A 57,671-nucleotide genomic window follows, 5' to 3' on the forward strand; every position below is an offset into this window, starting at 1 on the left:
TGCGGCAGCATCACTGATCGTGATGGAAGCAGGAGGATTTATCTCAACAGCAGAGGGCGGAATGATCACGTTGGATCAGCCGTGTTCCATCCTGGCAGCAGGACGGCAGTGCTGGAAGGAAGCAAGTCAGCTGTTGAGTGAATGATCAGAAGAATGGAATAGAGAGAAAAAATAGAAAGGAACTGAATTCATATGTTTACGCATGAGATGATAAAGTCGTTTAATCAGTTGGAGATGGATGTATATAATTACATTATCGGCAATGAAGAGAAAGTAGTATATATGAAAGTACGTGAACTGGCAGAGGAGGTTCATGTTTCGACAACAACGATCCTTCGCTTTTGTAAAAAGGTAGGATGCGAGGGATATTCTGAATTCCGTTTGAAATTAAAACAGGAAGTCAACAGCAAAGAACAGAAGAAAATCAATATGGATCTTACTGCGGTTAAAGATTTCTTTGAGAGGGTGCAGACACAGGCATTTGCTGAGAATATCCAGGAAGCTGTGAAGTTGCTTACAAAGGCATCGTCAATTATATTTGTAGGTGTGGGAAATTCTTCTATTATAGGAAAGTATGGGGCAAGATATTTTAATAATGTAGGCTGGTTTTCATTTGCTATTGATGATCCGTTCACGCCAGTATTTCGTGGAAAAGGTGAGAGAACAGCTACAATCGCATTGTCTGTATCAGGAGAGACGGAACAGACACTGATGTTGGCAGAAAAGTTGAAAAGAAGAGGGAGCAGCCTGATATCTATTACAAATAAGGCAAACTGTTCTTTGGCGAAGATGAGTGACTGCAATATAAATTATTATGTTTCAGAGTATAAAAAAGACGAAAATTATGATCTGACATCCCAAATGGCAGTCGTTTTTATTTTGGAATTAATCGGAAGAGAATTGGAGGGCGTCCATAACGATACAGATGATCTGTTTCAAAATGATATGGAAGACTTATTTCATTAAGGTTGTAGAATGTAATGGTACGAATAGTAACCAGATAAGTAACAAAAAAAACAGGATACACGAAAAAGTATCATAATATACAAAAAAGGAAAGTGAAAACAGTGCATTTTACACAATAAAGTAGAATGCCCTGTTTTTTTTATGTAACAAATTCCGTCTATATGGAACGGAAACTAGAAACAGGAAAAAGTACTGACAAAATGGAAAATGCCTGTTATACTAGCACCATCAAAACAAATGAGAAAAAATTAGGGAGGAAACAATCATGGTAATTCGATTATTTTGTGCAGCAGGAATGTCAACAAGTCTTTTGGTAAAAAAGATGGAAGAGGCAGCAAAGGAAAAAGGAAAAGATGCTGACATCGCAGCATATCCATTTACAGATATGGAACGCATGATTGAAGGCGCGGATGTAGCACTGCTCGGACCACAGGTAGGATATCAGCTTGCCAGAGCAAAAGAGATCTGTGATCCAAAAGGGGTTCCGGTAGATGTGATCCCAATGCAGGATTATGGAATGTGCAATGGAATGAATGTTTTGAAATTTGCATATAAGCTTGCGAAAAATAAATAAGAGAAAACAAAGATACACAATTTAAAGTAAAGGGTAGTAGCAAATGAAAGAGAAATTTAACGAAAAAGTAATCCCTGTGATCCTTAAGTTTATTAATACAAAGGGAATACAGTCAATAAAAAATGGTATGGTGACTTCCATGTCTCCTCTGATCATCGGATCAATCTTCCTGATCCTGTCAAACTTTCCGGTAAAGGCAGTTGTCGATGTATTAGAGTCTACAGGAATCAAAGCAGTATTAGATCAGGCATGTGGCGCAACATTCTCCATCAGTGCGATGATCGCAGTTATCGGTATCAGCTATAGCTATGCGAAACTGGAAAATCAGGAACCACTCAACTGTGCAATTATTTCATTGGCATCATTCTTGATTCTGATGCCTTCGTCCAAAACAACAGAAAGTGGAGAAGTTGTTGGTGGAATCATTGATAAGACATGGACAGCAGGACAGGGAATGATTGGAGCAATCATTGTCGGATTGATCGTACCGCTTGTTTACTGTTGGTTCTTGAAGAAAAATATACGTATTAAAATGCCGGCCGGAGTTCCGGAAGGTGTAACAAATGCATTCTCAGCATTAATCCCGGCATTCGTAATCCTGACAGGGACTGCAGTAATTCACGGTATCTGTTCTATTGGATTCAACACAACAGGTATGGAAATTATTTACAAAGTTGTTCAGACACCACTTCAGAAAATGACAGACTCCCTTGGTGGAGCAGTTCTGATGTGCTTTATGGGACCATTCCTGTGGTTCTTCGGAGTTCATGGTTCAACAGTAGTTGGTGGAATCATGACAGGACTTTTACAGGCAAACAGCCTTGCAAACCAGGCTATTATTGACAGTGGTGTAGAACTTACAATAGCAAACGGAGGCCATATTGTAACACAGCAGTTTTATGATCAGTTTATCAATATAACAGGTGCAGGTATCACAATCGGACTTGTAATGTATATGTTCTTCTTTGCAAAATCAAAACAGTTGAAAGCACTTGGTAAAGTGGGAATTATTCCGGCAATATTTGGAATCAATGAGCCAGTTCTGTTTGGTACTCCGATCGTTATGAACCCAATGCTTGCAATTCCGTTTATTGGAATGCCTGTGATTGCATGTTTAATCCAGTATTTTGCACTGTATACAGGAATCTGCCCATTATATGGAGCAACACAGATTCCATGGACTTGTCCACCGATTATCTCAGGATTCCTTTTAGCAGGATGGAAAAGTGCTTTGCTTCAGTTAGTAATCCTTTGTGTTTCATTCTTTGTTTATCTGCCATTCATTAAGAAGGTTGACAAGATGAATCTGGTTCAGGAGAAGAATCAGCCAGTAGAAGATGAGGATGAAGACTGGTAAAATCAGAATTTAAAAATAATAAAAGCAGGACAGGAGACAAAAATGGACGAAAAATTTGAATTGGCATGTTTTCAGATTATTACATATGTAGGTACAGCAAGAACACATTTTATCAATGCAATCCATTGTGCGAAAGAGGGAAAATACGATGAGGCAGCAGAGCTGATCAAACAAGGAGATGAAGCCTTTTCACTTGGGCATAACGCTCATGCAGACCTTCTGACAATGGATGCAAATGGAGAGATTTCTAATGGATACATGCTTCTGATGCATGCAGAAGATCAGCTTATGAGTGCAGAGAGTTTCCGTATTCTCGCAGATGAATTCATTGCACTGTATAAGAGAATTGATGAGAAATAATCATCAAGATGTAATTGAATATAGAAACAGAAAAGTTGGGGGCAAAAGCCCCCAACACTATTATACAAAGCAATTAAGACAACAGGAAGGAAATAACAATGGGATTTCGAAAAGATTTTCTCTGGGGTGGCGCAGTTGCTGCTCATCAGCTGGAAGGTGCCTATGATCGAGATGGAAAAGGCTTGAGCATTATGGACGTTGTAACCAGCGGAGATGTAAATACAAGAAGAAGAATAACAGGTGAAATACTAAAAGGCGAGAATTATCCGAATCATGAAGCAATCGATTTTTATGATTACTATAAAGAAGATATCCGCTTATTTGCGGAAATGGGATTCAAGTGTTTCCGTACAAGTATTGCATGGACACGTATCTTCCCAAATGGTGATGAAGAACAGCCGAATGAAGCCGGATTAAAATTCTATGATGACATGTTTGATGAATGTCTGAAATATGGGATCGAACCAGTGATCACACTGAGTCATTTTGAGATGCCTCTGCATCTTGTACAAGAGTACGGTGGATGGAGAAGCAGAAAACTGATTGATTTCTTCGTGAAATTTGCAGTAACATGCTTTGAGCGATACAAAGACAAAGTAAAATACTGGATGACATTTAATGAGATTAATAATCAGGCAGATATCGGTGACGGATTCATGCTTTACGCTAATTCCGGGATTGTAGTTAAACCAGAAGAAAATGTAGAAGAATTGATGTATCAGGCATCTCACTACGAACTGGTTGCCAGTGCCGAAGCGATAAAAGCAGGACATAAGATCAATCCGGAATTTCAGATTGGCTGCATGATCGCAATGTGCCCGATCTATCCGGCTACCTGCCGTCCGGAAGATATACTGCAGGCTGAAAAAGCCATGCAGAAAAGATATTATTATACAGATGTGCATGTAAAAGGAGAATACCCTGTAAATATTTTGAAATACTGGGAAAGAAAAGACCTTAAGATTGACGTAACAGAAGAAGATCTTGCAGTGTTAAAACAGGGCTGTGTCGATTATATCGGTTTCAGTTATTATATGTCTTTCTGTACAAAAGCAAAACCAGACAATCCGGAATATGACTACCGCGGAGAAAAGGATCGCATAAAGAATCAGTACGTAAAGGCAAGTGAATGGGGATGGCAGATTGATCCGATTGGACTGCGCTATTCATTGAACTGGTTTACAGATCGCTACAAAGTACCACTGTTTATTGTAGAAAATGGATTTGGAGCATATGATACTTTAGAAGAGGATGGAAGCATCCACGATCCATACCGTGTAGAATATCTGCAACACCACATTTCAGAAATGAAAAAGGCGGTAGAGGAAGATGGTGTAGATCTGATGGGTTATACACCATGGGGATGCATCGACCTTGTCAGTGCAGGAAGCGGTGAGATGGATAAGAGATATGGATTCATCTATGTGGATAAACATAACGATGGAACAGGAGACTTGTCCAGAAGAAAGAAAGATTCTTTCGAGTGGTATAAAGAAGTTATTTCAACAAACGGCGAAAATATCAATTAGTTAATAGAATGACTGTTAAAAAAAGTGTCTATATCAAGAAACGATAAAAGGTTCTGATATAGACACTTTTTGCACTTAGGAAGAGGTAAAATAAAGGGTGTAAGTTTTTTACCTATCCCCTATATTCCCCCGGCTGGCAGTGATACTTCTCCTGGAACTTCTTATAGAAGAAGGTGACATTTTCATATCCGGCTCGCTGGGCAATTTCAGTTATCGGAAGATTTGTCTGCTTCAGCAGGTTGGCAGCGGTCTGTAGTTTCTGCGCCTGGATCAACTGAATATAAGTCATACCAGTATATTTCTTGAGAAGACGCGTGACATAGTTTGGACTGATATGGAAAAAGTCAGCGACGGATTCCTGCGTACATGTTCTGAAATTCCGTTCAATATAACGCAGCATAGGAATCACAACACTGTTGTGTGAGTAGGAATCTTCCTTTGTCAAATCGTCTTCGTAGACATTGATCAATTCCGCCATGATCGTGTAGAAAAGATGCATGATGATATCCGTAGAATTAATGGATGGATCAAAGCACTCACAGAACAGTTCATTAAAGAACATTGGAATTCTACGGTCATTTTCTGAGTGGAAAAGCAGGTAGTGGTCATGGTCAGTCTTTTCGTTGATCGCATTGATAAAAAATCGGGAGAGTATACTATCATTAGAAAACTGATTAAACATATGCTCACGCAGGAAGTCTGTCTTGGGGATAATACTGATCATGATATCATTCTCTCCAAGCGGAGCAATTGAGTGTGGGCAGTTTGTGTCAATCAGGAGAACCTGGTTCTTTTGCAGAGTAATCGGATGTCCGTCAATGACCTGAGGACAGCTACCGGAATAGACATAGTTGATTTCAATGTGAGTATGGATATGCTCCGGAACTGCGCTGAAACGGGAGTTTCTCTTAATTGATATCTCAGAGAGTTCTGCATTAAGCCCGGGAGCGTGAGAGGGTGGTTTGTTATCAAGGGAGAAATATGCAACATCCAAGTCCAATACAGAATATTCCACTCCATTATGTTGTTTCTTCGGCATATCTTTCCAGCCGTCGTAAATATATCCATTGCGATATTTTTCCTCACTAGGGGATAACGTGGTAAGATAATGATGTAACGCTTTCAGATTCATAAGATGGACACCTCCTTTGCATGAAGTGTATCAGACTGTGTGGAAATGGTCAATAAAAAGTGAGGAAACTGATATTTTTTTCTGCTACACAGATAGATATAATAGAGAGCATAGAGAAATGCATTTCGGGAAACTATTAGATTAAATGTGAGTGATGAATGGGAGGAACGTACATCATGGCAAAAGAAGATTATGGACAGCTGGCAAAGGAAGTAGTAGCTGCTGTTGGAGGTAAAGAAAATATTGTTAATGTTACGAATTGTATGACACGTTTACGTTTTGTTTTGAAGGATGATACAATTCCAAATAAGGATGAGGTCAGCAAGATTAAGGGTGTTAAAGGCGTTATGAATCAGGGTGGCCAGTATCAGGTGATCATTGGCACTCATGTAAGTGAAGTAGTTAAGTTTGTAAAGACAGAAGCTGGAATCACAGAGAACAGTAAGGCGGTAAATAAAGAAGATTACCAGGTGATGAAAAAAGACAGTCTTTGGAATCGTTTTTTTAAGGTGATCTCAGGATGTATCATGCCAATGATCGGGCCAATGATCGCAGGAGGAATCTTGAAAGGAATCCTTGTGATTCTTACAACAGCAGGTGTACTTGCAAAGACAGACGGAACATACCTTGTACTTTATGCAGCGTCAGATGCGATTATGTACTTTATGCCGATCATCGTAGGATTTTCATGCGGAAAGATATTCGACTGTAATCCATATACGACAGCTGCAATCGGTGCAGCACTCGTATATCCGGATCTGGTAGCGGCTATTGCAGCGGAAGGTGGAATTACATTCCTTCACATTCCGGTATCTACAACAACTTATGCGAACACATTATTCCCGATCATTCTGGCATCTTTCTTTGCAAGCAAGGTAGAAAAGCTGGCAAAAAAAGTGATTCCGCAGATGATTCAGTTAATGATTGTTCCTACGATTGTACTTGCAATAACAGTACCGCTTTCCTATCTGGTGATCGGACCGGTTATGCAGTATGTTTCTAATGGACTTTCTACAATAGTTTGTGGCATCTTTAACTTTAGCCCAATCCTTGGAGGTCTGCTCTTTGGAGCATTCTGGCAGTTGGTTGTTCTCCTTGGTTTGCACGCAGCATTTATTCCAGTACTGATGAACAACCTGTTTACACTTGGAAGCGATCCGATCAACGCAATTCTCGGATTGACAGTATGGGCACTTGCCGGAGTAGCACTCGGATATTCACTTAGAACAAAAGATCCAGATAAACGTAGTGCGGGATTAGGTAGTTTTGCATCTGCGCTTTGCGGAGTTACAGAGCCGGCCATCTATTCCATTGCTGTTCCGAATATGAAATTATTTGCCTGCGCATGGGTAGGTGGAGGAATCTCCGGTGCAATTCTCGGAGGGCTCGGAGCTAAATTATATGCACTTGCAGGAGACGGACTCTTCCGTATTCCTGGAATGATCAATCCGGCAGGACTGGACATCAGTTTCTATGGATTTATCGCGTGTGCAGCACTCGCATTTATAGTGTCAGCGGTACTGGCATACATTGTACAGGGAAAAGAAGAGAAGAAAAACTAAAAGCTAGTAATGATACAAGGGAGACAGAAAATGAAGAACGGATTATATCCATTTTTTTGGCAGCATGGAGAAGAACATGCGATATTGAGTGAATATATGGACAAGATAGCAGAGAGTGGGATGAAAGGGGTGTGCATAGAGGCACGCCCGCATCCGGACTTCGTTGGAGATCAGTGGTGGAGCGATCTGGATCTAATTCTTGCGAAAGCAAAAGAAAACGAGATGAAAGTCTGGATCCTCGACGACTCCCATTTCCCAACAGGATATGCGAATGGTAAAGTGAAAGAATGCTATCCACAGTATTTGAAAAAATATCTTGCTATGCGCCGTTATGATGTGCAGGGACCGATGCGTCGGATGCGTATCGATCTGAAACTTTTGAAAGGAAGACCGTGGGACAAACCGGATCCGGAACAGGAGATCCTGAAAGTCTACATGGCAAAACGAATCAGCCGCTATACTGAGCCGGGAGATCCGATCAATGCAGAGACTTTGACAGATATCACAGAATGTATGGATATGGAAAAACGCCTTCTGACACTGGATGTTAAAGATGGTGCGTGGAGTATTTTTATTCTGTATCTGACTAGAAAAGGTGGTGAAGAGGCGACAAAAGATTACCTCAACCCGCTCATAAAAGAAGCAACACAAGTTCTCATTGACGAGGTTTATGAACCGCACTATGCACATTATAAAAATGATTTCGGAACGTTGATCGAAGGTTTCTTCTCAGACGAACCGAGATTTGGAAATGAAAAAGGAACGGAAGCACGAATTGGATCTGACATGGTTCTTCCATGGAGAGAAGGACTTGAAAAAGAACTGGGATTTGATGCAAAATATCTGCCGCTCTTATGGGTAAATGCAAATGGAGCCGAAGCAGAAATCCGTTACCAGTACATGGACTTGATCACAAAGCTGTATCGTGATAATTTTACAAATGTTCTTTCAGACTGGTGTCATGCACATGGTGTGATGTATCTTGGACATACAATTGAAGACAACGGTGCACATGCAAGACTCGGTTACGGAACGGGACATTATTTCCGCGGCCAGGAGACGATGGACTACGCAGGGATCGATGTGATCGGAGGTCAGATTGTTCCAGGGATGAATTATCATCATGACGCATTCAATACAGGTGGAAGTAATGGAGAATTTTATCACTATGCACTCGCAAAACTGGCTTCATCCGCAGCACATTTAGACCCGCTCAAGAACGGTAATTCCATGTGTGAAGCCTTCGGAGCTTACGGATGGAACGAAGGACTGAAGATGATGAAGTGGATTGCAGATCATCTGATCGTCCGTGGAATCAATCATATCGTTCCACATGCGTTTGACCCGAAGAAATTCCCGGATTTCGACTGTCCGCCGCATTTCTATGCGCATGGAATGAATCCGCAGTTTCGGTATTTCTCAACATTCAGTAATTATGTGAATCGTCTGATGGAATTGTTCAGAGACGGAACACACCCGGCGAAGGTCGGAGTACTCTATCCGGCTGAGCAGGAATGGGGCGGAGAGTATATGCCAATCGAAAAACCGGCAAGAGCACTGACGGAACATCAGATCAGCTTTGATATCATTTCGCTGGATTATCTTGCAGGAGCAGAGGTAAAAGAACAACAATATGTCATCAATGGACAGAACTTCGAGGTAATGCTTGTTCCTTACAGCACCTTCCTGCCACAGCAGGGCAAAGAACTTCTTGGAAGATTAGAGCAGTCGGGAGTTCGTGTGATCTATCTTGAAAAAGAGATTTATAACTTTGATATGCAGAAAGAATTGGGACAATATCAGGCAGTAAAATTTACTAATGCGTATCCGGAGCTTGTAGTCGGAGAATATATGAAAAATAATGTGTATTGTCTTATGTTATTTAATGAAAATATTGGAAATACAATCGACACAGAAATGACAATTTCAGACGGAAATGCAGTCTACCGTTACGATGCATTTGCCAATACTTTGACAGAAGTATCACAGAAATCACAGCTCATTCTGCAGCCATATGAATCAGTGGTATTTCTTCAGGGAGAAGAAAATCAAGTGAAGGTGATCGCGGAAGAGTTGGAGGCCACTTTCACTGAAGGATTTGATAGAGGAAGTGGCAAGAAATCATTTGGTACAGATGATAGAATGGAAGACAGAACAGATCTGCTTCCGAAAAAATGGAAAGTAACATTTGCAGACAGTTGCTCCTATCCAGAATTCATAGAAACAGTTCCGACAGAAAAGCTGGATCTGATCAGCAGCATTACAGGATTTGAAAATAAATCCGGAACCGTGCGTTATGAAGGAACAATGCAGCTGGAAAAGATAGATACAGAAAGAAGTATTCAGCTTGAGCTTGGAAATACTTATGAGACAGCAGAAGTGTTTGTAAATGGACATTCCGAAGGAGTTCGTATCTGCAAGCCATATCGATTCCATCTGACAGGACTTCTCAGAGAAGGAGAGAATCAGCTGGCAGTCGAAGTGACGAATACACTTGGTACACAGATGAGAGATGCAATTAGCCATTATCTTCCAATTGAACCGTTTGGTGTTGAAGGAATGGTGCATCTTTACATGGGAAAATAAATTTGAAAATCAGAAAAATTCAGCAGGAGGCAGTAAGATGAGTTTACCGGAAAATTTTTTGTGGGGCGGCGCAACAGCAGCGAACCAGTGCGAAGGTGCATATAATGTGGATGGAAGAGGACTGGCAAATGTCGATATATGTCCGGCAGGAAAAGATCGCTTCAAGGTAATGCTTGGACATGGAGAGACACTAGAGCCGGATACAGAACATATCTATCCGGCAATGGAAGGAATCGACTTCTATCATCATTACAAAGAAGATATCGCACTTCTTGGTGAAATGGGATTCAAGACCTTCCGTCTGTCGATTGCCTGGTCAAGAATCTTTCCAAACGGTGATGACGCAGAACCAAACGAAGCAGGACTTCAATTCTATGAAAATGTATTTAAAGAATGCCACAAATACGGAATTGAGCCGCTTGTTACGATCACACACTTTGATTGCCCGATTCATCTGACGAAAGAGTACGGAGGCTGGAAGAACCGAAAACTGATCGAGTTCTATAAGAAACTCGTAACCGTACTTTTTACACGCTATAAAGGTCTTGTAAAATACTGGCTGACATTTAATGAGATCAACATGATCCTTCACCTTCCATTTATGGGGGCAGGACTTGTCTTTAAAGAAGGAGAAAATGAGACACAGGCGAAATATCTTGCGGCACATCATGAGCTGGTAGCGTCTGCAGAAGCAACAAGAATCGCTCATGAGATCAATCCGGAGAATAAGGTCGGATGTATGCTGGCAGCTGGTCAGACTTATCCATACTCCTGTGCGCCGGAAGATGTATGGAAAGCGATGGGAAAAGATCGCGAAAACTACTTCTTCATCGATGTACAGGCAAGAGGTGAGTATCCGGCTTATGCAAAGAAATTTTTCGAAAGAGAAGGAATCCAGCTTGATATTACAGAAGAAGACGAAAAGCTCTTGAAAGAAAATACAGTTGATTTTGTTTCATTTTCTTACTACTCTTCCAGATGCGCAAGTGCGGATGCGAGCGTTGATACAACAGATGGAAATGTATTCGCAACAGTCAAAAATCCATACCTGAAAGCAAGCGAGTGGGGATGGCAGATTGATCCGTTGGGACTGCGTATTACAATGAACACTTTATATGACAGATATCAGAAACCACTCTTTATTGTAGAAAATGGACTCGGAGCGGTAGACCAGCCGGATGAGAACGGCTATGTAGAAGATGATTACCGTATAGAATATTTGAAAGCACACATTTTGGCTATGATGGACGCCGTAGAGATTGACGGTGTGGAAATTATGGGTTATACTTCATGGGGATGCATTGATTTAGTTAGTGCTTCAACCGGTGAAATGAAAAAGCGTTATGGCTTTATCTATGTTGACAAAGATGATAATGGAAAAGGCACGCTGAGACGTACAAAGAAGAAATCATTTGACTGGTATAAGAACGTAATTGAAACCAATGGACAATGTTTAAAAGAAAGAGGCGAGAAGTAGGTATGTTTTCATTTTTCAAGAAAAAACAGGCTCCTGCAGAAGAGAATAAGCCATTCGTTGTAAAGGCTTATCTGTCAGGAAAAGTAGTACCAATCGAGGAAGTAAAAGACGAGGTGTTCTCATCTAAAGCATTAGGTGACGGACTTGCAATCGAGCCGGAAGAGAATGTGATCGTGGCACCATGTGATGCAACAGTATCTGTGCTGATGGAAGGTTCCAGACATGCAGTTGGACTTACACTTGCGAACGGAGTAGAGATTTTGATTCATGAAGGAATCGACACTGTGAATATGAAAGGTGACGGATTCGAGTACTTCGTAAAAGAAGGAGATAAGGTAAACGCAGGAGACAAGCTGCTTTCATTTGATCCGGAGAAGATCAAAGCACACGGATATGAGAAAACATGTATTCTCGTTGTTACAAACGGAGATGATTATCCGGATATGAAGCTGCACACAGGAATGGATGCAGTACAGGGCGAGACAGTGATCGCTGAATTTTAATGATTAATTACGGTTGATGATAAGCCGCCGGAGACAGAACTTTGAGAGAAATCTTAAAAACTGTCTCCGGCGGCTTTTTCTTGGCTTGAAAGCGAAACGTTTCGCACTAATCAAGTGACAAAAAGTGCAAGCAAACAGAGCTGTTCGGCATATTGTTGAAAAATGACAAAAAAATAGAAAATAAAGAAGAGAAAAAAGTGAAATAACACAAAGGATATAAGCTGCTTTTGAAATAAAAAAAGAAAAGATATATTTTGTGAAAAAAAGAACAAATTATGAAAAAAGAATGTATAAAAAATGAACAAAATTAATTGACAAGATCAGGTGTGCATACTATAATTTGTTTAGTATAAAATGACATATGTCTTGGTTTTGAACGAACCGTTTTACTATAAGAATCATAAATCAGGACAAAGGAGTCGATGATGTATGAAGAACGATTTGAAGCATCTAAGAAGAAGCGAATTGATCGATCTGATCTATGAGATGAAGAAGCGGGAGATAGAGCTTCAGACCAGGCTGGATGAGGCAGAGGCAAAGCTTCAGGCCAGAGAGATCACGATGGAGAAAGCAGGATCGATCGCTGATGCGGCAGTGGAGCTAAGTGGCGTATTCCAGGCGGCACAGGAAGCTGCGGATACCTATCTTAAATCGATAAAAGCAAAGGAAAAAGAATTGGCACACCTGACAAAGCAGGCCAAGAAGAACATGCGAGATTAGAGTAGTGAAGAAGAAGGAAAAACTTTCAGTTGATATCCCTACAATAGAAGAAATTGAGAACGAACAGAAGAGGCTGAGACACCGGGCGGTATATCAAAGAACACTCCGCGGTACGATCGCAGTGCTGCTTGTAGTTGCGGCAATTTCTGTTCTTGTGGCAACCCTGTGGATGCCGGTTTTGCAGATCTACGGTTCTTCCATGTCACCGACATTGGAAGCCGGGCAGATTGTAGTATCGGTGAAGACCAATCAGTTAAAAACCGGAGAGGTGGTTGCATTCTGGCAAGGAAATAAGCTTCTTGTGAAGCGTGTGATCGCAGGTCCGGGACAGTGGGTTGATATTGATATGGATGGAAATGTGACGGTTGACGGAAAAGAACTGACAGAAGACTATTTAGATGTGAAAGCACTGGGAAATTGTGATGTAGAGCTTCCACATCAGGTAGAGGAATCACGTTGGTTTCTTATGGGAGATAACCGAGACGTATCCGTAGATTCAAGAAGTGCTGCGATTGGTGATGTTTCAAAAGATCAGATTGAAGGAAAGATTGTATTTCGAATCTGGCCATTGAAAGAATTTGGAAGTATGCAATAAAAAACTTGGAAACAAAAATAAAAGATGGTATCGAAGGGAAGGACGGAAAAGGAATAAGACAGCAGATACGAAACCGGAAGAAGGCTGAGTAATGCAGAGAAATTGGAGAACAGAGTATTTCAAAAACTTAATAAAAGATAAGACCAGAACAAAAAGATGGAGAAAGGTATTGCTCTGTCTTTCTTGTGTTGTAGTTTTTTGGACAGTTTATGCACTGATTCTGCCGGCTATCACACTGGAAAGTAAGAAATGTAGTATCGAAGAGCATACGCATAGTGCGGAGTGTTATTCAGAGAGTCAGGAACTGATCTGCGGTAAGGAAGAGCATGTTCATACAAGTGAGTGTACGTCGATAAATAATGACTTGTCTGACTCGGGAGAAGATGCAGGAACTGTGCCAGACGCTTCTGGGAATGATGCGAATGGAAACGAAGAGGGGAAAAATACTCCAGAAGAATCTGTAATACCGGAGGAATCAGTAGTACCGGCGGAACCAGAGCCATCAGGTGGAACAGGAACAACAGAAACACCTGGGGAGACAGGAGAGTATGTGCTGAATGACCATATTGATCAAATCACATCAGTTACATTCACATATAAAAAGAATGGCAAAGAAGTAGAAGTTAATAAAGGACAAACAATCGAAACTCCAGATGATTTGAGCATGAATATCAAAGTTGTATTTAAATCTATTCCGGTAACAACTTTAATAGAGCATAATAGAGAATTTGTTTATAATCTTCCTGAAGAATTTCAGATTAAAGAGACAATTACAAAAAATATGACACAAGATAGTAACGTGATCGGAAAAATCACTGTGGATACAAATGGAAAAGTAGTTGTTGCATATAACGCTGAATATTTAAACAAATTGGATGCAAATTCAACAATTAGTGGAAATTTCTTTGTAACTGCGGAACTCAAACTAAATTCCGTAACAGCGGGAAATGGACAGACAACTGTCAAGACACCAAACGGTGATATCAAAATCAATTTAGGCACGGATTATAATGAACACTATGGAACGGTTGCAGTAACCAAGCAGTGCAGTAAAGAAGATAAAAGCGGTGATTATATTAAATATACAATTACTGTTACTGCAGGTGAAGATGGAATCAAGAATCTATATGTAGTTGATCAGTTTACAGAAAATAAAAATCTGGTAAATTATGTTGGTATTGAAACGACTAAAAAAAATCTTAATTCCACAGAGAACCAACAAAATCCATATGAAACGATTACAAGCAGTGTGAGTAGTCTGACAGTAGGAACGATTTATTTGACAAATGAAGCGGATGCAAATTTAGATCAAAAGATTCCGGATCTGCTTACAGATACTACAACTATTACAGAACCGGGTAGCTTTGTATGGAATATAGCTGAGATGAAGGCAGGAGAGAGCCGGACATTGACTTATTTTGTCAAGTTAAAGGATAAAGGGGGACTGATAAACACAAAGAATGGTCAAAACATTACGAATGTAGCGAATTTATATACAAAAGGGTCGAATGATCAGGTTTATGATAAAGGGCATGCGGAAAATACATTCCAACCGCAAATTAGCTATAATATCTCAAAAGATATCTTGAATAGTGCGAATACATCAAATAATCAGTTAACCGTTAAAGATAAAGATGCAGATGGGAATTATATTATTCGGTATAAATTGTCTTTTACTCTAAATAAAGAGGGTAGTAATTATCCGCTGAAAAATTTTGTGTTTTGGGATTATTTACAAAATTTTACGGATGAGAAAATGCTTCCATATATTTCCTATGATAAAGATTCGTTTGAACTTCATGAAATCAAATCAGGTAAGGAAACAAAGATATCTAATTTTGAAATAGCTTGGGCAAATGGTAATAAAGAGTATAAGAAAGATTGGAATAATACTACAGATGGTGAACCTACACGATTTAAAATCAAGGGAGGAGAACAGAATCCAATTATTGTTAATCCGGGTGATTCGTACTATGTGACTTATCAAGTGAAAGTGAAACCGGAAGTATATGCGGTAATGAAGACAGGCTCAGTAAAGGTAACAAACAGGTATAGGGTATCCGCTGATAATGCGTGTGATAAGAGCAAAGGCGAAAACGACCCAATGAATGGAATGATAGATGAGTTTGGTAGAGATGCTTGGTTGAATGAGTACACATGGGTGCAGAAGACGAAAGGGGACAGCCTTACAGTAAATGAGGAGGTTTCGGTACCTTCTGATCAAGAGAAGTACGAATACACAGATGCTGGTCTTTCCAAAATGACCTCTAATAATCCTGGGATTTCAGAACCTTTTACTGTTCCGGCAGGAAGCTACAAATATACAGTCATTGTTAATAAGACACTTGGGCAATGGGATGTAACAGAAGCTACTATGACGGACACTTTAAGTCCGGAATACATGCAATATGTTGGTTATATGAAAATAACTGCACATGATGAAGTGTTAAATAAAGATGTAGAAATAAAGTGGGTTAATATTGATGGAAAATCAACTTTTAGTTTAAAACCATCTGATATTGGCTGGAAGTCACAAAATTATTCATATCAATTTGAGTATTATGCAAAGCCAAAAGATTCGGGTACCATCAGCAAAGAGAATGTAACCAATACATTTAAAATAGATAAAGCAAAAAGAAATGGACAAGAGTTTGCTTTTGGGGACGCTGTAAAATCTTCACAGACAGTGACGATTACCGGTCATTATAATTTAAATGCACAAAAGAAGGCATGGTATTATGAAAAGCCGAAAGAGAATGCAACAACATGGCAGAATGGTCAGCTATATTGGATTATTGAAGTGAAAGGATCTGTGATAAAAAAAGGTACTCAAATAAAGGATGCAGTATCTTGGGATAAAGTGTCTTTTATACATAATAATGGAGAATCAATAGTCGGAGCCTATCAAGGCAATTTAGATGGAATAGAAACAAGATATAAAAACTTTGCGGAATTTCAACAAGCCAATACAGCTAGTAAGAAAGAAATAAATGAGTTATTTGAACTATCTTATAACGGCAACAGAGATGGATTTGATAATGGTGAGCATAATGGCAGATTTAATGATATGTTCATTAAGGCAAAGAAGGATATTGAACTTGGAGAAAATCAAAATCTGTATATTATTGTCAGAACAGAACCGTTGGATTTACCAGAGGAATACCGTGAACCGAAAAGATATGAGAATCGATTATTTATCATTGATTCAGGGAAAAGTGAAAATGAGCAAAGAGCAATGGGCTCTGCGGAGCAAAGACTTTATAATGGAGGGGATATTCTAAAAGAGCTAGGTCAGACCTTTGAATATGATCGTACTGATGGTACTAATGGTACTGTTAAGGTTATTGAGCCTGGAAAAGATAAAGGTGATACAAGCAGAATTTGCACAAATCTGTTGACAAGTGGTGTATATGCAGCATGGGCATTTAAAGTGAATTATACCGGTGAACTGCAAGGAACTTATCGTGTTCTGGAAGAAATTCCGGATGGTATGGAGCTTGCATATATCCGTATCAAATGGCCTGGAAATGAAGCACAGGATATTGCATCAAAAGAAATTACAGGACTCGGTGGAGAGTGGGAAAGAAAAAGCAATTTTACTACCACTGACCGCAGTAAAAAAAACCAGGAAACCATTTATTATGTAAATAAAAACGGAAAACAGGCATTGATTGAACTTGGAGAATTCAAAGCCGGAAAAATTGTAGATGATTACTCCGTCGATGTACAGGTTGTCTGCAGAGTAACGGATAAAAATGTTTTACTTGGTGGCGAACGAAAAACATTTACCAATAAAGTTACGCTACAAAATGCAGACGGAACAAAGAATATATCCACAGCCACGGCGAATGCAACGCTCAGCGACAACAATCTGACGAAAAAGAATAACCTGACGGATAAAAGTAATTATACAATGTCAGCAGCAAGTACAAGCCAACGTCTGACTTACACTATTACTGCAAATGCACGTGGTCAGCAATTATTAACAGATGATGGAGAAAAATTAACTATAGTTGATAAGCTGGGTGACAATTTAAGCTTGGTTGGTGATTCTTTTCACGCCAGAAATCTAACAGATGATAGTGAGGTTAAAATAACTCCAAAATATAGTCTGGAGACTAAGATCATTGAAATTGAAATCCCAGATAAAACACCAGTTGAAATTACTTATTCAGCAACAATAGATGTTGCACCGGATACTGGTAAGAAAGTAAATGTTACGAATGAAGTTTATTGGAAATCATATTCTGCTGGCGGAGGAGCAACCAATACAATTAAAAATTATTCTTATACGTTGAATGCAGGTGGCAGCACCGAAAGTACAACACATCCTCCTTTAACAATTAATAAGATTGATCAGGATGATATGAGTAATAAATTGCAAGGTGTTAAATTTAGCATTTATGAATGTGAATTAGTGGGAGATAAGATTCAACGCAAACTAGACAGCGAAGTTACAAGCGGAACGACAAATGCAGATGGGGTTTATACCGTAGAAACTACGAAGCTGAATTACAATACGATCTATGAAGTGAAAGAGATGGAAACGATAGACGGATATATTCGTGATGAGGCATCATATTATACTATGTGTGTAAAAAAGGAAGAATCCGGACAATACTCAGAGGGAGTAGAACAGTATATTAATTATCGTGAAAAGGAGAATAACCCAAATCAATATAAGATCGCATATGATTTACAGTCATTTAATCTGGATGTTTATAATGCTCAAAAAGGAATTATTGTTAAAAAAGCCTTTATCAATGACGCAGCTGGAACTTCTCGCAATCCAGTAAGTGGAACCTATAGATTTGGTCTTTATAACAATGCTAATGGAGATGGTGATCCACTGGAAATAGTTTCTATTGAATATAGTCCGGGTGACGCGGGAGTGAAGACAGCAAAGTTTAAGAACCAAGAGCTAAATACAACATATTATGTATTCGAGTTGGATGACAACAAAAAACCGATTAAAGCTTCACTAGAAGCAACAATAAACAAACAGCAGTATATAGTAACATATTCTAATAATGCTGCTAAGTGTGGTAATACAGTAACGGTGACAAATCAAAGCCATACAAAAATGCTGCCGACAACCGGCAGTTGTGGAACTCTTCTTTACAGATTAGCAGGAATAATATTAATGCTCTATGCAAGCCTGCGTATGCTGTTAAGATATACAAAAAAATAACAAAAGAGAGTGTGTTTCCCTGACCTGAAAAAATCGGGGGGGGGGTAACGGAAAAACAAGGAGGAAGAAAAATGAAGGTTATTAAGAAGATTACTGCCATAATGCTCTCAATTATGATGGTGTTAGGAATGTGTAGCGTGGTAGGAGCTGCGGAAGCAGGAAAAGGTGAAACAGGAAGTATCACAATTAGTAATGCAATAGCTGGTCAGACGTATAAAATTTATAAGATTTTAACATTAGATAGTTATAAGCCTGAGCCGAGTACAGCTGGAAAAGATGAAGGGCTTTATTCTTATAAACCAGCACAGGGATGGAAGGCCTTCTTTGAAGAGCCTGGTAAAGGTTCTGAGTATGTAGATATTAATGAGAATGGATATGTAACTTGGAAGCTTGGGATGAATGAAGCGAAAGCAGCAGAATTAGCACAGGAAGCACTGAAATATGCGACAGCTAATGTGGGCGAGACAGTATTTGATGAGACCAACGACATACATGAAAAGCCTGCAACAGGTGAAACTGGAAAAAAAGTGTCATTGACATTTGAGGATCTTCCACTTGGTTACTATTTAGTAGATTCAAGTGCAGGTGCACTTTGTAGTCTTGATACAACAAATCCAGATGTAACGATTAGAGAAAAGAATGAAATTCCTACAGTAACGAAGTTGGTTTATAATGAAGCTACGGGTACGACGGAAAGTGCTAAGTGGCAGGATAGAAACTTTGCAAATATAGGAGATACAGTTAAGTTCCAAACCACTATTACTACAAAAGTGGGTGCTGAAAATTATATTCTGCATGATAAAATGGATGGAGGATTCACACTTAGCCAAGATTCTATAAAAGTGAAAAGTGAAAAATGGAAATACGGAATATGTAAAAGGTACCGATTATGAAGTGACGTTTGGTGATAAAAAGGGAACAGATGAAAATGCATGTACATTTCATATTACGTTCACAGAGCAGTTTTATAAAAATTTGGCTGCTGATACAGAAGTTGTTGTGACTTATGAAGCAGTGTTAAATGAAAATGCATTTATAGGGCATAATGCAGAGGATAATTCAGGTAATAAAAATGCTACATGGTTAAGCTATGGAGATTCAAAAAATACAACTGAATCAATAACAAATACATATACTTATCAAATTCCGGTGTTTAAATATACAGAAAAAGGTGGTTCCGAGGTTGGTCTAGCAAAAGCAAAGTTTACTTTGAGTACAGATGAAAAAGGAGAAAATAAAATTAAATTTGTGAAAGAAACAGCGCAAGACGATTATGACATTTATAGAGTTGCTAAAAAAGGTGAAACTGGTACAATTGATACAATAGAAACTGTTGAGAATGGTAAATTTAAGATAAAAGGAATTCATGGTGAATTCTATTTAACCGAAATAGAAGCTCCAAAGGGATATAATAAATTGGCTAAGCCGAAACTAATTAAGGTATCAGAACAAAACGTAATACTAGTAGATAATACTGTGAACAGTGGAGATATTAAAATACTCAACCAATCCGGCTCCCTCCTTCCATCCACAGGTGGTATGGGTACAACTGTATTCTACATCGCAGGAGCTTTATTAGTACTTATTTCTGGTGTTGTACTGATTGCAAAGAAGAGAACAGACTCTAAATAAAGAAAGAATAGTTACTAATCGCACGTAGTGTGAACAGTAACAGGATTAAATTTGTTGTAAGGGGAATGGGAAGCATTCCCTTTACAACAGTAAGGAGAGGGTTGTAAGAGCAAGATGAAAAAACAGATATCAACGATTATTACCGTGATTGTTTTTGTTACAGGCCTGTCCTTACTGTTGTATCCAACAGTGAGTAATTATTGGAATTCATTGCATCAGACGAAGGCCGTTGCAAATTATTCGGATGCGATGGAAAAGATGAGCAGAAAGAAAAAGCAGGATGCGATTGATGCGGCGAAGGCATATAATGAAGCCCTTTTATCGAATGCCGGGCGTTTCACACCGACGGAAGAAGAACTGAATACTTACAAAAGTTTATTGAATGCGGATGGTACGGGGATGATGGGGTACATTGAGATTCCTGAGATTCGTTGTGAACTTGCTATTTATCATACGGTAGAGGAGTCAGTCTTGCAGGTTGGAATAGGGCATCTGGAAGGCTCCAGTTTGCCGGTAGGCGGAAGTGGAACGCATTGTGTCTTGTCCGGGCACAGAGGACTTCCGAGTGCACAGCTTTTTACAAAGCTGGATCGATTGAAGAAGGGAGACATTTTCACGCTTCATGTATATGATCAGGTATTGACATATGAGGTGGATCAGATTGCGATTGTAGAGCCGGAGGATTATGGACTTCTTCAGATTGAGGAAGGACAGGATTTATGTACTTTATTTACTTGTACGCCTTATGGTATTAATACGCATCGTTTGTTGGTACGTGGACACAGGATCGAGAATCGTGCAGGAAGTGATGTGAGAGTTACATCAGATGCGGCGAAGGTAAGTAGTATACTGGTTGCAGTATGTATTGCCATTCCTCTTTTAATCATCAGTTTCCTTGTAGCGGATTGGTCCGCTAGTCGTTCGAAGAAAAAGAATAAGAAATAAATCAATCAGTGGGAGGGAGAACATGCGAAGTCCAAAGAAAAGAATCTGCCACAGAGACAGGAATTATATGATATATGTGCTGACGTTTCTCATTGCTCTGACTGGGATGCTCGGAATCTCAAAGGGGAGTCCGGTTCTGGCAGCGGAAGAAGAGAGTACACAGAAGGGAAGTATTTCGATTGTCTGCCCGGTTGAGGGGATGGAATTGTCTCTGTACCGTGTGGCAGAGTATGAGGAGTCAGGAAGCTTTACATTGACGGAACGATTCCGGAAGTATCCGGTCTCATTGGAGCAGAAGAGCCAGGAGGGATGGCAGGGTGCAGCGGATGCACTGGCGGACTATATCAGACGTGATGGAATCACAGCAGATGCAGTGCTTGTATCAGGTTCGGACAGGAAAGTATGTTTTACAGAGCTTAATCGGGGACTTTATCTTGTGCTGGGACAGACAACAGAGCTGCAGGAAGATGGCAAGACACAAATCTATGAGCCACAGACAGCATTGATCGCATTGCCGGATGGTTCGCAGGGAACTTCAGAAGGGACAGATCCGTATCAGGTAACAGCGGTTCTAAAGTTCGAGAAGAATGACAAACCGGAAGAACCGAAGACGAAGGTTCATGTATTGAAGGTATGGAAGCAGGATCAGGAGAAGGATCGCCCGGATTCTATCGCGGTTGATTTGTTACAGACAGATGCAGAAGGGAAGACAAAGGTCGTTGACCGTCAGACACTTACGAAAGAAAACCAGTGGTCCTATACATGGAAGAATCTTTCTACACTGATGCGCTGGAGCGTGTCAGAGGCAGAGGTCCCGAATGGGTATACCGTTGCTGTTGTGCGTGAAGGAAATACAGTTGTCTTGACAAATACAGCAAAGAAGCCGGGAAAGTCGGATGGAGAAGTGAATCCACCATCGAAGAAGCCGACGGATAAAACAACAAATAAAACGACAGACAAAACATCAGACAAAACATCAGACAAGCTTCCACAGACAGGACAGCTCTGGTGGCCGGTACTTGTGCTTTTGTTTGCAGGTGCGACCTGTCTGCTGGTGGGAAGAGTTTTACGGGATAGAAAAGAAGAGAAGAATTGATGAGCAAGAAGAAAAAGAATCAGATAGGAAAGATATTTACAATCACAGGGTTGCTGCTTTTCGCAGCAGCCCTTGCTCTTTCTGCATACAATTTCTGGGATGGTTATCGGGCAGAGCAAAGCAGAGAGAAGCTGTTGGAAGAATATAGAGACAAGAAACAGAACATTTCTGATAAGGGAGAGCAGGCAGAAGAATCTGACGGACAGATACCGGATTATCAGCTGAATCCGGAGATGGAGATGCCGGAGATCGCATTAGAAGATCTGGACGGCGCGGCATGCATCGGAGTGCTTGAGATACCAGAGATTGATCTGAAGCTTCCGGTATTGAGCAAATGGAGCTACCCACTTTTGAAGAAAGCACCTTGCCGTTATTCGGGAAGTGCTTATCTGGATAACCTTGTGATCGCGGCACACAATTACAGAACACATTTCGGAAAGTTAAAAGAACTTGAGACCGGTGACGAGGTAATCTTCACAGATGCAGCCGGAAACCGGTTCGAATACAAAGTGGCGGTGGTAGAAGCATTGACTCCACAAAGTGTGGAAGATATGACAAGCGGAGAGTGGGCGCTGAGTTTGTTCACCTGTACGCTGGATGGAAAGAACAGGGTGACGGTGCGGTGTGACTTCAATGTTTTACCATAGTGAATTTTGTTATAGAATGGCGCTCAATCAGCTATAATTTGTATAAGATTAGTCTATTCTAATCTGAAAGGAAAAATGTTATACTAAAGGAAATGAATAATATGAGGCTATCATCTTATGAAATTATTAGTAACTGGAAACATCGGATATATCACAACTGAATTTATTAAGGAAGCCTTCCCGGAGTGTCAGATTCTCCTGCTTGGAGAGACTGCATTAAAATCAGATCGTCGCAAAGGGATATCGGTGCATCCAATGCCACATGCAGAGAAGGAATTTGAAGATATCTTTAAGACTTATGAATTTGAGGGTGTGATTTATTTTTCTAATTATCTCACCTTTCATGGGAAGAAAGACGGTGAGCTTGAGACTTTACGTAAAGTATTACATTATTATAAAGGAAATACGAATTCACGACTGCTGTATATTACCGGTCCGGAGGGTTTGTATGAAGAAACGACCGGAAAGACATTAATGGTTCGTACCGTAGAGGAGTTCTGCAGGCAGTATTGCGAACTGCATCAGATTTCTGTTAAGATTCTGCGTGCGCCGTACCTTTATTCCGGCACTTACGAGGAGGATTATTTCTTTCAATTATTTTCGAAAGCACTCAATCAAAAGTCGATCCTCTTTGAAGAAGCACCATCTCAGGAAATGTATTTTCTTGCGTTGAGTGATCTTGCGGACCTGTTATATAAGATTTTTGATAACTGGAATGAGGAGAGTACTTATCTTCAGATTCCGCAAGTGTTTCATTTTACCTTTGAACAGCTCGGAGAAAAGCTTAAGCAGATATTTCCATTCGCACACATTACATATCTTGCAGATGCGATGATTCAGGAGAGAATAGTCACTGACAAGATATTGAGGAATGAATATGGCTGGTTTCCGAAGATTTCTTTTTTGGAAGATCTCTCGGAAATATATGCACAGTATTGTCAGAAGACAAATTATAAGATCCGAAAGATAGATGCTTTGAAGAGCTTTCTCAACAGTCATGCGACAGTTGTAAGAATCATCGAGCTGTTGCTCACATTTTTTGTGTTCGAGGTACTGAACCGAGTGGCAGGGAATCAGGTGCAGTTTGAGATGATCGATCTGCGGCTGGTATATATCGTGCTGTTCAGCAGTTTATACGGTATTAATTATGGACTTGCATCAGCAGGACTGGAATCCCTTTCGCTGTTGGTGGCATATGCAAAGACTGGAATCGGATGGACAACACTTTTTTATGAACCGTCGAACTGGATTCCATTTATCTTTTATTTCGCTGTCAGCGCAATCTGTGGATATGTACGATTGAAGAATACTGAGAATGTTCGGTTTATGAAAGCGGAAAATAAGCTTATTTTGGATAAATTTTTATTTGCGCGGGAAATGTATCAGGAGACGCTTCGGGATAAGCGTCAGTACAAGAAGCAGATTCTGGGAAGTCGAGACAGTTTTGGTAAGATTTTTGACATTACGAAAAAACTTGATGTCTTTCTTCCGCAGGATCTTTTTATCGAAACGCTTCATGTGATGGAATCTGTTCTTGAGAATCATACGATTGCAATCTATTCGGTGGGAAAGAAAAAGCAGTTCGGACGACTTACGATCGCATCACAAGGAATGAAAGATGTGTTTGCCACTTCTATTTGTATGAAGGATTATCTGGAGGCAAATGAGGCAGTAGAAGCCGGAAATGTATGGGTAAACCGGGAGTTCCTGGAAGGATATCCAATGTGTATAAAAGGAATTCAAAAAGACGGAGAGCTCGTGATGCTGATTTTTATTCAGGATGTAAAGGGCGAGCAGCTTTCTCTTTATTATCTGAATTTGTTCCAGGTTCTCAGTGGTCTGGTGGAGACCGCTCTTTTGCGTGCGCTGGAATACCAGGAAGCGGTTAAGAGCAGGCAGTATGTGGCAGGTACAAGTACATTGAAACCAGAGTATTTTGAAGAACGATTGTATTCATTTCATGCTATGAGAGAAGAACAGCTGGCATCCTATACGCTTCTAAAGCTGGATTATCCGCAGATGTCACTTGCAGAGGCGGATGCAGTGCTGCAGAAGTCTGTCCGTGAAAATGATGTCTGGGGAATTTCTGAAAAAGAAGAGCTGTTTCTCATTCTTTCGCAGACGGACAGGAAAGTATTGCCGATCATTCTCGCAAGACTGGAGAAGGGCGGATTTATATGTCATGAAATCGATGCTGTCGAGAGTGCGGATTAAGTGAGAAAAGAAAGAGAAGCGAAGAATTATTGCCGGTCGCAACAGATTGTGACCGGCATATTTGTGGGAGAGATATTATGATTCAAACAGTGCTTGGGATACTTCTGATCCTATTACATATTGTTTGTTGTGTGTTGGTCTGGATGGGGATAAAGACACATTTTCTGAAAGTGAAAAAATATCTGATCGGACTTGTAGTCTTTGTTCCTTTCTGGGGGACGATATGTGTGCTGCTTTTGCATTTGCAGAGGCTGACGAAAAGAGACAATAGAATAGAGCCGGGAGTGGAAAAGCTTCGTGTGAATGAAGAGATTTATAAAAATATTTTTCAGGCAGCTTCGGATATGGATGAGAAGATTGTTCCGCTGGAGGAAGCACTTCTGATCAATAAGCCGGGGGTACGACGTGAGCTGATCATGGATGTGCTAAACGACGATCCGGAAGAATACATGGACATTCTGAAACAGGCTCGTATGAACGAAGATGTAGAGGTGGTTCATTATGCGATCACAGCTATGGTTGAGCTTTCTAAGGAGTATGACTTCCGGTTGCAGAAACTGGAAAAACTGTATGCGGCATCTCCGAATGATCCCGAAGTTCTGAATCAGTATTGTAATTTTATGGAAGAATATCTGAATCAGGGGATTCTGGAAGCACAGATGGAGAAAGAACAGCGAGTTCGTTATATCCGGCTTTTGAATCAAAAGCTGAAGATAAAAGCAACGCTCCATACATGTGTGTGCCTGTTTAAAAATCTGATGAAAAACGGAGATTATGTTCAGGCGGGAGAAATTCTGGAACTTATGGATCAGAAATGGCATCACAGAGAAGAATTCTGGACTCTGAAGATACAGTATCTGGCGGAACGTAAAATGGCATCCGAGTTGCAGAAGTGTTTAAGACAGATGCAGGAGGAACACATTTATCTGTCTTCCAAGAGTAAGGAGGCATTGGATTTTTGGTTAGATTAAAATCATTGAAAACATTTCCGTTTAAAAGCATGTTAGTAATCCTGTGCGTCTTTATGATGATGGCAGTTGTTCTTTTTGCTGAACGAAGTGGTATTCAATATACAGAAAAGAATAGAAAAGTTGCGTATCTCGATCGAGAAGAGGTAGTCACCGAACAGACGGCTGTGAAGTCATTGCCGAAGACCTGTCTGGTCCTTCGCAACAGTGCGGATGAAGCAAGTGAACAGGCCTGGACACAGTTTCAGCAAATATTTAAAGATATGAAGGTTGGGACGGACGTAGTCGATCTGAAGAGTGATTCTGTGATCCCTGACTATGATGAGTATGAAACAGTGGTTGTATTATTAAGTGATATCAGTCCATTGAAAGAGAAACTTTTGGAACTGTGTGACTGGGTTTCGGAAGGTGGAAATGCACTCTTTGCGATGACTCTTCAGAAAACGGCATATACGTCGATAATAGAACAGAAGCTTGGAATTATTTCTTCAGGTTATGAAAATACGGTTGTAGACAGTATTTATTTTGAACCGGATTTTATGCTTGGCGGCGGGCAGGCTTATGAAATCACAGATCCATATGATTCTGCCTGGGCAGTGCAGCTGAGTGAGCAGGCGAAGGTTCATGCACAGGTAGAGGATGAAAACGGTCAGCCGGTAATCTGGGAAAATCAATATGGAAAAGGAAAGTTTGTAGTAGATAATTTTGGATTGTATGAGAAGTCAGTCCGTGGATTTTATGCAGCGTCTTACAGTCTTCTTACGGATGTCGGTCTCTATCCGGTGATCAATGGATCAACCTTTTATCTGGATGATTTCCCGTCACCGGTTCCAAATGGAGACGGTACTTATGTGAAACGTGATTATGAGATGAGCATCAGCGAGTTTTATATGAACGTATGGTGGCCGGACATGCTGGAACTTGCCTCTGATCATGGTATCCGTTATACAGGTGTGATGATTGAGAACTATGGGGATGCGACAGACGGGACGATCGAGAAGCAGAAAGATACCAAACGCTTCGAATATTTTGGAAATATGTTGCTCCATCAGGGCGGGGAGCTCGGATATCATGGATACAATCATCAGCCGTTAAGCCTCCCAAATACGGACTATGGCGATGTGCTTCCATATGACACCTGGAAAAATCAGTCGGCGATGAAAAAAGCTGTAAAGGAACTGGTACGATTTGGCGATAAAATATTTCCAAGCACATCGATGTCGGTTTATGTACCACCGTCCAATGTATTGTCGGCAGAAGGTAGGAGAATGCTTGCAGAGGATTTTCCGCAGATCAGGACGATCGCCAGTAACTATTTCACCGGTGAGTTTGCTTATGTGCAGGAATTTGAAGTGGCGGAGGATGGTATTGTGGAACAGCCTCGTATCATTTCAGGTGCGATCATTGATAGCTATATGAAGATGGCAGCATTGTCTGAATTGAACATGCATTTTGTGAACAGCCATTTTATACATCCGGATGATCTTCTGGACGAAGATCGTGGTGCGGCACTTGGCTGGGAAAAATTGAAAGGGAACTTAAGTGATTATATGGACTGGCTGGATGATTCAGCACCGTCCTTGAGACAGCTTACAGGTTCGGAACTGTCCGGCGCGATCCAGCGCTATGGAGCGGTCACATTTACAAAGACAGTGACAGATCAGGAGATCAGACTGGAACTCGACAATTTTTATGATGAAGTGTATTTTATGGTGCGGATTAACGAAGGAACACCGGGAGATGTTTCGGGAGGAAAACTTACGCATTTGACCGGAAACCTCTATTTGCTCAAGGCAAAGGAGCCGACTGTAACCATCGAGAAAACAGAATAAAATACGAAGCAGTAAAATGCGGCAGATAAGGAGTTAGTTGTGAGAATCTGTCTTATATTAGAGGGATGTTATCCCTATGTGTTTGGCGGTGTATCCACATGGATGCATCAGTATATCAATGAAATGAAAGAGCATGAGTTTGTTCTGTGGGTAATCGGAGCAAATGCGAAGGATCGAGGGAAATTTGTCTACGAACTTCCTGAAAATGTCGTCGAGGTCCATGAGGTTTTCCTGGATGATGCTCTGAGGCTGAAGGATTCAGGGAAAATGCTTCATGCTTTTACGAAGGAAGAAAAGAACAGCTTAAAGGAGCTGATGCTGTGCAAACGTCCGGACTGGGAGGTTTTGTTTCACCTCTATTATGACCAGAAACTGAACCCGATGTCCTTTTTGAAAAGTGAAGAGTTTTTGAATATATTGACAGAGTGCTGTATAAAAGATTATCCATATACTCCGTTTGCGGATGCATTTCACACGATGCGCTCTATGCTGCTTCCGGTTCTTTATCTGATGGGAAGTGAAGTGCCTAAGGCAGATGTTTATCACGCGATCTGTACGGGGTACGGAGGACTTCTTGCGTGTCTCGGCGGATATGTCTATAAGAAGAAAGTGCTTTTGACGGAGCATGGAATTTATACAAGAGAGCGTGAAGAAGAGATCATCCGTGCAAAATGGGTACAGCCGGCATTTAAAAAGCAGTGGATCGCCTTCTTTTATATGTTGTCGGATATTATTTATACGAGAGCCTTTTCTGTCTCAGCGTTGTTTACCAATGCTATGCTTGCACAGATTCAGATGGGATGTGACAAGGAAAAATGTCGTGTAGTTGAGAATGGAATCAATTACGAACGACTCTCTTCTATTCCGTTGAAAGAAGAAGACGGATGGGTTGATATTGGCGCAGTTGTGCGTCTGGCGCCGATCAAGGATATCAAGACAATGATTTATGCGTTTTATGAGCTGTGTACGAAAAGAGATCATGTGCGGCTCCATATTATGGGTGGCGTTGATGATGAGGAGTATGCTCAGGAATGCTATGCGCTGGTCGATCAGTTACATTTGGAAAATGTGATCTTTACAGGCCGTGTGGATATTATCTCCTATATGGAAAAGCTGGATTTTACAATTTTGACGAGTATATCAGAAGGACAGCCGTTGTCTGTCCTGGAATCATTTGCCGCAAGGCGTCCTTGTGTGACTACGGATGTGGGCTGTTGCAGGGAACTTCTGGACGGGAACGAGGAGGACTGTTATGGATCCGTAGGATATTGTGTTCCGCCAATGTATCGTGAGGGACTTGCGCAGGCAATGGATCAGATGTGTGCTTCCAGAACGCGAAGACTTCGTATGGGCGCAAATGCACAGAAACGGGTAAAGGCGTATTATCGAAAAGAAGAAATGATTGAAAAGTATCGGAAAATGTATCGGGAGGTGGAAGAAGCAGATGGCCGGAATCGGATTTGAGTTAAAGAAATTATTCCAGAAAAGTGGAATTGCATCGACTGCGAAAGCCTATGGATATGCCGGAATTATCTGTACAGGTCCGATGTTGCTTGGTATTGTATTGTTGGTTGGGATTACCTTTATCTGTGATCATACCGGTGCGACAAGGCATAACCGGGAGCTTTTAAACTGTATGATTACTTATACACTTCTCGCTTCGCTGACTGTGACAAGCTTCTTTTCTATGGTTGTAACGAGATATATTGCGGATATGTTGTATGAAGAACGACATGAAACAGTGCTCCCTTCCTTCTGGGGATCGACAACGATTCTGCTTGTTGTCGGTGGAATCATGTACGGAATCTTTCTTTTGTTTTCCGGAATCAATCTGATTGATCAGTTTTTGTGTCTGGAGTTTTTCGGAGAACTGATCGTCACATGGAATGCGATGAGTTATCTGACCGCGATAAAGGATTATAAAGGGATACTTCTATCGTTTGTGTCGGCAGTGACAGTGTCGCTTTTGATTGGAGTTCTACTGGTTTTGATCGGAATTCCACATGTAGAGGCAATGATGATTGCTGTAACGATCGGATATGGGATCATGCTTCTGTGGGACGTGACACTGCTATACCGTTATTTTCCACAGAGTGAGAGCAGTGCATTTTTCTTTCTGCGCTGGGTGGATCAATTCCTTCCGCTTGCTTTTATAGGCTTGTTTACGAATATCGGACTTTTTGCACATTTGGTTATTATGTGGTGTAGTCCGATCCATGTACATGTACAGGGGTTATTCTATGGTGCTCCGTATCACGATGTCCCTGCAATGATCGCATATCTGACGATTCTTATAACGACAGTTAATTTCGTTGTGTCGGTGGAAGTGAATTTCTATCCGAAATACAGGAATTACTACAGTCTGTTTAATGACAGAGGAGAAATTAAAGATATTTTACAGGCAGGAAACGAGATGAAAGAAGTTTTGAATATGGAGCTGAAGTATACGGCACTGAAGCAGCTTCTTACAACGGCATTGGCGCTTTCTGTAGGACAGCTTCTCCTGACCTATCTTCCGCTTGGATTTAATGATCTTATGGAAGGCTATTTCAGGACACTGTGTGTCGGTTATGGACTTTATGCGGTTGCTAATACAATGATGCTGATCCTGCTGTATTTTACAGATTATAAAGGAGCATTATATGCAACAGGAATGTTTGCGGCGTGTACGACAGGATTTACCTGTATATCTCTATTTTTCCCGCAAGTATACTATGGCTTTGGATTTTTACTTGGAAGTGCAGTATTCTTTCTGATCTGTACGCTGCGGCTTGGATATTTTATTAAAAAACTTCCGTATTATATTTTGAGTGTACAACCAATCGTGGCGGAAGATAAAACAGGATTTTTCACACGGTTAGGATGTTTTCTGGAAGAGAAAATAGAAAGGGGAGACGAGCTTGAAAAATTATAAATCAATTGCACTGGGATGTGCCCTTTTATTAGGAATGTCCTGTTGCCTGACGGGATGTACAGCTTTGGGGAAAACAGGGAATGCTTCAGAAACAAAGACAGAGCAACAAGAAACAATAGAAAAGGCCAAGACACAGGATATCAATGACGTTCATCTTCGAGATAAGGACAGCCTCTATGAAAATGATGACGAGACGAGTGTTGTGACAATGTATCTTACGGTTTCTCAAGGGAATTCTTCGGAGGGTACGAATCATACCTGGAAGGAAATCAACAGTTATTCGGCTTATGATTATGACAAAATGGGAGTAGACCGTTACCAGACAGCGGCGCTCCTCCAGGTTGGAGATGAGTCTGGTCCACAGAGTGGAGAGGTTGGTTACGGTGAAAGTGTGCCGAATGCGACGGTGCAGATCAGAGGGCAGACTTCAAGCAGTAATGCACAGAAAAATTATAAGATAGAGCTGAAAAAGAATAAAGGAACCTGGCGAGGACAACGTACGATCAATCTGAATAAACACCAGACAGAGGGAATGCGTTTCCGCAATAAGCTGTCTTATGATCTTTTGAAGGGAATCCCACAGTTGATGTCTCTCAGAACCCAGTTCGTACATTTGTATGTGCGAGATCTCACCGAAGGGAACAGCACAGAATTCCAGGATTATGGTTTGTATACGCAGGTGGAGCAGCTCAACAAGACGGGAATGAAGAATCATGGAATGGATTCAAATGGGCAGTTGTATAAGATCAATTCATTTGAGTTTTACCGTTATGAAGATGTGATAAAAAAAGAAGACGATCCGACCTATGATCAGACAGCATTTGAAAAGCTTCTGGAGATCAAGGGAGATTCTGACCATACGAAATTGATCGATATGCTTACGGATCTGAATGATAATTCAAAATCGATTGCTAATATCCTGGATCAATATTTTGACAGAGAAAATCTGACGTATTGGATGGCATATCAGATCCTGACCGGGAATGTAGATACGCAGAACCGTAATACATATTTATATAGTCCACAGAATTCAAATACCTGGTATTTGATTGCGTGGGACAATGATGGATCATTTATGAGAACGGAATATAGTATTCAAAATCGTTCCGATCAGGGAAGCTGGGAATGTGGAATCAGTAATTACTGGGGAAATGTTCTTTTTCAGAGATGTCTGCAGTCCGAGGAGTTTCGTGAGGAACTTGATGCGGCAATTCAGGATCTGAGATCCTATCTCAGCGTAGAGCGGATCAGCGGTATGATAGAGAAATATCGCACAGTGACGCAGAAGTATTTGTATCAGATGCCGGACCAGATGAATGCACCGCTGACCGAAGCTCAATATGATACAGTTGCAGCGGCGATCCCTTCCGAGGTGGAACAAAATTATGAGCTTTATAAGGAGAGTCTGGAAAAACCAATGCCATTTTATATTGGAGTACCGGTAATCGAGGGAAATACCTTGAAGCTGAACTGGGATGCATCCTATGATTTTGATGCGGAGACGATTACTTATACAGTTGAACTGGCGAAAGACTATCAGTTCAATGAGATTGTATTTCGGCAGGATAATATTCAAATTCCGGAAGCAGAAACTACGGTTCCGTCAGACGGACAGTATTTCGTCCGTGTCCGTGCGACAAACGAATCCGGAAAGACGCAGGATGCATTTGATTATTATGTAACCGATGATGGGAAAAACTATGGTATGAAATGCTTCTACATTACAGGCGGACAAAATGTTGAGGAAGATATTTATGAAGAATGATTTATCAAAAGAACGCTTCCGTAATGAGTGGAAATATCTGATCAGTACCAGTGAGAAAGAACTGCTGGAGCTGAGGATGAAGCATTTGTTGAAAAAAGATCCAAATGCAAAGGGAAACGGTTATATGATCCGCAGTCTTTATTTTGAAGATTATTTCAACAGCGCTTATGCGGAAAAGGAATCTGGTGTTCTGATGCGAAAAAAATATAGGATCCGTATTTATGATTGTAGTGACCGTTCAATCAAACTGGAGCGGAAGAAGAAATTCGGAAGTTATATTTATAAAGAAAGCGCTCCGCTGACAAAAGAAGAATTCTACAGGATTCTTGATGGGGATTATCAATTTTTATTAAAGAGTCCCTATCCATTGTGCAGAGAATTTTATGTGGAATGCGTCAGCAATCTTATGCGTCCGCGCACAATCGTTGACTATGACCGTGTACCGTGGATCATGGACGAGGGGACAGTCAGGATTACATTTGACAGTGATGTGCGTGCGGCGGTCGGAAGTTATGATATCTTTGATCCGTCTCTTCCGACACTGTCTGTGCTGGAACCGGGAAAGCTGGTCATGGAAGTGAAATTCACAGAGATGCTTCCACAGATCGTGCGTGATCTGCTTCCGCCAAATGCACAGGAATTCACAGCAGTATCGAAATATATACTCTGTTATGAAAAGTCACAGTACTTACATGGGTTTGAATATTGGAATGAAACACAGGAGAGAAAACGATTATGAGTGTACAAGATATGATTAAGAAGTCGGTGCTGGAATCCGGCGTATTTGATAGTTTTAATGCACAGAAGATGGCAATTTCGCTGATCGTGGCGTTGCTTCTCGGAGCGGTGATCTATATGGTTTACAGCAAGTTTTATGTAGGGGTGATCTTCTCTCGGAGCTTTGCGGTTACGTTGGTCGGCATGACACTTCTCACTTGCATGGTTACTCTGGCGATCAGTACGAATATCGTGATTTCCCTTGGTATGGTCGGTGCATTGTCTATCGTACGTTTCCGTACGGCGGTGAAGGATCCGATGGATCTGCTCTATCTTTTCTGGGCAATCACGACAGGTATCACGACCGGAGCAGGAATGTATGTGCTGGCTCTGATCGCGGCAGTAGTGATGATCGCGATGATCTTTCTGTTCTATCATAAGCAGCAGAAGGGCAGGATCTATATCGCAGTGATTCATTATCAGGGAGATGAGGCAGGTGATGAAATTATCCGCAGCTTTGGAAAAATGAAATATTTCATAAAGTCAAAGACGATGCGTGGAGAGAAGACAGAGATGGCGGTTGAAGTGTTCTGCCGCCAGAATGAGCTTAATTTCACAGAGAAGATCCGGAAGATCACGAATGTAGAAGATATTACATTGATCCAGTATAATGGAGAGTATCACGGATAAAATGAATTTTGTTGGAAACTTATTGCAGTAAAAGCCATTATTTATCTGATTTATGCAACAAATTGCAGGAGACGGTTATTTTGTTGACCGTCTCTTTTTTGTGTGATATAACCTAATCATAGCAAACAACAAACGTTTGCATAGAAAGAAATGAACAATGCGCATTGTTAGGAAACATTAAAAATCATGTTATCTCATACAAGAAAAAGGAGACAATAAAAATGGCAAAAGTAAAAACATTCAAGACAATCTTCCCAGCAGTATCTGTACCACTTAACGACGACTACTCAATCAACGAGCCAGAATTCAGAGCATATTTAAGATGGATCAAAACATTCTACGGAAAAGGAATGGACGGACTTGTATGTAACGGACATACAGGAGAGATCACAGGACTTACAAGAGCAGAGAGAAAACGTGTTGTAGAGATCTGTGCAGAAGAGTGTGGAGACGTTATGACAATCATCTCTGGTGTTAACTGTGAGAACACAGCAGAGTCTATCGAGATGGCAAAAGAAGCGAAGGAAGCAGGAGCCGACGGAATCCTTCTTATGCCACCACATATGTGGCTGAGATTCGGTATGAACCCGGATGCACCGTTCGAGTATGTAAAAGACGTTGCAGAGGGAGCTGACATCGACATCATCATCCACCTGTACCCGGCAACAAGCAAAGCTTTCTACCCGGTAGAGACACTGATCAAAATGTGCAAAGAGATCGATCATGTAAAATGTATCAAGATGGGAACACGTGTTACATCTATCTACGAGCATGATGTACGTCTTCTTCGTCAGGAGTGCCCAGACATTTCTCTTATCACATGCCACGACGAGACACTGTGCGTAAGCTGGTTCCCAGGAATGGACGGAGCTCTGATCGGATTCGCAGGATGCGTACCGGAGATCATCTGCCCGGCAAGAGAAGTATTTGCTAACCCAGACAAACATACATTAAAAGAAGCTCAGGACTGGTCAGATCGTATCTACCACATTTCCCAGGCAATTTATGGAGGCGGACAGCCATCAGGTGAAGCTCATGCAAGACTGAAAGAAGCTCTGAAACAGAGAGGAATCTTCAAGTCAGCACTTATGAGAAAACCAGTTCTTCCGCTGAACGATGAAGAGAAAGCATGGGTAGCTCTCGGCCTTGAGAGAAGCCAGCTTCCGGAAGTAGACATGACACAGTTCGAAGACTAAGAAACATACTGCAATAATTCTGCCATGTTATTATAAGATAAAATATGCCTTTTAGAGGAGGCTGCCGCTTTAACAATAAAATTGCGAAGCGGCAGCTTCCTTTTTGCCTTTTCGTTAAACTTATCTTTTTAAACTAATTTTTCAGTCTTTATGCGGTTTGTTGTGCAAATACACAATAAATTGCATGAAAATGGCAGATGAATTGGATTTATGCAACAAATTGCAGGAGAGGCCTGATTCGTTGACCAGGTGTTGCATTGTGTGATATAACCTAAACATAGCAAACAACAAACGTTTGTAATATGAAAAATGAACAATGCGCAAAGTTCTGGAAATTGATAATAATGAAATTCGGAAGAAAAAGGAGACAATAAAAATGGCAAAAGTAAAAACATTCAAGACAATTTTCCCAGCAGTATCTGTACCGCTTAATGACGATTATTCTATCAACGAACCAGAATTCAGAGCATACTTAAGATGGATCAAAACATTCTATGGAAAAGGAATGGACGGACTTGTATGTAACGGACATACAGGAGAGATCACAGGACTTACAAGAGCAGAGAGAAAACGTGTTGTAGAGATCTGTGCAGAAGAGTGTGGAGACGTTATGACAATCATCTCTGGTGTTAACTGTGAGAACACAGCAGAGTCTATCGAGATGGCAAAAGAAGCGAAGGAAGCAGGAGCCGACGGAATCCTTCTTATGCCACCACATATGTGGCTGAGATTCGGTATGAACCCGGATGCACCGTTCGAGTATGTAAAAGACGTTGCAGAGGGAGCTGACATCGACATCATCATCCACCTGTACCCGGCAACAAGCAAAGCTTTCTACCCGGTAGAGACACTGATCAAAATGTGCAAAGAGATCGATCATGTAAAATGTATCAAGATGGGAACACGTGTTACATCTATCTACGAGCATGATGTACGTCTTCTTCGTCAGGAGTGCCCAGACATTTCTCTTATCACATGCCACGACGAGACACTGTGCGTAAGCTGGTTCCCAGGAATGGACGGAGCTCTGATCGGATTCGCAGGATGCGTACCGGAGATCATCTGCCCGGCAAGAGAAGTATTTGCTAACCCAGACAAACATACATTAAAAGAAGCTCAGGATTGGTCAGATCGTATCTACCACATTTCCCAGGCAATCTACGGAGGCGGACAGCCATCAGGTGAAGCACATGCAAGATTGAAAGAAGCTCTGAAACAGAGAGGAATCTTCTCTTCAGCACTTATGAGAAAACCGGTTCTTCCGCTGAATCAGGAAGAAAAAGACTGGGTAGCTCTTGGACTTGAGAGAAGCCAGCTTCCGGAAGTTGATATGACTCAGTTCGAAGATAAATAAGACGAAAATTATGATATAACTATAGATGTGGTGTCTGAAATATATACGAAAAAATCATGTTTCAGACATCACTCTTAGAACGGAGGAGCCATGACAGAAAATAACAAAAATCTGGGGATAGATGGATTTGATCCATCAAAAGTCAACAAGCTTTCTGCAAAAGAAATTTTAAAACGTGTAGGTCCTGGAATTGTCCTTACCGGAGTAGTAATCGGACCTGGTAATATTACAACATCTGCAATGATTGGTGCGAATTATGGATACAGCCTGATCTGGCTGATTATACCGATCCTGATCATGGGTGTTACATTCATGCTGACATCCTACCGTATTTCTATGTTGACAGGAATGCCAATCTTACATGCGATCAGACATTATTATGGAAAAGTTGCATCTGGATTCTGTGGTGTTGCATTATTCTTATCCTGCCTGTTCTTTACACTTGGAAATATTTCCGGAACAGGTGCAGGTATGAACCTTGTATTTGGAATCAACTGGAAATTAGGAGCACTGATCATGTTGGCAGTACTTACAGTGCTTTACTTTTCAAAAGGTGTTTATTCAAAAGTAGAAAAAGGAATTTTAGTTTGTATCATTGCTATGATATTTGCTTTCTATGCAACACTGGTTGCAACCGGCGGACCTGACTGGGGTGCAATGGGACATGGATTAACACACTGGAGTGTACCGGAAGGAAGTCTTACAACAGCACTTGCTTATATCAGTACAAATGCAGCTGTGACAGCAGGAATCTATGGAACATATCTCGGTGCTGAGAAAAAGTGGAAAAAAGAGGATTTATTTAACGGAGCAATGAAATGGGATGCAATCGCACATATTGTATCAGTTATCCTGATTTCCGGAGCAATCATGCTGGTTGGAGCAATCGTTCTGAATCCACAGGGAATTCAGATTAAAGCACCGGCACAGTTGGCAGCGCTTCTTGTTCCTTTCCTTGGAAAAGCTTCTAACATTGTAATGGGAGTTGCACTTCTCGGAGCAGGATTCTCTTCACTTCTCGGTAATACGCAGAGAGGTATGGTACTTTTAAGTGCAGGATTCGACAAAGACGTTGCACTTGAGTCCAAGCTGATCCGCTGGGGATGTATGATCACACTTGCATTTGCATGTGTAGTCTGCTTCATCTACGACGGTTCTCCGACACAGCTGATCTTCATTGCTAACATCGCAACATCAATCGCAACTCCGGTTGCAGGTCTTTTCATCACATTGATGTTCTGGAAGAAAGAAGTTCAGGCTGGATTGAAGGCACCAAGAGTACTGCAGGTTCTTATGACAGTCAGTTATCTCTTTACATTAGCAATGACAGTCTCTGCACTTGCAAATTATATTCCGAAGCTGATTGCTTCATTTTCATAAAGATCAGGAAGTATGTGTCCGCTTCTACGGTCTTATAGATAAGAATGAAAAGTCTGGTGATTATCATGATGAGATGGTTGCCAGGCTTTTGTGGCATGTTATAATAGAAAGAGCGTAAATTAATTGCACGAACAGAACAGATGCACAGGAGGAAGAGATGTTATGGCTACATTAAAGGATGTTGCAAAGCTTGCGAACGTAGATGTGAGTACGGTATCCAGAGCATTGAACAACACGTCGTATGTTCATCCGGATACGAAAAAGAAAATATTTAAAGCGGTAGAGCAGTTAAGCTATCGCCCAAATCTGCTGGCGAAAGGTTTGAAACAGGGGAAGAGACGGACGCTTGGAGTAGTTGTACCATCTGTAAATCTTTCAATTTTTGGTGAGATCGTCCAGGGGATCGAGATGCAGGCAGGCAATAGAGGTTACAGTCTGATGATCTGTTTGACGAAGGATGATCCGGATATTGAAGCAGAATGTCTGAACCGTCTTCGTAATGGACTGGTAGACGGAATCCTGATCGCATCGACCGGACAGAACACAAGACTGATCCGTGATATCAAGGCAAATGGAGTGGCAGTTGTCCAACTTGTTAGAAATCAGGACAGGAAATTCAGTTCGGTAGAAGCCGACTGTTTCTCTTGCGGATATGAAGCGGCAAAGTATCTTTATAAGAAGGGGTGTACAAAGATTGGTTTTATCAATGGATCAACAGAGTTTACCCCGTATGCGGAACGTTACAGAGGATACCACAAGGCAATGAAAGAACTTGGCCTGAAGGAATATCAGGTAGAGTCCGGATTGCCGCGCGGAAATTATTTCAAAGATGGTTATAAAGGTGTGGAGCGGCTCAAAGAGGCATTTGATGAAGTAGATGGAATCATGGTTGCTGCGGATATGCAGGGAATCGGAGTACTCCGGGCACTGAAAGAGAGCGGAAAGAAAGTGCCGAAGGAAGTCAAGGTCATCAGCCTTACCGGTCATGCAATCGGAGGAATGCTTGAGACAGCGATGACTTCCATGGAGCTGCCGGGTCGTGAGATGGGACAGAGGGCAGCGGATATGATATTAGAAGATATTGAAGCGGCGGATGATGAGAAACCAAGCGTGCAGCATATGGTGTTTGGAACGAAGTTGATTGAGCGAGAGACGACATAGAAAAAGATTCCCAAATAGGAATCTTTTTTTGAGAATAAAAAAATAAACTCCGAAATGGGAATATTTTTTGAAAAAGAGCATATAGTATGCTATACTTGGAAAAAGGGAGGGACGCTGTATGGTCGAACGTAAGGAATATTTACAAAAGCTATGGTCATGGAAAGACGAGCAGGTGATCAAGGTTGTAACTGGAATCAGGCGCTGTGGAAAATCAACATTATTAAAACAATATCAGAATAAACTAAAATCAGCTGGGGTTACAGAAGAACAAATTATATCAATTAATTTTGAAGAATTAGAAAATGAGCCATTGTTGGACTACAAGTCATTATATCAATATATTAAAGAACGACTTTGCGAAGACAAGATGACTTATATTTTTCTGGATGAGATTCAGAAGGTAACATCCTTTGAAAAAGTGGTAGATAGTCTTCATGTAAAAGAAAATATTGATATTTATATTACAGGTTCTAATGCATATATGCTTTCAGGGGATTTGGCTACACTATTAACAGGAAGATATGTTGAAATTTCTATGTTACCGCTCTCCTTTAAAGAATATGTTGAAATTACAGGAATTCTAAAAGAACAGGCATTTTCAGAATATATGAAAACCGGTGGATTTCCCTACATTGCAGTGATGGACAGAACAGATGAAAAAGTGGAGATCTATCTGGAAGGTATTTATAATACGGTGATTGTAAGAGATATTGAAGATCGTCAGTCAAGAAAAGAGATGAATTGTGGCAAGCGAAAAATCACAGACATTACATTGTTGAAGACAATTGCGCGATATCTGGCAAGTGTGATCGGAAGCCCAATTTCTATAAAAAGTATTACAAATTATTTGATTTCATCAGGTAGAAAAGTATCTGCGAATACGGTGAGTGATTATGTAGATGCGTTGACAGAATCATTTATATTTTATTCAGTAGATAGATTTGATATAGTAGGAAAACAGCTGTTAAAAGTTAATAAGAAGTTGTATATGGTTGATTTGGGGCTTCGCAATCACATTTTGCCAAGAAAGCGTTATGATCTTGGATTTTCTATTGAAAATATTGTTTTTTTTGAATTATTGCGCCGTGGGAATAAGGTGAATATAGGTAAATATGGCGCTACAGAAGTAGATTTTGTTGCTCAAAAACAAGGGGTAATCGTTTATTATCAGGTGACGGCAGATATGACAGCAGAAGAAACTTTTGAAAGAGAAATGAGACCATTACAGGAGATTAAAGACAATTATGAAAAAATTGTTTTAACACTGGATCAATTTTCGCTTGGAAATTATGATGGTATAAAAGTAATTAATGTAATAGATTGGCTTTTGGAAAATTGAAGAAAAAGTCAGGTATTCTGAATTCAGGATTCAAATTCAGAGTACCTGACTTTCTTTTGTGTAAAATCATGATTTTATCAATGAATAGCAGAAAAAAGTGAATAAATTTCATAAATAGATATGAAAATAAGAGAGTTTGTGAAAATTATTTTCTATCCTTTTCTGACAGGTTGTGTATCACAGAAGAGTGCTTTAAGATGAGTGTATTCCAAAAGAGACAAGGAAAGGAGAAGAGAAGTGTTTGATCATTTATTTAAACCGATTTCTGTGAATGGAATGATTCTGAAGAACAGGATCATAGCAACACCGACAGGTGATGATTTCGAAGAAAAGGCAATGGGTGGGGCGGCACTTGTGATTGCAGGACATGCAATCGTGGAACCTGGAAGATCCAGTTTCGCAAGTCCGGAAGAGCCATACCCGTTTGCTAAATACGAAAGAGAAGAGACAAGGAAAAAAGTGCTTAAGATTCACAGAGGTGGGGCAAAGGCCTCCGTTGAAATATTTCATGCAGGTCAGGATGCCAGAACTGTGGATTATGCAAAGGGACCATCTGCACTGATCCGTCCGGATGGGGTTGAAGTAAAAGAGATGGATGAAGAAATGATGGAGGAGACGCTCCGCTGGTATGCAGAAACAGCAGCAAGTGCGAAGAAGATAGGATTTGATTCGATTTTTCTTCATTTTGGACATGGATGGCTGCCGGCACAGTTTCTTTCCCCACATTATAATCATCGCACAGATATTTATGGGGGGAGTATTGAAAACAGAAGTCGTTTCCCACTTCGGATTCTGGAGACAGTGAGAAAAGCAGTAGGGAACAATTATCCAATCGATATCAGAATCAGTGCATATGAATGGATTGAAGATTCTATAAGCTTTGAGGATGTAATGTACTTTTTAAAGAAAGCGGAACCTTATATTGATACGGTTCAGATTTCTTCTGGTATTGACAAGATTTTTGAGGCAAATGTCCATTGTATTACAACAAATCTTGAAGAAGAAATGCCGAATCTGAAATGGGCAAAACAGGCAAAGGCTGAGTTACAGATTCCGGTGTCTGTTGTCAGTGCGGTGATGACACCTGCCATGGCAGATGAAATCATTTCCAAAGGTTATGTAGATATGGTGGCTTTTGGAAGAACGCTTCTTGCGGATCCATACTGGCCGAAGAAAGCAATGGAAGGACATCCGGAAGATATTGTTCCGTGTCTCAGATGCTCGAACTGTTATCATATTTCTTCGGATCACTGGAATGTAGGCTGTTCTGTAAATCCGCGGTATCACCATCAGGAATTTGTTCCGTCTGAAATCAATCTTCCAAAGGCGGAGACAAAAAAACATGTTGTAATTCTTGGAGGTGGTCCGGCGGGAATGAAAGCTGCAATTACAGCAAGTGACCGGGGACATAAAGTAACAATCATTGAGAAACAGAAAGAATTGGGAGGAATGCTCCGGTTTATTTCAAAAGAAGCACATAAAGAGGAAGTTCAGAGACTGTTAGATTATTATCTGACACAGATTTTCAAAAGAGAAATAGAAGTCCTTCTGAATACGGAAGCAGATCCGGAACTGGTAAAAGAATTGCAGCCGGATTCACTTCTTATTGCATTTGGGGCAGTGGAGAGAATTCTTCCAATCCCAGGTGTGGAAGGTGAAAAAGTACAGCTTGCGACAAAAGCAATCGCACATCCGGAGCAGCTTGGTCAGAATATTGTAATTCTGGGCGGTGGAAGTATTGGATGTGAAATCGGACTTGAACTTGCAGAAAATGGGAAGAATGTTACAATTCTTGAATTAACAGATACGCTTGCTGCGAATGCAAATTCTCTGTACAGAGAAGCGTTGAGACAGAAATTTTTACTGCATGAAAATCTTCACAGTTTGTTAAAATGTGGATGCAGCAGGATTGAAGAGGATGTTGTCATCTATAAAAATGAATCTGGGGAAGAAAAGCAGCTTCCATATGACCAGTTGATCCTCTCAACAGGACTTGTGGCACAGAGACAGCTTGTAGAATCCTTTTATGGAATCTGCAGGGATACAGTAGCAATTGGGGACTGTGTCAGCCCGTCTAATATTATGAATGCTAATTTTGAGGGATATACAGCAGCATTAAATATTTAGAAGAAGGAAAAGAGAAAAAGAAAGGGGAACACAAATGAAAGATTATTCAGAATTAATCCAGTCAGTGATCGCCGGAGTTGGTGGGGCAGAAAACATTGAAAACTGCATCCACTGTGCAACAAGACTTCGTTTTACATTGAAAGACGGAACAAAGTTTGATCAGAAAGCATTGAAAGAAACCCAAGGGGTACTTGGAGCGCTTGTAAGTTCCGGTTATTATCAGGTTCTGATCGGACCACAGGTAAATGATGTTTACGCGCAGCTTATGGAGACACCGGAACTGAAGAACATAGCAAAAGAGACAAAGCAGGATGCAGGAAATGAATCTGAAAAGAAGGCAGGGCTGCTGGACAGATTTTCCAAAATGATGTCTGACGTTTATGCACCATATATTCCAATCCTTGCAACAGGTGGTATTGCATCCGGTCTGATCGGACTGCTTGCCAATCTTGGAGTAGTGGACAGTGCAAGTCTTACTTACCAGACATTTTATGCAATTTTTTACTCACTGATCTATTTCTTCCCGATTCTGCTTGCATTTACAGCAGGAAAGCATTTTAAATGTAATCCTTATGTAGCGGTGACACTTGGAGCATCCATCATGTACCCGGGAGTTGCAGATCTTCTTGTAACAGGTGAAAAAGCATCACTGCTTGGTATTAAGTTTACAGCATATAATTTCAGTGGATCATTTATCCCGATCCTGCTTGCAGTATTCTGCATGAGTTATTTTGAAAAATGGTTGAAAAAGATTCTGCCACAGGTGACACAGTTTATTCTTGTTCCGTTCCTGTGCCTGATCGTATTCGTTCCACTCAGCATTCTTGTGTTTGGACCGGCAGGCGGATTTATTGCAAATGGCATCAATGCTGTTTATGGTGTCATAAGTGCAAATAGAATTCTTGTAGGCATTGTGTTTGGTGGCTTATTCTCACTGGTAATTCTTCTTGGTATGCACTGGGCAGTAACACCAATCCTTCTTGGAGTTATGGCAGAGCAGGGATTTGAACCGGCACTGGCAGCAGGTGGACTGGGCGGTTACGCTGCACTTGGAATCTGCCTTGCAGTTGCAGTATTTGCCAAGAACAGTGGAGATAAAGCAACAGCAGGATCTGCTGCATTTACAAATGCTCTTTGTGGTATTACAGAGCCGGGACTTTATGGAATTATTCTGCGAAGTAAATGGCTTCTTGGAACATTGGTCTTTTCTGGTGCAGCAGCGGGACTCGTGTTTGGAATCGGTGGTGTGGCAGCAACGAACTTTGCCTTTACCGGAATTCTGGCATTCAGTGGCTGGCTTGGATGTGTCAACTTCCCGATGTATTGTGTGGGAATTGTTGTAGCAATCGCACTTGGATTTGGAATCACAGCGTTCCTCTTAAAGAGCGGTAAAGTAAAAGAATATAATTAGTTAGTATGGCAATGCATCTCCCCTTTTTTTCTGAGATCTTCTTTGTTAAAATAAATGTAGGTTTTATTTTCGGAAGAAATCAGGAGAAGGGGAGTTATTATGATTATAGAAAAACTGATGAAACAGACAGACTTCACAAAGGTTGAGAAGAGCATAGCAGATTATCTGATGAAGAACGGATTTGATGTAAAGAACATGTCAATTCAGACATTAGCACATGAGACATTTACTTCGCCGTCAACAATCACCAGATTCTGTAAGAAACTTGGATTAGACGGATATAAAAAGTTTCAGATTCTGTTTTATTCAGAGTATGAGGTATATGCAAGTCAGGGGGCAGTAGATGCGAATTACCCATTCTCAGGAAGCGATTCTTTTGAGCAGATTGCAAGAAAGCTCGCGAAGCTGAATCATGACACGATCAATAAAGCAATGTCGGGATTTGATTATAATCAGTTTCAGAGAATTGTCCGTCGGATGAGCCGTGCAGATATGATCAATATTTTCAGTGTTGGAACATCTGCTACGGTGGCGATGGAATTTCAGCAGAAAATGTTACGTTTTGGAAAAATCGTAAATCTGACAATGAGTTCCTGTTTTCTTCCGGGATATGCACTGGCAGGGTCAGAACATACTGTAAATCTGATAATTTCGCAATCTGGCGAGAACAGGGATGTGGTAGAAAGTCTGAAGCTTCTGAAAAAGAAGAAGAGGTATTGCGTTGGTATTACAGTGACACCGGAAAGTACAGTGGCGAGGATGTGTCAGGAAGTGATTCTGGTGGATGTCCAGGAACAGGGATCTTATGAAGAGAAGATTGATACCTTTGCGGTATACAGCGCATTTCACTTTATTCTGGATTGTATGTTCTCATTTCTATATCAGCTTGATTTTGAAAGTAATAAAAAAGAGACACAAGAAAAAGCATATTCAATTAAAGAAAGTAAAAAGCAAGAATAAATAAGGAGCAGATATGGCATTTAGAAAAGATTTTTTGTGGGGAGGAGCATGTGCAGCAAACCAGTTTGAAGGAGCTTGGAACGTGGATGGAAAGGGAATATCAGTTCCGGATCTGTGTACGAATGGAACAAAGCGGAATCCAAAATGTATTACGACAGAGATAAGAGAAAACAGATTTTATCCAAGTCATGAGGCAATTGATTTTTATCATCATTACAAAGAGGATATTGCCCTTTTTGCGGAGATGGGATTCAGAGTTTTCAGAACATCGATCAACTGGACGCGGATTTATCCAACAGGAATGGAAGAAGAGCCGAACGAAAAGGGGCTTGTCTTCTATGAAAATGTTTTTAAAGAATGTAAGAAATACGGGATTGAACCACTGGTAACTTTGAGCCATTATGAGATGCCATATGCACTGGTAGAGAAATATAACGGATGGGCTGACCGGAATGTCATTGCGTTGTTTGAAAAATATTGTTATACAGTTTTTGACCGCTATCAGAATCTGGTGAAATACTGGCTTACCTTTAATGAGATCAATGGAGGTGTAACTCCTCTTGGTACAACCCTGTCTCTTAGTACGGTGAGAGGATATGAAGGACCGGTTGCAGACGCACCGGTAAGTCCACAGGTTCGGTTTGAGGCACTGCATCACCAGTTATTGGCTTCCGCAAAGGTAGTTGCATATGCACATGAGCATTATCCGCAATTTCAAATGGGGGATATGAATGTATTTCTGACGGCGTATCCGCTGACTTGTGATCCGGAAGATGTGCTGGCTGCGCAGAAACACAATCATGTGATTAACTGGTTCTGTTCAGATGTGCAGATCCGGGGAGAGTATCCGTCTTATATGAAACGTTATTTTAAAGAGCAGGGAATCTGTCTGGAAATCAGTGAAGAAGAGAAAGAAATATTAAAAAGAGGAACTGTGGATTTTTATACTTGCTCTTATTATATGTCTTCCTGTATTACAACGCATGAGGGAGAAGCAACAGTGGAAGGCAATCTGGCAGGTGGAGCGAAGAATCCGTATCTGCAGGCCTCCGACTGGGGCTGGCAGATTGATCCGGATGGACTAAGGTATTCTTTGAATGAGATTTATGAACGTTATAGAATACCAATCATGGTTGTGGAAAATGGACTTGGTGCAAGAGATGAAAAGGCAGAGGATGGACAGATTCATGACAGTTACCGAATTGACTATCTGAGAAGACATATTGAAGCTATGTATGAGGCAACAGAAGATGGGGTGGATCTGATGGGTTATACGCCGTGGGGATGCATTGATCTGGTCTCTGCATCAACCGGCGAAATGGCAAAAAGATATGGATTTATCTACGTCAATAAATTTGATGATGGAACCGGGGACCTCTCAAGAGAAAAGAAAGATTCCTTCGATTGGTATAAGAACGTAATCGCAACGAATGGACAATGTTTATGAAAAAGAAAGGTAGAAAGTAAGTATGTTTTCATTTTTTAAGAAGAAAGAAGCACCGGTAGAAGAGAATAAGACACCAGTTCTGACAGCTTATCTGTCAGGAAAGGTAATCCCAATCGATGAAGTAAAGGATGAGGTATTCTCTTCCAAGGCGTTAGGTGACGGACTTGGAATCGAGCCGGAAGGCAATGTGATCGTAGCTCCATGTGCAGGAACAGTTTCAGCACTGATGGAAGGATCCAAACACGCAGTAGGTCTTACACTTTCCAACGGAGCAGAGATTCTGATCCACGAGGGAATCGACACGGTAAATATGGAAGGAGAAGGCTTCAAGTACTTCGTAAAAGAAGGACAGAAGGTCAATGCAGGAGATAAGCTCCTTCAGTTCGATTCGGAGAAGATCAAAGCACACGGATATGAGACAACCTGTATTTTTGTTGTCACAAACGGAGATGAATATCCGGATATGAAGTTACATACAGGAATGGATGCAGTACAGGGTGAGACTGTGATTGCGGAGTTCTAGGAATAAAATCCGACAGAAGATATAAGGATTAGAAGAAAAGACCGATGGGTTCGTCTGAGAGGGCGGGGCATCGGTCTTTTTAACACATTTACGCATACAGGACACCTCTCTTTTCGGGGCAGTGAAAATGAAACAGTATATGTTATTAGTAGCGGATTTTTTTTGCATTTTTTGATTATTTACATCTCCGATCGATATTGTATAATAAAAAATGTAGAAAAATATTAAAACATAGTTGACAGATGGGTTTTATAAGTATATAATACAAACCATCAAAAACACACCAACTAAGTAGGTTAATAAAGAAAGTGAGGATATAGACTATGGCGGCAATTTATAAAGGCACACTTGGACTGATTGGAAACACACCACTTGTTGAACCTGTGAATCTGGAAAAAGAGCTTGGACTTGAAGCAACGATTCTTGTAAAGCTTGAGTATCTTAATCCGGCAGGAAGTGTGAAAGATCGTGTTGCGAAGGCAATGATCGAAGATGCAGAAGAGAAAGGAATCCTGAAAGAAGGTTCTGTTATCATCGAACCTACTTCCGGAAACACAGGAATCGGACTTGCATCAATCGCAGCAGCGAAGGGGTACAGAGCAATTCTTACCATGCCAGAGACCATGAGTGTTGAGCGAAGAAATATCCTCAAAGCATATGGAGCAGAGATCGTACTTACAGAAGGTACAAAGGGAATGAAGGGAGCAATTGCAAAAGCTGAAGAGCTTGCAAAGGAAATCCCGAACAGCTTTATTCCGGGACAGTTCGTTAATCCGGCGAACTCAAAAGCACACAGAGAGACAACAGGCCCGGAGATCTGGAAAGACACAGATGGAAATGTTGATATCTTTATCGCCGGTGTCGGTACAGGTGGAACACTGACAGGTGTTGGTGAATATCTGAAGTCCCAGAAACCGGATGTGAAGGTTGTAGCACTTGAGCCTGCAGCATCTCCGGTACTTTCAGAAGGAAAGGGCGGACCGCACAAGATTCAGGGAATCGGAGCAGGATTCGTACCGGATGTCCTTAATACAAAGATCTATGATGAGATATACAAAGCAGACAATGACGAAGGATTCGCAGCCGCGAAGCTTCTTGCAAAGACAGAAGGAATCCTGGTAGGTATTTCTTCAGGAGCAGCACTTTCCGGAGCGATCGCATATGCAAAGAAACCGGAGAACAAGGGCAAGACAATCGTAGCACTTCTTCCGGATAGCGGAGACAGATACTACTCTACACCACTCTTTACAGAGTAGGCACGAATATCAAGACAACAGCAAGGCATTAATTAAGTAAGATTTTAACTTCCAAACAGCTCTGGTTGCGGAATAAGAATACAAAACAGGAATTAGAAAAAGGAGAATAAACCCATGGCAAAATTAGAGAGAAAAGACAGAAAATTTAAATTTGAGACATTACAGCTTCACGTAGGCCAGGAGCAGCCGGATCCGGTGACAGATGCAAGAGCAGTACCAATCTACCAGACTTCTTCTTATGTGTTCCGCAACAGCCAGCATGCAGCAGACCGTTTCGGACTGAAAGACGCAGGAAATATTTACGGACGTCTGACAAACCCGACAGAGGATGTGTTTGAGAAGAGAATTGCAGCACTTGAAGGAGGTACAGCAGCACTTGCAGTAGCATCCGGAGCAGCAGCAATCACATATACAATTGAGAATTTGGCTCAGCAGGGAGATCACATCGTATCTGCAAAGAATATTTATGGAGGATCTTTCAACCTTCTTGAGCATACACTTCCGAATTATGGAATTACAACAACATTTGTTGACATTTTCAATTTGGAAGAAGTTGAGAATGCAATCCAGGAGAACACAAAAGCTGTTTACATCGAGACACTTGGTAACCCGAACTCAGATGTAGTTGATATTGAAGCAATCGCAAATATCGCACATAAGCATAAAATCCCGCTTGTTGTAGATAATACATTTGCAACACCTTATCTTGTAAGACCAATCGAGTACGGTGCTGACATTGTTGTTCACTCTGCTACAAAGTTCATCGGTGGACATGGAACAACAATCGGTGGAGTTATCATCGAGGGCGGTAAGTTCGACTGGGAGGCTTCAGGAAAATTCCCGTCACTGACAGATCCGAACCCAAGCTATCACGGCATCAGCTTTACAAAGGCTTGCGGACCGGCTGCATTTGTTACAAAGATCAGAGCAATCCTTTTGAGAGATACAGGAGCAACAATTTCTCCGATCAGTTCCTTTATCTTCCTGCAGGGACTTGAGACACTTTCCCTTCGTGTAGAGCGTCATGTGGAAAATGCACTGAAGGTTGTTGAGTATCTGAACAATCATCCACAGGTTGAGAGAGTACATCATCCATCTGTAGATCCGGATCCGAAGCAGCAGGAACTTTATAAGAAATATTTCCCGAACGGCGGTGGTTCTATCTTCACATTTGAGATCAAAGGTGATTCTAAGAAAGCTCAGGATTTCATTGATAACCTGGAACTGTTCTCACTGCTTGCAAATGTAGCGGATGTGAAATCACTTGTTATCCACCCGGCAACAACAACACACAGCCAGTGCACGGAGGAAGAGCTTCTCGATCAGGGAATCAAGCCAAACACAATCCGTCTGTCCATCGGTACAGAGAATATTGATGATATCATTCAGGATCTGGATGAGGCATTCAAAGCAATTCAGTAAATAAGAATCAGAGAAAACAGAAAAATCTGTAAGAAGTAGGAGCAGTAAAAGCTGCTCCTATAGTGTTTAGAAGAAAGGAGTAGAAGCGTTTGAAATTATCAAAGAAAAGTAGATATGGACTGCGTGCTCTTATTGATCTGGCGGTGAATTCACGGACAGAGCTGGTCTCATTAGGAAGTATCGCACAGAGAAATGACATTTCCGCCCAGTATCTTGAGCATGTATTTTCAGCTCTTCGCAAGGCTCATATTGTAAAAAGTATGAAAGGTTCCCAGGGAGGATATTTTCTGGAGAGAGATCCGAAAGAGATCACGGTTGCGCAGATTGTAGAAGCATTGGAAGGAACTTATGATCTGGAAGATGAAGTTGATCGAAACAACGTGGGACGTGGAGATCAGGAAGCAATTCAGCATCTGATCATTGATCGAATCAATGATTGTGTTCAGGAGATTCTGGAAGATGTGACGCTTAAGGATCTTGTGGATGCATACGAAGGGTATCAGGATTCTGTTGAGGGAATGTACTATATTTAATAGAATGAAACGTAAGGAGCAGAGACAGACAGCATGGCAGAAAATTATCAATTTGAAACACGATGTATTCACGGGGACGGAGGATTTGTAGAGGAACATCCATACGGAGCAGTCTCCGTTCCCATTTTTCAGACAGCAACCTTCGCACACCCGGGAATCGGGAAAAGTACAGGATATGATTATTCTCGTGAGAGCAATCCGACACGGTATGAATTAGAAAGCGTAATGTCCTCTTTAGAAGGAGCGGATGACAGTATTGCGTGCTCGACAGGAATGGCGGCAATTGGAATCTGCCTGGAGCTTTTCGGAGAAGGAGATCATATTTTATGTACAGAAGATCTGTACGGCGGAACTGTGCGAATGTTTGAAAGCATTGGCGAAAAGCGAGGATTAAAGTTTTCTTATGTAGATACTTCAGACATTGATCTTGTGAGAAAGAACATCCGGAAAGAGACAAAGGCACTTTATATTGAAACACCAAGCAATCCAACGATGAGAATCACAGATTTTGCAGAGATGAGAAAACTCGCAGACGAATTCGGGTTACTGATTCTTGCGGATAATACATTCCTTTCTCCTTATTTCCAGAAACCGCTACAGTTGGGTGCTGATATTGTAGTACATAGCGGAACAAAATTTCTTGGAGGACACAATGATGTTCTCGCAGGATTTGTTTGTGTCAAAGGAAAAGAGCTGTCGGAAAAATTGCGTTATACATATAAGACAGTTGGCTGTAGTCTGTCTCCGTTTGACAGTTTCCTTGTACTTCGCGGAATCAAAACTTTATCAGTGCGTCTAGAGCGCCAGCAGGAGAATGCGAAAAAGATCGCACTTTGGCTGAAAAACAGACCGGAAGTGACAGAAGTTTATTATCCGGGTCTGGAAGATCATCCGGGTTACGAGGTGAACCGGAAGCAGGCGACAGGAGCAGGAAGTATGCTTTCTTTCCGTGTAGATACGGTGGAACGTACAAGAAAGATTCTTGAAAGTGTGAAATTGATTTCTTATGCGGAGAGCCTTGGCGGTGTAGAATCATTGATCACATATCCAATGCTTCAGACACACGGTGATGTACCGGTGGAGATAAGAGAACATCTTGGAATCACAGAAGATTTCCTTAGAATGTCTGTTGGAATTGAAAATGCTGAAGATCTGATCAAAGATCTGGAACAGGCATTTCAATAAAAGGAGTAAAAATGAGTGAGAAGAATTTGAATTTTGACCAGCCTGTAGAGAGAAGAGGAACCCACAGTCTGAAGTATGATTTTGCAGAAGAAAGAGGGAGAAAGAAAGATATTCTTCCGTTGTGGGTCGCTGATATGGATTTTAAGACGTCATCTTTCGTCCAGGAAGCATTGATCCGTCAGGCAGAGCATGGAATTTATGGATATACAGAGTCAGATCAGGAGTATTACGATGCGGTCAGCTCCTGGATGGAACGCCGTCACGGATGGAAGATCGACAAGGAGTGGATCACAAAGACTCCGGGAATTGTCTTTGCACTGGCAATGGCGGTGAAGGCTTATACAGAACCTGGGGATTATATTCTGATCCAGGATCCGGTCTATTATCCATTCCGGGAAGTGATTGAAAGCAATGACCGTAAAGTGGCCGCCAATATCCTTATCCGTAAGGAAGATGGATCTTATGCGATTGATTTCGAAGATTTTGAACGCCAGATCGTGGAAAAGGGTGTGAAATTATTCTTATTCTGCAGCCCACACAACCCGGTCAGCCGGGTATGGACAAGGGAAGAAGTGGAGCGTCTGGGAGACATTTGCCTAAAGCATCAGGTGATTATTGTAAGTGATGAGATTCATGCAGACTTCGTATTTGAAGGGAAGCATCAGGTGCTTGTAGATCTTAAGGACGAGTATAAAGACATTACAGTGACATGTACTTCCCCGGGGAAGACATTCAATCTTGCTGGACTTCAGATTTCCAATATTATCATTCCAAATGCAAGCCTTCGCAAGGAATTTCAGCATCAGGTAACTGCAGCCGGGTATAGTCAGGTCGGCGCACCCGGAATCTTTGCGCTGATCGCTGCATATACTCAGGGCGAAGAATGGTATCAGGCGATGAAACAGTATGTGAAGTCGAATATTGATTTCCTTCATACATGGATGGCAGAACATTTACCACAGATCAAGGTGACAAAGACAGAAGGGACCTATCTCGTCTGGATGGATTTCCGAGCATTAGGGCTTTCAGACAAGGAACTAAAAGAACTGATAGAAGATAAGGCAGAAGTCTGGCTGGACGGAGGAGCAATCTTCGGAGAGCCTGGAAGTGGTTTTGAGCGGATCAACGTGGCTTGCCAGAGAGCGACGCTTGTGGAAGCGTTGGATCGGATTGAAAAAGCAGTGAAAAATAAATAAAAAGAAAACAGAAAAAGATGGATAAGCAACGCCCTCAATGCTTAGCCATCTTTTTCTATGTAGATCTGAACTTTCATTGTTTGAAACAGCTGTTATTTCGTTCCCCCTGAAATAATGCTACTTCTCAATCTTGCATGGAATGATCGGTTTGCGAAAGTCAGCAAGTGTAATGCTTCCAAGATAATCTTCAATAAGATTATTCAGCTTTTCCCAGATCGGACGTGTCGGACACTGACCAGCACGTGCGCATTCCGGTGCATGATCCTCCAGACATGCTACTGCCGCAAGACTTCCTTCTGTCGCATGAAGAATGGAAGCGAGAGTGTATTCTTCCGGAGATTTTGTCAGGCGGTAGCCGCCGCCCTTTCCGCGAAGTCCAAGGATAAATCCTTGTGTGACAAGAGATTTTAAAATATTTTCCAAATACTTTTCAGAAATCTCCTGACGTGCTGCGATCTCTTTCAGCGGTGTGTAAGAGTCCGGATCCTGCTGAGACAGATCAATCATGACTCGGAGAGCATAACGCCCTCTTGTAGAGATAATCATAACCTATTTCCTCCCAAGTTACCTATAATTTTACATTGTGAATAGTGTATCATATGTTAAGAAAATAAACAAGCTGTCGAGGTAAAGTGAAACAGTGCAAAAGCATTAAAGTTTGTTGAAAACAAACGAAAACGAGTGTGTCTAAAAATGAAATAACCGTGAAATTGTATTAACTTTACTGGAATTTACAGTGCGTTTGTGATACTCTAAAGACTGTAAGTCCTGATCGGAATGCTATCTTTCTGATCAGACAGAAAAGACTGGGTTACTGTTCACTCCCGTGTCAATCACTTCGCTGATTGACACGGAGTGAACAGTAACAAGACTGGAGAGAGAATATGAAAAGATTAGTAGTAGCATTACTTCTGGCAAGCACATTGTGTATGACAGGATGCGGCGATACGAAGAAAACAGAACCGGCTGCATCTACGACAGAAGAGGTGGACAAAGCAAGCAGTACGATGAAAGAACAGATGGGAGACAACGCGGTTCTTCCAAGTGATTCTGTTAAGAGAGTTATGGCAAAGCAGTGGAAGGTGATTGGAACAGATACTGTGTATGATCTGAAAGAAGATGGAACAGGAACTAAGGATGACGCCGGACTGACATTTGAGTGTGGATTTGATGAGGATAACAACATTACAATCAAGATCACAATGGACGGCGAAGAAGAAGGTAAACTGTATGCGGTTACGACAGATGATACAGGCTATGGCATAGTGCTGAAGTCCCTGGATGGTGGAAAGGATATGAAGTTCCTTCAGGCGGATACAGACCTTCTGGATCTGACGGATGAACGTGCGAAGGGGCTGATCGGAAAGTGGACAGACAACAGCGGAAATGAATATAAATTAAAGAAGGACGGAAAGCTTGTGATCAAGAGTTCCTCCGGTGAAACAAAGGGAACATATTGTGTTGCAGAGAATGCAGACGGTACATTGAGGCTGAATCTGGTTATCTCCGGTGGAACACTGGAATATGTCTATACACTGTCAGATGATGGATCTACAGTGGAATTATGTAGTCCGGGAACAGATACGGTACATAAGTGGACGAAAGCCTAAAGTGTGGTGAATAAAAGAGATGCAGTTTGCGCATGAATTGATCGTTCCGGAAGTTGGATTTCCTTTTAAACTATTCTTATTTGAAGGCAGAGAAGGACATTACCATAGAGAAAAACATTGGCACAGGTCGATTGAGATTTTTGCAGTGTGCGACGGAGAACTGGAATTTAAGATCGATGAGAAGACCTGGCATCTGACAGCGGGAGAATTTATGATTGTGAATTCGAATGAGGTTCATGAAGTAGATTCTCCGTTGCCAAACGAGACGATTGTTCTTCAGATTCCGTTGAAAGTTTTTGAAAAATATTATACAGGTGAGCAGTTTATCTGGTTTACGCATGAACCGGGATGTAAGGACGCACGCTTTATGGAATTGTTGGAAGAACTGTATAAGACGTATTGCGAAAAGCAGTGTGGATATGACATGAAGATGAACAGTATTTTTTATCATCTGCTATATCTGCTGGTGAAGGAGTATCGTCTGACAGAAGTGGAGGATGCTTTTGTCAGAAAGAATAAGAATCTGAACAAGCTTTCGACGATTACTGCTTATATGAAAGAGAATTATGCACAGGAGCTCAGTCTGGAAGAAGTGGCAAGAATTTTTGGCTACTCACCAACGTACTTGTCGAGGATGTTTCAGAAGTATGCTGGAATCACATACAAGAGTTATCTGCAGAATATTCGTCTGGAATATGCAATGAAAGACCTGAAGGGCGGAAAATATAATATCACTGAGACAGCACTTCGCAGCGGCTTCTCCGGAAGCAAGGCGATGGCAAGGGCATTTCGAAAAAAATACGGAATTCTTCCAAGTGAATATAAAGAAAATGCGTAGCATTTTGGAGGCTGGCTCTGAACAGTTACGAAAATGGAATATAAATAAAAAGAAAAAATGACTAACAGTACAAAACATATTGACTGTTAGTCATTTTTATTGTATAGTGCAAGAAGAGATTAAAATGACCAATGGTCATAAAAAGGATATAAGGAAGGGAGCGAAAGGGATATGATGGTAAAGTTTGGAAAAAAGATAGTAAAATTCAGAGTGCCGATTCTGATTCTCAGTATCTTATTGTTGATTCCGTCTGCATTGGGGTATCTGCATACGAGAATTAATTATGATGTATTGACTTACCTGCCGGATAACATCGAGACGATGAAAGGCCAGGATATTTTGGTAAATGATTTCGGTACAGGTGCATTTTCGATGTTTATAGTCGATGGAATGGAAGATAAGGATGTATCGAAGTTAAAGCAGAAGATCGAAAAGGTGGATCATGTAAAAGATGTTATTTGGTATGATTCTATCGCAGATATCAGTATGCCGAAGAGCATGCTGCCGACAAAAGTCTATGATGCATTTAACTCCGAGACCGGAACGATGATGGCAATCTTCTTTGATGAAGGAACATCTTCGGACGGAACAATGGAAGCAATCTCCGAGATCCGTTCTCTGGCGGGCGAGCAGTGCTTTTTAAGTGGTATGTCAGCTGTTGTTACAGATACGAAGGAGCTGGCGGAGAAAGAGACACCGTTGTATGTATTGATCGCGGTTGTGCTGGCGATGATCGTACTTGGTCTTACAATGGAATCGTTCTTTGTACCGATCCTCTTCATGCTCAGTATTGGAATTGCGATTGTCTATAACCTGGGAAGTAACTACTTTATGGGAGAGATCTCCTATATTACAAAGGCACTGGCAGCAGTTCTGCAGCTGGGGGTAACATTGGATTACTCCATTTTCCTGATGCACAGTTACGAAGAACAGCAGATCCGTTACAATGGAGATAAACATCGTGCAATGGCACATGCAATCTCACAGACATTTTCATCTGTAATCGGAAGCTCCGTCACAACAATTGCCGGATTTATCGCACTGTGCTTTATGTCATTCACACTTGGACTTGATATCGGTGTTGTTATGGTTAAGGGTGTTATCCTTGGTGTACTTGCCTGCGTAACAATCCTTCCATCCATGATCCTGTGTTGTGACAAGATTATTGAGAAGACAAAACATAAACCATTCCTTCCGGATATCGGAAGAATTTCAGACAAGGTTACAAAGAGATATCTGATTTATGTAGCGCTCTTTATTATTTTGTTATTCCCGGCAATCTACGGAAATAACCATACAGGCGTTTATTACAACCTGGATGAGACACTTCCAAAAGATCTTCCGAGTATCATTGCAAATGAGAAATTGAAGGAAGATTACGACATGAATACGACGCACATGATTCTTGTAGACAGCTCTACAGATTCAGCGGACGTAGGCAAGATGCTGAATGAGATGGATAAGGTGGACGGAATCAAATGGGCACTTGGACTTGACTCCCTGATCGGGCCGTCCGTACCGGCAAGCATGATCCCGGATTCAGTGACAAGATCATTAAAGAATGATAAGTACCAGCTTGTACTGGCGAACTCAGAATATAAGGTAGCTACAGATGAATTGAATGACCAGATCAAAGAGCTGAATACGATTCTTCATAAATATGATGAAGGTGGAATGCTGATCGGAGAAGGTCCTCTGACAGCAGACCTGATCGACATTACAGATAAAGATTTCAAGACAGTAAGTGCAGTATCAATCGGAATTATTTTCGTGATCATCATGCTTCTGTTCAAGTCAATCTCACTGCCGATCATCCTGGTAGGCGTTATTGAGTTCGCGATTTTCGTCAATATGGGTATTCCATACTACATGGGAACTAAGTTGCCATTCGTGGCATCCATCGTAATCGGAACCATTCAGCTTGGATCCACCGTAGACTATGCAATTCTTATGACAACTCGTTATAAGAGAGAGCGTAACCATGGCGCGAATAAATACGATTCCATCACAACTGCGCACCGTGTATCCGCACAGTCTATCATGGTAAGTGCGTTGAGCTTCTTCGCAGCAACGATCGGTGTAGGACTTTACTCCAACATTGATATGATCAGTTCCCTGTGTATCCTGATGGCGAGAGGAGCACTGATCAGTATGGTAGTCGTAATCTTCGTACTACCGTCTATGTTCATGGTATTTGATAAAGTGATCGTGAAGACAAGTAAGGGATTCCTGCCACCGAAGGAATAATGGGGCGTGGAATAGGATGAGAGAGGTATGCCAAATTAGGATGCTAAGGCATATTTCACTTTCAGAAAGAAAAGATAAGAAATGGGCATTATTTGGCTAATTATTTGGTCGATAATGCCTTTTTAAGTTGGTAAAATGACCATAGAAACAAACGAAACAGGAAACAGACTTCTTGCAGCGATGAATAAATGGCTGATCGCGCATGAGGATGCACAGATTGAAGGAGCATTTTGCGGATTAAAAGGCGAGAACGTCGAAGTCTGATTGAAAATGGATGCCGGGGTTTCCAAAAATCAGGATCATGTTATTCACAAGGTCTCTGTATGATGTGTGGAAAACCAAATGAAATTACAGGAAAAGTGTGGATAACGTAACATGAGAAAGATAGAAATAATAACAAGGATAAAGAAAGCGAGGATTTTATTATGAGTAACATGCCAGAATTGAAAATCGGTGTTGTAGCAGTGAGCAGAGATTGTTTCCCGGAGAGTCTTTCCGTGAACAGAAGAAAAGC

The 57,671-nt window shown here is 41.2% G+C and carries 47 protein-coding genes and 1 pseudogene (2 of these 48 cut by a window edge); 46 read left to right on the forward strand and 2 right to left on the reverse strand.

Translation table 11 applies throughout. The annotated features are described in order from the left end of the window. From LI126_RS09985 to LI126_RS10010, 6 genes are all read left to right on the forward strand, one after another. Positions 1 to 145: the 3' portion of an inositol monophosphatase family protein gene (locus LI126_RS09985; protein WP_020436750.1), read on the forward strand. 626 nt of this gene lie to the left of the window's left edge; 145 of the gene's 771 nt are visible here — the last part of the coding sequence; the start codon falls outside the window, past its left edge; it ends in the stop codon at positions 143 to 145. Between the two features lie 47 nt (positions 146 to 192). Continuing rightward, on the forward strand, positions 193 to 966 hold the full coding sequence (locus LI126_RS09990) for a MurR/RpiR family transcriptional regulator (protein WP_055146538.1): 774 nt from the start codon (positions 193 to 195) through the stop codon (positions 964 to 966). A 265-nt stretch (positions 967 to 1,231) separates the two neighbouring features. Beyond that, complete coding sequence (locus LI126_RS09995) at positions 1,232 to 1,540, forward strand: PTS sugar transporter subunit IIB (protein WP_015529965.1); 309 nt, start codon at positions 1,232 to 1,234, stop codon at positions 1,538 to 1,540. A gap of 43 nt (positions 1,541 to 1,583) precedes the next feature. Further along, entirely contained in the window at positions 1,584 to 2,897 is a 1,314-nt protein-coding gene (locus tag LI126_RS10000; RefSeq protein WP_015529966.1) for a PTS sugar transporter subunit IIC, read from the forward strand. Positions 2,898 to 2,939: 42 nt separating this feature from the next. Further along, a complete protein-coding gene (locus tag LI126_RS10005; RefSeq protein ID WP_020436744.1) occupies positions 2,940 to 3,257 on the forward strand; it encodes a PTS lactose/cellobiose transporter subunit IIA in 318 nt (105 codons plus the stop codon). A 98-nt stretch (positions 3,258 to 3,355) separates the two neighbouring features. After that, complete coding sequence (locus tag LI126_RS10010) at positions 3,356 to 4,786, forward strand: 6-phospho-beta-glucosidase (protein WP_178742109.1); 1,431 nt, start codon at positions 3,356 to 3,358, stop codon at positions 4,784 to 4,786. A 112-nt stretch (positions 4,787 to 4,898) separates the two neighbouring features. Here the strand turns inward: LI126_RS10010 and LI126_RS10015 are convergent, their stop codons facing one another. Continuing rightward, positions 4,899 to 5,918 carry an AraC family transcriptional regulator gene (locus tag LI126_RS10015; protein WP_117498962.1) on the reverse strand — a complete coding sequence of 340 codons (1,020 nt, stop codon included), beginning with the start codon at positions 5,916 to 5,918 and terminating at the stop codon, positions 4,899 to 4,901. Between the two features lie 176 nt (positions 5,919 to 6,094). On the opposite strand from LI126_RS10015, the gene LI126_RS10020 reads away from it, so the two are divergent. The 35 genes from LI126_RS10020 to LI126_RS10190 all read left to right on the forward strand — a co-directional run bounded on the left by LI126_RS10020 (position 6,095) and on the right by LI126_RS10190 (position 52,462). Beyond that, positions 6,095 to 7,480 carry a PTS transporter subunit EIIC gene (locus LI126_RS10020; protein ID WP_226866242.1) on the forward strand — a complete coding sequence of 462 codons (1,386 nt, stop codon included), beginning with the start codon at positions 6,095 to 6,097 and terminating at the stop codon, positions 7,478 to 7,480. A gap of 30 nt (positions 7,481 to 7,510) precedes the next feature. Beyond that, on the forward strand, positions 7,511 to 10,066 hold the full coding sequence (locus LI126_RS10025; RefSeq protein ID WP_196020642.1) for a glycosylhydrolase-like jelly roll fold domain-containing protein: 2,556 nt from the start codon (positions 7,511 to 7,513) through the stop codon (positions 10,064 to 10,066). 37 nt (positions 10,067 to 10,103) lie between these two features. Continuing rightward, positions 10,104 to 11,543, forward strand: coding sequence for a 6-phospho-beta-glucosidase (locus tag LI126_RS10030; RefSeq protein WP_227165293.1), 1,440 nt, complete (start codon positions 10,104 to 10,106; stop codon positions 11,541 to 11,543). Positions 11,544 to 11,545: 2 nt separating this feature from the next. Then, a complete protein-coding gene (locus LI126_RS10035; RefSeq protein ID WP_227165294.1) occupies positions 11,546 to 12,046 on the forward strand; it encodes a PTS sugar transporter subunit IIA in 501 nt (166 codons plus the stop codon). A 429-nt stretch (positions 12,047 to 12,475) separates the two neighbouring features. After that, positions 12,476 to 12,766 carry a DNA repair protein gene (locus LI126_RS10040; RefSeq protein ID WP_227165295.1) on the forward strand — a complete coding sequence of 97 codons (291 nt, stop codon included), beginning with the start codon at positions 12,476 to 12,478 and terminating at the stop codon, positions 12,764 to 12,766. A 4-nt stretch (positions 12,767 to 12,770) separates the two neighbouring features. Further along, on the forward strand, positions 12,771 to 13,361 hold the full coding sequence (lepB, locus tag LI126_RS10045; RefSeq protein WP_227165296.1) for a signal peptidase I: 591 nt from the start codon (positions 12,771 to 12,773) through the stop codon (positions 13,359 to 13,361). Positions 13,362 to 13,452: 91 nt separating this feature from the next. Continuing rightward, positions 13,453 to 18,552: a SpaA isopeptide-forming pilin-related protein gene (locus LI126_RS10050; RefSeq protein WP_227165297.1), complete on the forward strand. Its 5,100-nt coding sequence runs from the start codon at positions 13,453 to 13,455 to the stop codon at positions 18,550 to 18,552. A gap of 71 nt (positions 18,553 to 18,623) precedes the next feature. Continuing rightward, positions 18,624 to 19,445: a hypothetical protein gene (locus LI126_RS10055; protein ID WP_227165298.1), complete on the forward strand. Its 822-nt coding sequence runs from the start codon at positions 18,624 to 18,626 to the stop codon at positions 19,443 to 19,445. Then, a complete protein-coding gene (locus tag LI126_RS10060; protein WP_227165299.1) occupies positions 19,402 to 20,184 on the forward strand; it encodes a SpaA isopeptide-forming pilin-related protein in 783 nt (260 codons plus the stop codon). The genes LI126_RS10055 and LI126_RS10060 overlap by 44 nt, the downstream gene beginning before the upstream one ends. 114 nt (positions 20,185 to 20,298) lie before the next feature. Continuing rightward, the gene (locus LI126_RS10065) at positions 20,299 to 21,129 is read left to right on the forward strand and encodes a class C sortase (protein WP_227165300.1); all 831 of its coding nucleotides are present in this window, start codon (positions 20,299 to 20,301) and stop codon (positions 21,127 to 21,129) included. A 22-nt stretch (positions 21,130 to 21,151) separates the two neighbouring features. Beyond that, the gene (locus LI126_RS10070; protein WP_227165301.1) at positions 21,152 to 22,225 is read left to right on the forward strand and encodes a Cna B-type domain-containing protein; all 1,074 of its coding nucleotides are present in this window, start codon (positions 21,152 to 21,154) and stop codon (positions 22,223 to 22,225) included. Beyond that, on the forward strand, positions 22,225 to 22,872 hold the full coding sequence (locus tag LI126_RS10075; protein WP_227165302.1) for a sortase: 648 nt from the start codon (positions 22,225 to 22,227) through the stop codon (positions 22,870 to 22,872). The genes LI126_RS10070 and LI126_RS10075 overlap by 1 nt, the downstream gene beginning before the upstream one ends. A gap of 117 nt (positions 22,873 to 22,989) precedes the next feature. Further along, positions 22,990 to 25,086: an NAD(P)-dependent oxidoreductase gene (locus tag LI126_RS10080; protein ID WP_227165303.1), complete on the forward strand. Its 2,097-nt coding sequence runs from the start codon at positions 22,990 to 22,992 to the stop codon at positions 25,084 to 25,086. 77 nt (positions 25,087 to 25,163) lie between these two features. Beyond that, the gene (locus tag LI126_RS10085) at positions 25,164 to 26,057 is read left to right on the forward strand and encodes a hypothetical protein (RefSeq protein WP_227165304.1); all 894 of its coding nucleotides are present in this window, start codon (positions 25,164 to 25,166) and stop codon (positions 26,055 to 26,057) included. Then, on the forward strand, positions 26,045 to 27,886 hold the full coding sequence (locus LI126_RS10090; RefSeq protein WP_227165305.1) for a DUF2194 domain-containing protein: 1,842 nt from the start codon (positions 26,045 to 26,047) through the stop codon (positions 27,884 to 27,886). The genes LI126_RS10085 and LI126_RS10090 overlap by 13 nt, the downstream gene beginning before the upstream one ends. Before the next feature lie 39 nt (positions 27,887 to 27,925). Continuing rightward, positions 27,926 to 29,350: a GT4 family glycosyltransferase PelF gene (pelF, locus tag LI126_RS10095; protein ID WP_055158274.1), complete on the forward strand. Its 1,425-nt coding sequence runs from the start codon at positions 27,926 to 27,928 to the stop codon at positions 29,348 to 29,350. Beyond that, the gene (gene pelG, locus LI126_RS10100) at positions 29,331 to 30,800 is read left to right on the forward strand and encodes an exopolysaccharide Pel transporter PelG (protein ID WP_226866442.1); all 1,470 of its coding nucleotides are present in this window, start codon (positions 29,331 to 29,333) and stop codon (positions 30,798 to 30,800) included. The genes pelF and pelG overlap by 20 nt, the downstream gene beginning before the upstream one ends. Beyond that, entirely contained in the window at positions 30,787 to 32,565 is a 1,779-nt protein-coding gene (locus LI126_RS10105; protein ID WP_227165306.1) for a CotH kinase family protein, read from the forward strand. Before pelG ends, LI126_RS10105 begins: the two co-directional genes overlap by 14 nt. Beyond that, on the forward strand, positions 32,555 to 33,304 hold the full coding sequence (locus LI126_RS10110) for a polyphosphate polymerase domain-containing protein (RefSeq protein ID WP_081019668.1): 750 nt from the start codon (positions 32,555 to 32,557) through the stop codon (positions 33,302 to 33,304). The genes LI126_RS10105 and LI126_RS10110 overlap by 11 nt, the downstream gene beginning before the upstream one ends. Continuing rightward, positions 33,301 to 33,972 (forward strand): DUF4956 domain-containing protein, encoded by a 672-nt coding sequence (locus LI126_RS10115; protein ID WP_227165307.1) that lies wholly within the window; start codon positions 33,301 to 33,303, stop codon positions 33,970 to 33,972. Before LI126_RS10110 ends, LI126_RS10115 begins: the two co-directional genes overlap by 4 nt. A gap of 221 nt (positions 33,973 to 34,193) precedes the next feature. Further along, the gene (locus LI126_RS10120) at positions 34,194 to 35,168 is read left to right on the forward strand and encodes a dihydrodipicolinate synthase family protein (RefSeq protein WP_155204712.1); all 975 of its coding nucleotides are present in this window, start codon (positions 34,194 to 34,196) and stop codon (positions 35,166 to 35,168) included. A 376-nt stretch (positions 35,169 to 35,544) separates the two neighbouring features. Then, positions 35,545 to 36,522 (forward strand): dihydrodipicolinate synthase family protein, encoded by a 978-nt coding sequence (locus tag LI126_RS10125; RefSeq protein ID WP_055158181.1) that lies wholly within the window; start codon positions 35,545 to 35,547, stop codon positions 36,520 to 36,522. Between the two features lie 90 nt (positions 36,523 to 36,612). Further along, a complete protein-coding gene (locus LI126_RS10130) occupies positions 36,613 to 37,902 on the forward strand; it encodes an Nramp family divalent metal transporter (protein WP_020437120.1) in 1,290 nt (429 codons plus the stop codon). A gap of 162 nt (positions 37,903 to 38,064) precedes the next feature. Then, positions 38,065 to 39,063, forward strand: coding sequence for a LacI family DNA-binding transcriptional regulator (locus LI126_RS10135; RefSeq protein ID WP_020437119.1), 999 nt, complete (start codon positions 38,065 to 38,067; stop codon positions 39,061 to 39,063). A gap of 118 nt (positions 39,064 to 39,181) precedes the next feature. Then, positions 39,182 to 40,402, forward strand: coding sequence for an ATP-binding protein (locus LI126_RS10140; protein ID WP_020437118.1), 1,221 nt, complete (start codon positions 39,182 to 39,184; stop codon positions 40,400 to 40,402). 237 nt (positions 40,403 to 40,639) lie between these two features. Continuing rightward, positions 40,640 to 42,529, forward strand: coding sequence for an oxidoreductase (locus LI126_RS15790; RefSeq protein ID WP_020437117.1), 1,890 nt, complete (start codon positions 40,640 to 40,642; stop codon positions 42,527 to 42,529). A gap of 34 nt (positions 42,530 to 42,563) precedes the next feature. Further along, positions 42,564 to 43,940, forward strand: coding sequence for a PTS transporter subunit EIIC (locus LI126_RS10150; protein WP_227165308.1), 1,377 nt, complete (start codon positions 42,564 to 42,566; stop codon positions 43,938 to 43,940). Between the two features lie 99 nt (positions 43,941 to 44,039). Next, complete coding sequence (locus LI126_RS10155; protein WP_020437115.1) at positions 44,040 to 44,900, forward strand: MurR/RpiR family transcriptional regulator; 861 nt, start codon at positions 44,040 to 44,042, stop codon at positions 44,898 to 44,900. Between the two features lie 13 nt (positions 44,901 to 44,913). After that, positions 44,914 to 46,347, forward strand: a complete 1,434-nt coding sequence (locus LI126_RS10160; protein ID WP_020437114.1) for a glycoside hydrolase family 1 protein — start codon at positions 44,914 to 44,916, stop codon at positions 46,345 to 46,347. 22 nt (positions 46,348 to 46,369) lie between these two features. Continuing rightward, positions 46,370 to 46,870, forward strand: coding sequence for a PTS sugar transporter subunit IIA (locus tag LI126_RS10165; RefSeq protein WP_020437113.1), 501 nt, complete (start codon positions 46,370 to 46,372; stop codon positions 46,868 to 46,870). Positions 46,871 to 47,193: 323 nt separating this feature from the next. Continuing rightward, positions 47,194 to 48,126 carry a cysteine synthase A gene (cysK, locus tag LI126_RS10170; protein WP_015530088.1) on the forward strand — a complete coding sequence of 311 codons (933 nt, stop codon included), beginning with the start codon at positions 47,194 to 47,196 and terminating at the stop codon, positions 48,124 to 48,126. Positions 48,127 to 48,240: 114 nt separating this feature from the next. Next, complete coding sequence (locus LI126_RS10175) at positions 48,241 to 49,548, forward strand: O-acetylhomoserine aminocarboxypropyltransferase/cysteine synthase family protein (protein WP_015530089.1); 1,308 nt, start codon at positions 48,241 to 48,243, stop codon at positions 49,546 to 49,548. 89 nt (positions 49,549 to 49,637) lie between these two features. After that, a complete protein-coding gene (locus tag LI126_RS10180; protein ID WP_020437112.1) occupies positions 49,638 to 50,081 on the forward strand; it encodes an RrF2 family transcriptional regulator in 444 nt (147 codons plus the stop codon). Between the two features lie 33 nt (positions 50,082 to 50,114). Beyond that, on the forward strand, positions 50,115 to 51,266 hold the full coding sequence (locus LI126_RS10185) for a trans-sulfuration enzyme family protein (protein WP_227165309.1): 1,152 nt from the start codon (positions 50,115 to 50,117) through the stop codon (positions 51,264 to 51,266). A gap of 11 nt (positions 51,267 to 51,277) precedes the next feature. Next, the gene (locus LI126_RS10190) at positions 51,278 to 52,462 is read left to right on the forward strand and encodes a MalY/PatB family protein (protein WP_055165842.1); all 1,185 of its coding nucleotides are present in this window, start codon (positions 51,278 to 51,280) and stop codon (positions 52,460 to 52,462) included. Between the two features lie 117 nt (positions 52,463 to 52,579). Here the strand turns inward: LI126_RS10190 and LI126_RS10195 are convergent, their stop codons facing one another. Continuing rightward, positions 52,580 to 53,008, reverse strand: coding sequence for an RrF2 family transcriptional regulator (locus LI126_RS10195; protein WP_117540402.1), 429 nt, complete (start codon positions 53,006 to 53,008; stop codon positions 52,580 to 52,582). Positions 53,009 to 53,346: 338 nt separating this feature from the next. Between LI126_RS10195 and LI126_RS10200 the strand changes: the two genes are divergently transcribed. From LI126_RS10200 to LI126_RS10220, 5 genes and pseudogenes are all read left to right on the forward strand, one after another. Further along, positions 53,347 to 54,072 (forward strand): hypothetical protein, encoded by a 726-nt coding sequence (locus LI126_RS10200; protein WP_227165310.1) that lies wholly within the window; start codon positions 53,347 to 53,349, stop codon positions 54,070 to 54,072. A gap of 19 nt (positions 54,073 to 54,091) precedes the next feature. Beyond that, a complete protein-coding gene (locus LI126_RS10205) occupies positions 54,092 to 54,910 on the forward strand; it encodes an AraC family transcriptional regulator (protein WP_227165311.1) in 819 nt (272 codons plus the stop codon). A gap of 174 nt (positions 54,911 to 55,084) precedes the next feature. Further along, positions 55,085 to 57,157: an efflux RND transporter permease subunit gene (locus tag LI126_RS10210; protein ID WP_227165315.1), complete on the forward strand. Its 2,073-nt coding sequence runs from the start codon at positions 55,085 to 55,087 to the stop codon at positions 57,155 to 57,157. Between the two features lie 135 nt (positions 57,158 to 57,292). Then, positions 57,293 to 57,421 (forward strand): annotated as a pseudogene (locus tag LI126_RS10215) (DUF4867 family protein); the annotation flags it as partial. Between the two features lie 161 nt (positions 57,422 to 57,582). After that, positions 57,583 to 57,671 carry the 5' portion of an L-fucose/L-arabinose isomerase family protein gene (locus LI126_RS10220; protein WP_055146588.1) on the forward strand. It continues 1,396 nt past the right edge of the window, so the window shows 89 of its 1,485 coding nt (coding positions 1-89); its start codon is at positions 57,583 to 57,585; its stop codon lies beyond the right edge, outside the window.

It is taken from the genome of Mediterraneibacter sp. 210702-DFI.5.30 (genome assembly GCF_020560115.1).
GTDB classification, from domain to species: Bacteria; Bacillota; Clostridia; order Lachnospirales; family Lachnospiraceae; genus Mediterraneibacter; species Mediterraneibacter faecis.

Bases quoted from the DNA above. Each gene is read 5' to 3' on its own strand.
- LI126_RS09990 (WP_055146538.1), top strand. From the start codon at position 193: ATGTTTACGCATGAGATGATAAAGTCGTTTAATCAGTTGGAGATGGAT.
- LI126_RS09995 (WP_015529965.1), top strand. From the start codon at position 1,232: ATGGTAATTCGATTATTTTGTGCAGCAGGAATGTCAACAAGTCTTTTG.
- LI126_RS10000 (WP_015529966.1), top strand. From the start codon at position 1,584: ATGAAAGAGAAATTTAACGAAAAAGTAATCCCTGTGATCCTTAAGTTT.
- LI126_RS10005 (WP_020436744.1), top strand. From the start codon at position 2,940: ATGGACGAAAAATTTGAATTGGCATGTTTTCAGATTATTACATATGTA.
- LI126_RS10010 (WP_178742109.1), top strand. From the start codon at position 3,356: ATGGGATTTCGAAAAGATTTTCTCTGGGGTGGCGCAGTTGCTGCTCAT.
- LI126_RS10015 (WP_117498962.1), bottom strand. From the start codon at position 5,918: ATGAATCTGAAAGCGTTACATCATTATCTTACCACGTTATCCCCTAGT.
- LI126_RS10020 (WP_226866242.1), top strand. From the start codon at position 6,095: ATGGCAAAAGAAGATTATGGACAGCTGGCAAAGGAAGTAGTAGCTGCT.
- LI126_RS10025 (WP_196020642.1), top strand. From the start codon at position 7,511: ATGAAGAACGGATTATATCCATTTTTTTGGCAGCATGGAGAAGAACAT.
- LI126_RS10030 (WP_227165293.1), top strand. From the start codon at position 10,104: ATGAGTTTACCGGAAAATTTTTTGTGGGGCGGCGCAACAGCAGCGAAC.
- LI126_RS10035 (WP_227165294.1), top strand. From the start codon at position 11,546: ATGTTTTCATTTTTCAAGAAAAAACAGGCTCCTGCAGAAGAGAATAAG.
- LI126_RS10040 (WP_227165295.1), top strand. From the start codon at position 12,476: ATGAAGAACGATTTGAAGCATCTAAGAAGAAGCGAATTGATCGATCTG.
- LI126_RS10050 (WP_227165297.1), top strand. From the start codon at position 13,453: ATGCAGAGAAATTGGAGAACAGAGTATTTCAAAAACTTAATAAAAGAT.
- LI126_RS10055 (WP_227165298.1), top strand. From the start codon at position 18,624: ATGAAGGTTATTAAGAAGATTACTGCCATAATGCTCTCAATTATGATG.
- LI126_RS10065 (WP_227165300.1), top strand. From the start codon at position 20,299: ATGAAAAAACAGATATCAACGATTATTACCGTGATTGTTTTTGTTACA.
- LI126_RS10070 (WP_227165301.1), top strand. From the start codon at position 21,152: ATGCGAAGTCCAAAGAAAAGAATCTGCCACAGAGACAGGAATTATATG.
- LI126_RS10075 (WP_227165302.1), top strand. From the start codon at position 22,225: ATGAGCAAGAAGAAAAAGAATCAGATAGGAAAGATATTTACAATCACA.
- LI126_RS10080 (WP_227165303.1), top strand. From the start codon at position 22,990: ATGAAATTATTAGTAACTGGAAACATCGGATATATCACAACTGAATTT.
- LI126_RS10085 (WP_227165304.1), top strand. From the start codon at position 25,164: ATGATTCAAACAGTGCTTGGGATACTTCTGATCCTATTACATATTGTT.
- pelG (WP_226866442.1), top strand. From the start codon at position 29,331: ATGGCCGGAATCGGATTTGAGTTAAAGAAATTATTCCAGAAAAGTGGA.
- LI126_RS10110 (WP_081019668.1), top strand. From the start codon at position 32,555: ATGAAGAATGATTTATCAAAAGAACGCTTCCGTAATGAGTGGAAATAT.
- LI126_RS10115 (WP_227165307.1), top strand. From the start codon at position 33,301: ATGAGTGTACAAGATATGATTAAGAAGTCGGTGCTGGAATCCGGCGTA.
- LI126_RS10120 (WP_155204712.1), top strand. From the start codon at position 34,194: ATGGCAAAAGTAAAAACATTCAAGACAATCTTCCCAGCAGTATCTGTA.
- LI126_RS10125 (WP_055158181.1), top strand. From the start codon at position 35,545: ATGGCAAAAGTAAAAACATTCAAGACAATTTTCCCAGCAGTATCTGTA.
- LI126_RS10130 (WP_020437120.1), top strand. From the start codon at position 36,613: ATGACAGAAAATAACAAAAATCTGGGGATAGATGGATTTGATCCATCA.
- LI126_RS10135 (WP_020437119.1), top strand. From the start codon at position 38,065: ATGGCTACATTAAAGGATGTTGCAAAGCTTGCGAACGTAGATGTGAGT.
- LI126_RS10140 (WP_020437118.1), top strand. From the start codon at position 39,182: ATGGTCGAACGTAAGGAATATTTACAAAAGCTATGGTCATGGAAAGAC.
- LI126_RS10150 (WP_227165308.1), top strand. From the start codon at position 42,564: ATGAAAGATTATTCAGAATTAATCCAGTCAGTGATCGCCGGAGTTGGT.
- LI126_RS10155 (WP_020437115.1), top strand. From the start codon at position 44,040: ATGATTATAGAAAAACTGATGAAACAGACAGACTTCACAAAGGTTGAG.
- LI126_RS10160 (WP_020437114.1), top strand. From the start codon at position 44,914: ATGGCATTTAGAAAAGATTTTTTGTGGGGAGGAGCATGTGCAGCAAAC.
- LI126_RS10165 (WP_020437113.1), top strand. From the start codon at position 46,370: ATGTTTTCATTTTTTAAGAAGAAAGAAGCACCGGTAGAAGAGAATAAG.
- cysK (WP_015530088.1), top strand. From the start codon at position 47,194: ATGGCGGCAATTTATAAAGGCACACTTGGACTGATTGGAAACACACCA.
- LI126_RS10175 (WP_015530089.1), top strand. From the start codon at position 48,241: ATGGCAAAATTAGAGAGAAAAGACAGAAAATTTAAATTTGAGACATTA.
- LI126_RS10185 (WP_227165309.1), top strand. From the start codon at position 50,115: ATGGCAGAAAATTATCAATTTGAAACACGATGTATTCACGGGGACGGA.
- LI126_RS10190 (WP_055165842.1), top strand. From the start codon at position 51,278: ATGAGTGAGAAGAATTTGAATTTTGACCAGCCTGTAGAGAGAAGAGGA.
- LI126_RS10195 (WP_117540402.1), bottom strand. From the start codon at position 53,008: ATGATTATCTCTACAAGAGGGCGTTATGCTCTCCGAGTCATGATTGAT.
- LI126_RS10200 (WP_227165310.1), top strand. From the start codon at position 53,347: ATGAAAAGATTAGTAGTAGCATTACTTCTGGCAAGCACATTGTGTATG.
- LI126_RS10205 (WP_227165311.1), top strand. From the start codon at position 54,092: ATGCAGTTTGCGCATGAATTGATCGTTCCGGAAGTTGGATTTCCTTTT.
- LI126_RS10210 (WP_227165315.1), top strand. From the start codon at position 55,085: ATGGTAAAGTTTGGAAAAAAGATAGTAAAATTCAGAGTGCCGATTCTG.